This window comes from Pseudomonas sp. UYIF39 (assembly GCF_029963765.1).
In the GTDB taxonomy this organism is placed as follows: Bacteria; Pseudomonadota; Gammaproteobacteria; order Pseudomonadales; family Pseudomonadaceae; genus Aquipseudomonas.
On sequence record NZ_JALBYU010000035.1, the window covers coordinates 1 to 42,402 of the forward strand.

Annotated in this window: 39 protein-coding genes; 19 read left to right on the plus strand and 20 right to left on the minus strand. The window is 58.6% G+C overall.

Annotated features, from left to right (window positions below; all coding sequences use genetic code 11):
- Positions 1-274 precede the first annotated feature (274 nt).
- Genes MO767_RS28525 through MO767_RS28535 form a run of 3 tightly spaced genes read left to right on the plus strand, consistent with a single transcriptional unit; the run spans position 275 to position 4,089 of the window.
- Positions 275-1,450 carry an L-rhamnonate dehydratase gene (locus MO767_RS28525; protein WP_140677315.1) on the plus strand — a complete coding sequence of 392 codons (1,176 nt, stop codon included), beginning with the start codon at positions 275-277 and terminating at the stop codon, positions 1,448-1,450.
- Between the two features lie 41 nt (positions 1,451-1,491).
- A complete protein-coding gene (gene araD1 / locus MO767_RS28530) occupies positions 1,492-2,487 on the plus strand; it encodes an AraD1 family protein (RefSeq protein ID WP_282483241.1) in 996 nt (331 codons plus the stop codon).
- A 21-nt stretch (positions 2,488-2,508) separates the two neighbouring features.
- Positions 2,509-4,089, plus strand: a complete 1,581-nt coding sequence (locus MO767_RS28535) for an aldehyde dehydrogenase (NADP(+)) (RefSeq protein WP_282483242.1) — start codon at positions 2,509-2,511, stop codon at positions 4,087-4,089.
- Between the two features lie 115 nt (positions 4,090-4,204).
- On the opposite strand, the gene MO767_RS28540 is transcribed toward MO767_RS28535, so the two are convergent.
- Positions 4,205-5,113, minus strand: a complete 909-nt coding sequence (locus MO767_RS28540) for a DMT family transporter (RefSeq protein ID WP_282483243.1) — start codon at positions 5,111-5,113, stop codon at positions 4,205-4,207.
- A 129-nt stretch (positions 5,114-5,242) separates the two neighbouring features.
- On the opposite strand from MO767_RS28540, the gene aceK reads away from it, so the two are divergent.
- The 3 genes from aceK to MO767_RS28555 all read left to right on the plus strand — a co-directional run bounded on the left by aceK (position 5,243) and on the right by MO767_RS28555 (position 12,368).
- Positions 5,243-6,961, plus strand: coding sequence for a bifunctional isocitrate dehydrogenase kinase/phosphatase (gene aceK / locus MO767_RS28545; protein ID WP_282483244.1), 1,719 nt, complete (start codon positions 5,243-5,245; stop codon positions 6,959-6,961).
- 164 nt (positions 6,962-7,125) lie between these two features.
- On the plus strand, positions 7,126-11,037 hold the full coding sequence (hrpA, locus tag MO767_RS28550; RefSeq protein WP_282483245.1) for an ATP-dependent RNA helicase HrpA: 3,912 nt from the start codon (positions 7,126-7,128) through the stop codon (positions 11,035-11,037).
- 209 nt (positions 11,038-11,246) lie between these two features.
- Positions 11,247-12,368 carry a beta-ketoacyl-ACP synthase III gene (locus tag MO767_RS28555; protein ID WP_282483246.1) on the plus strand — a complete coding sequence of 374 codons (1,122 nt, stop codon included), beginning with the start codon at positions 11,247-11,249 and terminating at the stop codon, positions 12,366-12,368.
- 129 nt (positions 12,369-12,497) lie between these two features.
- Here MO767_RS28555 and MO767_RS28560 read toward each other — a convergent pair whose 3' ends face one another.
- On the minus strand, positions 12,498-13,829 hold the full coding sequence (locus tag MO767_RS28560) for a putative porin (protein ID WP_282483247.1): 1,332 nt from the start codon (positions 13,827-13,829) through the stop codon (positions 12,498-12,500).
- A gap of 282 nt (positions 13,830-14,111) precedes the next feature.
- Between MO767_RS28560 and MO767_RS28565 the strand changes: the two genes are divergently transcribed.
- Entirely contained in the window at positions 14,112-15,236 is a 1,125-nt protein-coding gene (locus tag MO767_RS28565) for a GNAT family N-acetyltransferase (RefSeq protein ID WP_282483248.1), read from the plus strand.
- Between the two features lie 16 nt (positions 15,237-15,252).
- Here MO767_RS28565 and MO767_RS28570 read toward each other — a convergent pair whose 3' ends face one another.
- The 4 genes from MO767_RS28570 to MO767_RS28585 all read right to left on the minus strand — a co-directional run bounded on the left by MO767_RS28570 (position 15,253) and on the right by MO767_RS28585 (position 19,472).
- The gene (locus MO767_RS28570; protein ID WP_282483249.1) at positions 15,253-17,085 is read right to left on the minus strand and encodes an ABC transporter ATP-binding protein; all 1,833 of its coding nucleotides are present in this window, start codon (positions 17,083-17,085) and stop codon (positions 15,253-15,255) included.
- Positions 17,086-17,167: 82 nt separating this feature from the next.
- Positions 17,168-17,725 carry a peptidylprolyl isomerase gene (locus tag MO767_RS28575; RefSeq protein ID WP_282483250.1) on the minus strand — a complete coding sequence of 186 codons (558 nt, stop codon included), beginning with the start codon at positions 17,723-17,725 and terminating at the stop codon, positions 17,168-17,170.
- Positions 17,719-18,534 (minus strand): alpha/beta hydrolase, encoded by an 816-nt coding sequence (locus MO767_RS28580; RefSeq protein WP_282483251.1) that lies wholly within the window; start codon positions 18,532-18,534, stop codon positions 17,719-17,721. The genes MO767_RS28575 and MO767_RS28580 overlap by 7 nt, the downstream gene beginning before the upstream one ends.
- Before the next feature lie 14 nt (positions 18,535-18,548).
- Positions 18,549-19,472 (minus strand): LysR family transcriptional regulator, encoded by a 924-nt coding sequence (locus tag MO767_RS28585; protein WP_074874335.1) that lies wholly within the window; start codon positions 19,470-19,472, stop codon positions 18,549-18,551.
- 49 nt (positions 19,473-19,521) lie between these two features.
- Here MO767_RS28585 and MO767_RS28590 point away from each other — a divergent pair, with 49 nt between their 5' ends.
- The 6 genes from MO767_RS28590 (at position 19,522) to MO767_RS28615 (ending at position 24,423) form a co-directional block, all read left to right on the plus strand.
- Positions 19,522-19,851, plus strand: coding sequence for a 3-phosphoglycerate kinase (locus MO767_RS28590; protein ID WP_282483252.1), 330 nt, complete (start codon positions 19,522-19,524; stop codon positions 19,849-19,851).
- Between the two features lie 150 nt (positions 19,852-20,001).
- Complete coding sequence (locus MO767_RS28595) at positions 20,002-20,601, plus strand: FMN-dependent NADH-azoreductase (RefSeq protein WP_282483253.1); 600 nt, start codon at positions 20,002-20,004, stop codon at positions 20,599-20,601.
- Between the two features lie 341 nt (positions 20,602-20,942).
- Complete coding sequence (locus tag MO767_RS28600) at positions 20,943-21,821, plus strand: carboxylate/amino acid/amine transporter (RefSeq protein ID WP_282483254.1); 879 nt, start codon at positions 20,943-20,945, stop codon at positions 21,819-21,821.
- A complete protein-coding gene (locus MO767_RS28605) occupies positions 21,818-22,318 on the plus strand; it encodes a MepB family protein (RefSeq protein WP_282483255.1) in 501 nt (166 codons plus the stop codon). Before MO767_RS28600 ends, MO767_RS28605 begins: the two co-directional genes overlap by 4 nt.
- Positions 22,319-22,406: 88 nt before the next feature.
- Positions 22,407-22,670, plus strand: a complete 264-nt coding sequence (locus tag MO767_RS28610) for a hypothetical protein (RefSeq protein ID WP_282483256.1) — start codon at positions 22,407-22,409, stop codon at positions 22,668-22,670.
- A gap of 274 nt (positions 22,671-22,944) precedes the next feature.
- Positions 22,945-24,423, plus strand: coding sequence for a S41 family peptidase (locus MO767_RS28615; RefSeq protein ID WP_282483257.1), 1,479 nt, complete (start codon positions 22,945-22,947; stop codon positions 24,421-24,423).
- 40 nt (positions 24,424-24,463) lie between these two features.
- Here MO767_RS28615 and MO767_RS28620 read toward each other — a convergent pair whose 3' ends face one another.
- Complete coding sequence (locus MO767_RS28620; protein ID WP_282483258.1) at positions 24,464-25,762, minus strand: mechanosensitive ion channel family protein; 1,299 nt, start codon at positions 25,760-25,762, stop codon at positions 24,464-24,466.
- A 193-nt stretch (positions 25,763-25,955) separates the two neighbouring features.
- Between MO767_RS28620 and MO767_RS28625 the strand changes: the two genes are divergently transcribed.
- The gene (locus MO767_RS28625) at positions 25,956-27,302 is read left to right on the plus strand and encodes a DEAD/DEAH box helicase (protein ID WP_282483259.1); all 1,347 of its coding nucleotides are present in this window, start codon (positions 25,956-25,958) and stop codon (positions 27,300-27,302) included.
- Between the two features lie 70 nt (positions 27,303-27,372).
- Here MO767_RS28625 and MO767_RS28630 read toward each other — a convergent pair whose 3' ends face one another.
- The 3 genes from MO767_RS28630 to MO767_RS28640 all read right to left on the minus strand — a co-directional run bounded on the left by MO767_RS28630 (position 27,373) and on the right by MO767_RS28640 (position 29,311).
- Positions 27,373-27,648, minus strand: coding sequence for a hypothetical protein (locus tag MO767_RS28630; RefSeq protein ID WP_140677298.1), 276 nt, complete (start codon positions 27,646-27,648; stop codon positions 27,373-27,375).
- Between the two features lie 266 nt (positions 27,649-27,914).
- On the minus strand, positions 27,915-28,187 hold the full coding sequence (locus MO767_RS28635) for a hypothetical protein (protein ID WP_282483260.1): 273 nt from the start codon (positions 28,185-28,187) through the stop codon (positions 27,915-27,917).
- 389 nt (positions 28,188-28,576) lie between these two features.
- Positions 28,577-29,311, minus strand: a complete 735-nt coding sequence (locus tag MO767_RS28640) for a thioredoxin family protein (protein WP_282483261.1) — start codon at positions 29,309-29,311, stop codon at positions 28,577-28,579.
- 177 nt (positions 29,312-29,488) lie between these two features.
- Between MO767_RS28640 and MO767_RS28645 the strand changes: the two genes are divergently transcribed.
- Complete coding sequence (locus tag MO767_RS28645; protein ID WP_282483262.1) at positions 29,489-29,878, plus strand: transcriptional regulator; 390 nt, start codon at positions 29,489-29,491, stop codon at positions 29,876-29,878.
- 109 nt (positions 29,879-29,987) lie between these two features.
- Here the strand turns inward: MO767_RS28645 and MO767_RS28650 are convergent, their stop codons facing one another.
- From MO767_RS28650 to MO767_RS28660, 3 genes are all read right to left on the minus strand, one after another.
- On the minus strand, positions 29,988-30,857 hold the full coding sequence (locus tag MO767_RS28650) for a DUF6279 family lipoprotein (RefSeq protein ID WP_282483263.1): 870 nt from the start codon (positions 30,855-30,857) through the stop codon (positions 29,988-29,990).
- A gap of 80 nt (positions 30,858-30,937) precedes the next feature.
- Complete coding sequence (locus tag MO767_RS28655; RefSeq protein ID WP_282483264.1) at positions 30,938-31,654, minus strand: TorF family putative porin; 717 nt, start codon at positions 31,652-31,654, stop codon at positions 30,938-30,940.
- A 218-nt stretch (positions 31,655-31,872) separates the two neighbouring features.
- Complete coding sequence (locus tag MO767_RS28660) at positions 31,873-32,061, minus strand: hypothetical protein (RefSeq protein ID WP_017337097.1); 189 nt, start codon at positions 32,059-32,061, stop codon at positions 31,873-31,875.
- A 350-nt stretch (positions 32,062-32,411) separates the two neighbouring features.
- Between MO767_RS28660 and MO767_RS28665 the strand changes: the two genes are divergently transcribed.
- Both MO767_RS28665 and MO767_RS28670 read left to right on the plus strand, forming a co-directional pair.
- Positions 32,412-33,248, plus strand: coding sequence for a S1-like domain-containing RNA-binding protein (locus tag MO767_RS28665; RefSeq protein WP_282483265.1), 837 nt, complete (start codon positions 32,412-32,414; stop codon positions 33,246-33,248).
- A gap of 58 nt (positions 33,249-33,306) precedes the next feature.
- On the plus strand, positions 33,307-34,239 hold the full coding sequence (locus MO767_RS28670) for a DMT family transporter (protein WP_282483266.1): 933 nt from the start codon (positions 33,307-33,309) through the stop codon (positions 34,237-34,239).
- Here the strand turns inward: MO767_RS28670 and MO767_RS28675 are convergent.
- Positions 34,184-35,365 carry an MFS transporter gene (locus MO767_RS28675; RefSeq protein WP_282483267.1) on the minus strand — a complete coding sequence of 394 codons (1,182 nt, stop codon included), beginning with the start codon at positions 35,363-35,365 and terminating at the stop codon, positions 34,184-34,186. The two genes, MO767_RS28670 and MO767_RS28675, sit on opposite strands and share 56 nt — an antisense overlap.
- A 103-nt stretch (positions 35,366-35,468) precedes the next feature.
- Between MO767_RS28675 and MO767_RS28680 the strand changes: the two genes are divergently transcribed.
- A complete protein-coding gene (locus MO767_RS28680) occupies positions 35,469-36,362 on the plus strand; it encodes a LysR family transcriptional regulator (protein WP_282483268.1) in 894 nt (297 codons plus the stop codon).
- Positions 36,363-36,501: 139 nt separating this feature from the next.
- Positions 36,502-36,630 carry a PA1414 family protein gene (locus MO767_RS30855; RefSeq protein ID WP_007914492.1) on the plus strand — a complete coding sequence of 43 codons (129 nt, stop codon included), beginning with the start codon at positions 36,502-36,504 and terminating at the stop codon, positions 36,628-36,630.
- Here the strand turns inward: MO767_RS30855 and MO767_RS28685 are convergent.
- From MO767_RS28685 to speB, 6 genes are all read right to left on the minus strand, one after another.
- Positions 36,581-36,823 (minus strand): hypothetical protein, encoded by a 243-nt coding sequence (locus tag MO767_RS28685; RefSeq protein ID WP_282483273.1) that lies wholly within the window; start codon positions 36,821-36,823, stop codon positions 36,581-36,583. The genes MO767_RS30855 and MO767_RS28685 overlap by 50 nt on opposite strands.
- 55 nt (positions 36,824-36,878) lie before the next feature.
- Entirely contained in the window at positions 36,879-37,604 is a 726-nt protein-coding gene (locus tag MO767_RS28690) for an MBL fold metallo-hydrolase (protein WP_282483269.1), read from the minus strand.
- Positions 37,605-37,689: 85 nt separating this feature from the next.
- Positions 37,690-39,069: a sodium:solute symporter gene (locus MO767_RS28695; RefSeq protein ID WP_282483270.1), complete on the minus strand. Its 1,380-nt coding sequence runs from the start codon at positions 39,067-39,069 to the stop codon at positions 37,690-37,692.
- Positions 39,070-39,208: 139 nt separating this feature from the next.
- Complete coding sequence (locus MO767_RS28700; protein WP_282483271.1) at positions 39,209-40,711, minus strand: cytosine permease; 1,503 nt, start codon at positions 40,709-40,711, stop codon at positions 39,209-39,211.
- Between the two features lie 54 nt (positions 40,712-40,765).
- Complete coding sequence (locus MO767_RS28705) at positions 40,766-41,173, minus strand: nuclear transport factor 2 family protein (protein ID WP_282483272.1); 408 nt, start codon at positions 41,171-41,173, stop codon at positions 40,766-40,768.
- Between the two features lie 9 nt (positions 41,174-41,182).
- A complete protein-coding gene (speB, locus tag MO767_RS28710; protein WP_123364478.1) occupies positions 41,183-42,133 on the minus strand; it encodes an agmatinase in 951 nt (316 codons plus the stop codon).
- Between the last annotated feature and the right edge of the window lie 269 nt (positions 42,134-42,402).

Consider the following 42,402-nt stretch of genomic DNA (forward strand, 5'->3'; position numbering starts at 1 on the left):
GACTGCCACCGATGTCAGCCAGGCGATTTGCAGCATCCGCAACGAAAAGCTTCCGACCCCCTTTCTGTGACTGTCAGACTGCTATCGCGAGCAAGCTCGCTCCCACATTTTTTTGTGTGATGCCTGATAACCCTATCCACACACTAATCCCCTTATGCGATCACCCCAGGTTATCGGCGGATACGCATAAGTGATTATCCGCACCCCCCGGGCGCTGGCTAAAGTCGCTCCATCCGACAACTACAAAAAGCCGGCAGCGCAAGGAACTGTATTCATGAAAATCAAAGCAATCCGTACCCGCGTTTTCGAGTGGAAAGGCAAAGTCGTTCCCCCTCAAGCGCACTTCTGCACCAACGCCAGCGACATCCTGTTCGAGCGCGGCGACGCCATGGGCTCGTTCCGTTTCCACGGCTGGCTGGTGGTGGAAGTCGAGACCGATACTGGTCTTGTCGGCATCGGTAACTGCGCCCTGGCACCGCGTGTGGCCAAGGAAATCATCGACACCTACTTGGCGCCGATCGCGATTGGCGAAGATCCGTTCGACAACGAATACATCTGGCAGAAGATGTACCGCCAGAGCCACGCCTGGGGCCGTAAAGGCATCGGCATGGCGGCGATCTCGGCGATCGACATCGCCATCTGGGACATCATGGGCAAAGCGGTGAACAAGCCGGTGTTCAAACTGCTCGGCGGCCGCACCAAGGAAAAGATCTGGACCTACGCCTCCAAGCTCTACGCCAACGACAACCTCGACCTGTTCCTCGAAGAAGCCCAGGGTTATCTGAACCAGGGGTTCACCGCGCTGAAAATGCGTTTCGGCTACGGTCCGAAAGACGGCCCGGCAGGCATGCGCAAGAACATCGAACAAGTGCGCGCACTGCGTAACCTGGCCGGCCCCGACATCGACATCATGCTCGAATGCTACATGGGCTGGACCCTGGAATACGCCCGCCGCATGTTGCCCAAACTCGCCGAGTTCGAACCGCGCTGGCTCGAAGAACCGGTAATCGCCGACGACATCGAAGGCTACATCGAGCTGAAAAAAATGGGGATCATGCCGATCTCCGGCGGCGAGCATGAGTTCACCTCTTACGGCTTCAAAGACCTGCTGGAACGCCGCGCTGTCGACGTGATCCAGTACGACACCAACCGCGTCGGCGGCATCACCGCTGCGCGCAAGATCAACGCCATGGCCGAGGCCTGGTCGGTGCCGGTGATCCCGCACGCCGGGCAGATGCACAACTACCACCTGACCATGTCCACCACCGCCTCGCCGATGGCCGAGTTCTTCCCGGTGTTCGACGTCGAAGTCGGCAACGAACTCTTTTACTACGTGTTCAAGGGCGAGCCGCAACCGGTCAACGGCTACATCCAGCTCGATGACAACAAACCGGGTCTGGGCCTGGAAATCTCCGATGAGTACCTGAGCGACTTCAACATCATCGAGTGACCCTGTGGTGCCACAAATCCACGACTTTCTGGAGGGCCGACATGCGCCTGATTCAATTCGAAAACACTGCGGGTGAACGCCAGGTCGGCCTCGTCGACGGGGCCCAGGTTCAGGTGTTGCGCGACACCCGCAGCACCCGCGAGCTGGCGCTCGCGGCGATTCGCGCCCAACGCAGCCTGCAAGAAGAAGTCGCCCAGCGCGGCACAGAGCCGGGTCCGGACTACGCGCAACTATTGCAGCAAGGCAACGTACTGCCGCCACTGGACCACGAAGACCCGGCCCATTGCCTGATCAGCGGCACCGGCCTCACTCATTTGGGCAGCGCCTCGGCACGGGACAAAATGCACCAGCAGGACGGTGCGGTCGAAGCCGGCATGACCGACACCATGCGCATTTTCAAATGGGGCCTGGAGGGTGGAAAACCGGCGGCCGGGCAGGTCGGTGCACAACCGGAATGGTTCTACAAAGGTGACGGCAGCATCGTCGTGCGCCCCGGCGCGGACTTCCCGGTGCCGCCGTTTGCCGAAGACGCCGGTGAAGAACCGGAGCTGACGGGCCTGTATGTGATCGGCGACGACGGCCAGCCGTATCGCGTCGGTTATGCCTTGGGCAACGAGTTCTCCGACCATCTGATGGAGCGACGTAATTACCTGTACCTCGCGCATTCGAAACTGCGTTTCTGCGCCTACGGTCCAGAGCTGCGCGTCGGTGAATTGCCCAAGCATCTGGCCGGTACCAGCCGGATCAAACGCAACGGCGAAACGATCTGGGAAAAAGAGTTTCTCAGCGGCGAAGACAACATGTGCCACAGCCTCGCCAATCTTGAATTCCACCACTTCAAATACGCGCAGTTTTTGCGCCCCGGTGATGTCCACGTGCATTACTTCGGCACGGCCACGCTGTCGTTTGCCGACGGGGTGAAAACCCAGCCGGGGGATCGTTTTCAGATCAGCCTCGATGAGTTCGGCGCACCGCTGGAAAACGGTATCGGCGAAAGCGCCCAGCCACTGCCAATCGGTCAGGTGCGTGCGCTTTAAGTCTTCAATAGGAAAACCCTCATGACATTGCCACTTGGACACAACTACATCGGCGGTCGCCGCAGTGCCAACGGCACGTTGCAACTGCAAAGCCTCGACGCGAGCACGGGAGAGCCGCTACCCGGCACTTTCTTCCAGGCCACTGAGGCCGAAGTGGATACTGCCGCGAAATCCGCAGCCGCTGCATACCCGATCTACCGCAACCTGAGCGCGGAAAAACGCGCGACATTCCTCGACGCCATTGCCGATGAAATCGATGCATTGGGCGATGACTTCGTCGCCATCGTGTGCCGCGAAACCGCGTTGCCGGCGGGGCGTATCCAGGGTGAACGCGCACGCACCAGCGGGCAGATGCGCTTGTTTGCCAAGGTGCTGCGTCGCGGCGATTTCTACGGTGCGCGGATTGATCGGGCGCTGCCGGATCGCCAGCCGTTGCCGCGTCCGGATCTGCGTCAGTACCGAATCGCCCTCGGGCCGGTGGCGGTGTTCGGCGCCAGTAACTTTCCGTTGGCGTTTTCCACGGCCGGTGGTGATACCGCCTCGGCGCTGGCCGCCGGTTGCCCGGTGGTGTTCAAAGCTCACAGCGGGCACATGGCAACCGCCGAATGGGTGGCGGACGCTATCATCCGCGCCGCCGAGCGCACCGAGATGCCGGTCGGCGTGTTCAATATGATCTACGGCGGGGGCGTCGGCGAATGGCTGGTCAAGCACCCGGCGATTCAAGCGGTGGGTTTCACCGGTTCGCTCAAGGGCGGCAATGCCCTGAGCCACATGGCCGCGACCCGGCCGCAGCCGATTCCGGTGTTTGCCGAGATGTCGAGTATCAATCCGGTGTTCCTGCTGCCCGAAGCGCTCAAGGTGCGCGGCGAGCAGATCGCTGTGCAACTGGCCGGATCGGTGACATTAGGTTGTGGGCAGTTTTGCACCAATCCGGGATTGGTCATCGGTTTGCGCTCGCCGCAGTTCAGCCTGTTTCTGGAAACGTTTTGCGCCAGCATGAACCAGCAACCGGCGCAAACCATGCTCAACGCTGGCGCATTGGCGAGTTACAGCAAAGGTCTGGGCGAGCTGCACGAGCATCCGGGATTGACGCATCTGGCAGGCAAGCCGCAACAGGGCAATCAGGCTCAACCGCAAGTGTTCAAGGCTGATGTCAGCCTGCTGCTCACGGGCGATGAACTGCTTCAGGAAGAAGTTTTCGGGCCGACCACTATCGTCATCGAAGTCGAAGATCGGGCTCAGCTGACGGCAGCGTTGAATGGCCTGCGAGGGCAATTGACGGCAACGTTGATTGGCGAAGCCGAGGAATTGCTGGAGTACCGCTGGCTCGCGGAGGCGCTGCAGGAAAAGGTTGGGCGGATTTTGCTCAATGGTTATCCGACGGGGGTCGAGGTCTGCGAGGCGATGGTGCATGGCGGGCCATGCCCGGCAACTTCAGATTCGCGGGGTACGTCGGTTGGCACGCTGGCGATCGATCGATTCCTGCGGCCAGTGTGCTTCCAGAATTACCCGGATGCGTTGTTGCCCGAGGCGTTGCAGAATGCCAATCCGCTGGGGATTCGGCGGTTGGTGGATGGCGAGGTGAGTCAGTCAGCTTTGTAGCGTCTGAACAATCGCTTTCGCGAGCAAGCTCGCTCCCACATTGAATCTGCGCAACGAAAAATATCCAATGTGGGAGCGAGCTTGCTCGCGATGGCGGCATCAGGCTCACTACAAATTATTTGGCAGCCACCACTGCCGCCTTCACCACCGCCGACTTCAACACCAACCACAACGCCGCCGCAATCAACACCCCGCCATAGATGTGCGCCATCGACAACGGCTCATCCAGCAACAACGCCCCCCACAACACTCCGAACGGCGGGATCAGGAAGGTCGTGGTCATCGACTTGACCGGCCCGACCGAGCTGAGCAGACGGAAGTAAATAATGTACGCCAAGGCTGTACACACCAGTCCCAACCCCAGCAACGACAACCAGACACTCCAGCCGCCCCAGCTCTCCGGTGGCTGGCTGATTACGCTGTAACCGAACAGCGGCAACAGAAACAACGTCGCCCCCAGCATGCTGCCCACCGCCGATAGACGGCTGTCGAGACCACCGGCCTGATCAAGCCAGCGGCGTGCGAGGAATCCGGCGAAACCGTAGCAGGTCGTGGCGAGCAGGCAGGCGAGGGCGCCCATCAGCAGTTCCATGTCGAACGCCACCGGACCAGCACGGGTCAGGATGCCCACGCCAAGCAGCCCGAGGAACACGCCGCCAAGCTTGGCGGCGGTGAGCTTTTCATGGAAGAACAGACCGCCGATCAGCACGCCCATCAGTGGCGTGGTGGCGTTGAAAATCGCCGAGTAACCGGCTGGCAGCACTTGCGCGGCTACCGAATAGAGGGTCGCCGGAATCCCGGAGTTGATCACCCCGAGCAGCATCACGGTTTTGAGTTTTCCTTTGAAATCCCAGCTGATGCGCATCAGACCGAGGATGACCAGCAGGCCGACCGCGGCAATCGATACGCGGAAAAAAGCAGTGGGGATTGTGCCAATCACCGGGGCAATGATGCGCATGAATAGAAAGCTCGCGCCCCAAATGGCGGCAAGCGACAACAAACGCAGAGTATCGACGGGGTTCACAGCGCTTTCCTTCCTTGATTGGCGCGCAAGTGTCGCGCCAGTCAGGACGCAAGGCAATGGTTGCGTTGCGTAACAAAGGGCCACTAAGCTCATGCCCCACGATAAGCATCAGCCGCCGAGGTTTTACCTATGCCGCAGCAATGGCCAGCCGCCGACATCGCCCGAATGATCCTCGATGGCTTTGACGATTACCGCGAGCATTTCCGCCAGATCACCGACGGCGCCCGGGCCCGTTTCGAGCAGGCCAAGTGGCAGGAGACGCAAACGGCGTCGGCCGCGCGGATCAATCTCTACGAAGAAAAAGTCAGCGAAACGGTGGTACGGCTGCGCATCGCTTTCGACGCCGACACGCTGGATGTCAGCTGCTGGCCGCTGGTCAAAAGCGCTTACATCACGCTGATCGACCTGCGCTTCGACGATGAACTGTCCGAAACCTGGTACAACTCGATCTTCTGCGGGCTGTTCAGCCATGACCTGATCAGCGACGGCTGCATGTTCATCCACACCACCCGGCCGAGCCTGCGTCGCGCCCGCGCCGCGCAAACCCGCACGTACAAGCCCCAGGGGCAGTTGTCCGGGATGCTGGCGAGCATTTTTGCCGACTACCGCTTCAGCGAGGATTACGCCAACCTGGCGGGCGACCTGTCTCGCCTCGAAGGGCAATTGCGCGAGCACCTGCCCGACTGGGTCTGCAAGGACCCGGAATTGAGCGTCGAACTGTTTTCCTCGGTGCTTTACCGCAACAAAGGCGCGTACCTGGTCGGGCGCATCTACACCCAGGACGAACAATGGCCGCTGGTGATTCCGCTGCTGCACCGCGAAGGTCGCGGTATTCAGATCGATGCGCTGATCACCGATGAAGCGGACGTGTCGATCATCTTCTCGTTCACCCGTTCGTATTTCATGGTCGACGTGCCGGTACCGGCGGAGTTCATTGGTTTCCTCAAGCGCATCTTGCCGGGCAAGCACATCGCCGAGCTGTACACCTCGATCGGCTTTTACAAACACGGAAAATCCGAGTTCTATCGGGCGCTGATCAATCACCTGGCCAACACCGACGACCAGTTCATCATGGCCCCGGGCGTGCGCGGCATGGTGATGAGCGTGTTTACCCTGCCGGGCTTCAACACCGTATTCAAAATCATCAAGGACCGCTTCTCGCCTTCAAAGAACGTCGACCGCGCCACGGTGATCGAGAAGTACCGTCTGGTGAAAAGCGTTGACCGGGTCGGGCGCCTGGCCGACACCCAGGAATTTGCCGACTTTCGCTTCCCGTTGAGCAAGTTCGCCCCGGCCTGTCTGGAGGAATTGCTTGAAGTGGCAGCGTCCACCGTGTCGGTAGAGGGCGACACCGTGCTGATCCGCCACTGCTGGACCGAGCGGCGGATGACGCCGTTGAACCTGTATCTGGAGAACGCCAACGACTCTCAGGTTCGCGAGGCGCTGGAAGATTACGGGTTGGCGATCAAGCAACTGGCGGCGGCGAACATCTTTCCCGGCGACATGCTGCTGAAGAATTTTGGCGTCACTCGTCACGGGCGGGTGGTGTTTTATGACTATGACGAGATCTGCTTCCTGACCGAGGCCAACTTCCGGCATATCCCGCAACCGCGGACGCCGGAAGACGAAATGGCGTCGGAGCCTTGGTATTCGATTGGACCGCTGGATGTGTTTCCTGAAGAGTTTCCGCCGTTTTTGTTTGCCGATTCCGGGCAAAGGAAGTTGTTTGATCAGTTGCATGGTGAGCTTTACAACGCCGATTACTGGAAAAGCCTTCAGGAAGCCATTCGCGCCGGGAAGGTCATCGACGTGTTCCCGTATCGGCGCAAGGGCCTCGATAACGAGTAACCGTTTCGCACGATTTATGTAGCAGCTGTCGAGCCCCAGCGAGGCTGCGTCCGAGGCCAACGCAGCCTCGCTGGGGCTCGACAGCTGCTACAAGGGATCTCGTTCGTCCTTTAAATCTGCGACAATCCGCCCCCTGCGCCACTAGACGACTTATTGCGTACCTGATGACTGACGAATCGCCTTCCATCGACAAACTGCTGAAAAACCTCGATCACGCCATGCTCGCCGACCGCCACCGGCTGCGGCGGCAGTTGCTTGAGCTGCGCAAAAAACCTGACGAGGCCAAGCTGGCCCAATGGGTAACGCGCACGCAGGCGTCCTGTGATCAGGTGGTGGCGCGGCGGGCCAGCCTGCCGGTGATTCGTTACGACGACAGCTTGCCGATCGCCGCCAAACGCGACGAAATCAAAGCCGCGCTGCTCAAGCATCAGGTGCTGATCATTGCCGGTGAAACCGGTTCGGGTAAAACCACCCAGTTGCCGAAGATCTGCCTGGAAATCGGTCGCGGCCAGCATGGCCTGATCGGCCACACCCAGCCGCGTCGAATCGCCGCCCGCAGCGTGGCCAGCCGCGTCGCCGAAGAATTGGCCACGCCGCTGGGTGCGCTGGTCGGCTATCAGGTGCGGTTCGAGGATCAGAGCGATTCCAACACCCTGATCAAGCTGATGACCGACGGCATCCTGCTGGCGGAAACCCAGAACGACCGCTACCTCGAACGCTACGACACGATCATCGTCGACGAAGCCCACGAACGCAGCCTCAACATCGACTTCCTGCTGGGGTACCTGAAAACCCTGCTGCCGCGTCGCCCGGACCTGAAAGTCATCATCACCTCGGCGACCATCGACCTGGAGCGGTTCTCCAAACACTTCGACGATGCGCCGATTGTCGAAGTCTCCGGCCGCACCTTCCCCGTGGAAACCTGGTATCGCCCGCTGACCCTGGAGCAGGACGAGGAGGGCAACCGCGTCGAAGACGACTTGACCGTGGATCAGGCGATTCTCGCCACCCTCGACGAAATCGCCGCGTTCGAACGCAGCGAGCGCAAAAGCCCCGGCGACGTGCTGGTGTTCCTGCCCGGCGAGCGCGAGATTCGCGACGCGGCGGACATGCTGCGCAAGGCCCAGCTCAAGCACACCGAGATTCTGCCGCTCTACGCACGACTGTCGCCGGCCGAACAGCAGCGGATTTTCCAGTCGCACTCAGGGCGGCGCGTGGTGCTGGCGACCAACGTCGCGGAAACCTCGCTGACGGTGCCGGGCATTCGTTATGTGATTGACAGCGGCACCGCGCGCATCAGCCGTTACAGCTACCGCGCCAAGGTCCAGCGCTTGCCCATCGAAGCCATTTCCCAGGCCAGCGCCAACCAGCGTAAAGGTCGCTGCGGACGGGTCGAGCCGGGCATTTGCATCCGCCTCTATGGCGAAGAAGATTTCATTGGCCGACCGGAATTTACCGACCCGGAAATTCTGCGGACCAACCTCGCGGCGGTGATTTTGCAGATGCTGCATCTGCGCCTAGGCGAGATCACCGATTTCCCGTTTATCGAGCCGCCGGATGGCAAAGCCATCAGCGACGGTTTTAACCTGCTGCAAGAACTCTCGGCGGTCGACCGCAACAGCCAGCTGACGCCACTCGGTCGCCAGTTGGCGCGCTTGCCAGTGGACCCGCGCATGGGCCGCATGCTGCTGGAAGCGGCGAAACTCGGCAGCTTGCAGGAAGTGCTGATCGTCGCCAGCGCCATGTCGATTCAGGACCCGCGCGAGCGTCCGCCGGAACGCCAGCAAGCGGCTGATCAGGCTCACGCGCAATGGAAAGACGTGGATTCGGATTTCGCCGGGCTGGTCAATCTATGGCGTGGTTTCGAAGAACAGCGCCAGGCGTTGACGGCGAGTCCGTTGCGCAACTGGTGCCGCAAGAACTTCCTCAACTACTTGCGCTTGCGCGAGTGGCGCGACTCCCATCGCCAACTGAGCCTGATCTGCCGCGACATGCAGCTCAGCCTCAATAAAGAGCCGGCGGATTACCCGAAACTGCACAAAGCCGTGCTCTCGGGGCTGCTCAGCCAGATTGGCCAGAAAACCGAAGACGGCGACTACCTCGGCGCCCGTCAGCGGCGCTTCTGGATTCACCCGTCATCCGGGTTGGGCAAAAAACGCCCGCAATGGCTGATGGCCGCCGAACTGGTGGAAACCACCAAGCTCTACGCGCGCATGGTCGCCAAGATCGACGCCGACTGGATCGAGCCGTTAGCCGGGCACCTGATCAAGAAAAACCACTTCGAACCCCATTGGGAGAAGAAGCGCGGTCAAGTCGTGGCATTCGAGCAGATCACTTTGTTCGGGCTGATCGTGGTCGGTCGCCGGCCGGTGCATTACGGGCCGATCGATCCGGTGGTGTCTCGTGAGTTCTTCATTCGTGATGGCCTGGTGCGTGGCGAGATTCAGTCCAAGGCCAAGTGCCTGACGGCCAATGCGCAACTGCTGGAACAGCTCGACGAACTGGAAGCCAAGGCTCGCCGTCGCGACATTCTGGCCGACGAAGAGACCCTGTTCGCCTTCTACGACGCGCGCCTGCCGGCAGAGATTCACCAGACCGCGACGTTCGACAGCTGGTACCGGGTCAACAGCCAGAAAGACCCGCAGCTGCTGATCATGCGCGAAGAAGACGTGCTGGCCCGCGAGGCCAGTGAAGTCACCGCCCTGCATTATCCGGACACCTTGCACATCGGCGATCTGGAGTTGGCGCTCAGTTACCACTTCGAACCGAACCATCCACGCGACGGTGTAACCCTGCGAGTGCCGGCACCGTTGTTGCCGATGCTGCCGCCGGAGCGTCTGGAATGGCTGGTGCCGGGCGTCATCGAGGCCAAGTGCATCGCGCTGGTGCGCAACCTGCCCAAAGCGCTGCGCAAGAATTTCGTACCGGTGCCGGACTTCGTCAAAGCCGCATTGCAGCGCATGACCTTCGCCGAGGGCTCGTTGCCGCAAGCGTTGGGCCGTGAACTGTTGCGCATGACCGGTGCGCGGGTCAGCGATGAAGCCTGGGCCGAAGCGTCGCAGCAGGTCGACAGTCATTTGCGGATGAACCTGGAAATCGTCGACGGCCAGGGTAAGTTCCTTGGCGAAGGGCGTGATTTGGCGGAACTGACCGCACGCTTTGCCGAAGCCAGTCAGGCCGCTTTGGCGGTGCCGCAAACCGCGAAAAACCAGCAACCGGTGGAGCCGAAAGTGTTTGCCGCCGTCGCCGAGAAAACCCAGCAGAAAATCGCCGGGCTCTCGATGACGGTGTATCCGGCGCTGGTGGAAGAGAGCGGCACGGTCAAGGAAGGACGTTTCTCGACGCCGGCCGAGGCCGAGTTTCAACATCGCCGCGCCTTGCAGCGTTTGCTGATGCAGCAACTGGCCGAACCGGCGAAGTTCCTGCGCAGCAAGTTGCCGGGGCTGACCGAATTGGGCCTGATGTACCGCGACATGGGGCGCATCGACAGTCTGGTCGAAGACATCCTGCTGGCCAGCCTCGACAGTTGCATTCTCGACGGCGAAGACCCGCTGCCACGGGATGGCGCCGGGTTGGCATCGCTGGCCGAACGCAAGCGCGGTGGCTGGACCGAGCACGCCGAGCGTCTGGCGAAGCTGACGCTGGAGATTCTCAAGCTCTGGCACGGCCTGCAAAAACGCTTCAAGGGCAAGATCGACCTGGCGCAAGCCGTGGCGTTGAACGACATCAAGCAGCAGCTCAGTCATCTGGTGTATCCGGGCTTCGTCCGGGAAACCCCGATGCAGTGGCTCAAGGAGCTGCCGCGTTATCTGAAAGCGGTCGAGCAGCGCTTCGAGAAAATCGGCGCTCAGGTGCAGAGGGATCGGGTCTGGAGCGGCGAATTGTCTGGCCTGTGGACGCAATATCAAACCCGCGCCAACAAACATGCCCAGGAAGGCAAACGCGATCCGCAGCTGGAACTCTATCGCTGGTGGCTGGAGGAATACCGGGTTTCCCTGTTCGCCCAGCAATTGGGGACCAAGGTGCCGATCTCGGATAAGCGCTTGAACAAGCAATGGACACTCGTGGAGCCGTAGTCTTCGATCTCGCAAAAGGGGCCAAACCCCAGTGTTTATGGCAAACTTCGCGCCTATAAACGCCGGCCCCTCGGTTTTGAGCCTTCACAGGCCTGGGCGGATCGGAATAAAGCGATGCCAGGTTTGCTTCCCCCTGACGGGAGCAGATCCTTTTGTGTGTTGGTACGTCGGTACCAATACTTTCTGCCTGAACAGATAGAGAAACGACCATGCATAACGTCGTCATCAGCGGCACCGGCCTGTACACCCCGGCCAACAGCATCTCCAACGAAGAGCTGGTGCAGTCTTTCAACGCTTACGTCGCGCAATTCAACGCCGACAATGCCGACGCCATCGCGCGCGGCGAAATCGAAGCGTTGACCGAGTCCAGCGCGGCGTTTATCGAAAAGGCGTCTGGCATCAAAAGCCGCTTTGTCATGGACAAGGAAGGCATCCTCGACCCGCAACGCATGGCGCCACGCCTGCCGGAACGCTCGAATGACGAGTGGTCGGTGCTTTGCCAAATGGCCATCGGCGCCGCCGAGCAAGCCTTGCAGCGTGCCGGCAAGACCGCCGCAGACATCGACGGCGTGATCGTCGCCTGCTCCAACCTGCAACGGGCCTATCCGGCCATCGCCATCGAAGTCCAGGAAGCCTTGGGCATCCAGGGTTTCGGTTTCGACATGAACGTCGCCTGCTCCTCGGCGACCTTCGGCATTCAGGCTGCAACCAACAGCGTGCAACTGGGCCAGGCCCGGGCGATCCTGATGGTCAACCCGGAAGTCTGCACCGGGCACCTGAACTTCCGCGACCGTGACAGCCACTTCATCTTCGGCGACGCCGCGACTGCGGTGATCATCGAACGTGCTGACCTGGCAACGTCCAAGTACCAGTTCGACATCGTCAGCACCAAGCTGCTGACCAAGTTCTCCAACAACATCCGCAACAACTTCGGCTTCCTCAACCGCGCGGCGGAAGAGGGCATCGGTGCCAAGGACAAACTGTTCGTGCAGGAAGGCCGCAAGGTGTTCCGCGATGTCTGCCCGATGGTCGCCGAGCTGATCGCTACGCACCTGGAAGAGAACACGCTCAACATCAGCGACGTGAAACGCTTCTGGCTGCACCAGGCCAACCTCAGCATGAACCACCTGATCGTCAAGAAGCTGCTGGGCCGCGAAGCCACCGAAGAAGAAGCCCCGGTGATTCTCGACACCTACGCCAACACCAGCTCCGCCGGTTCCGTGATTGCGTTTCACAAGAACCAGGACGATCTGGCCGCCGGTTCGCTGGCAGTGCTCAGCTCGTTCGGTGCCGGTTACTCGATTGGCAGCGTGATTCTGCGCAAGCGCTGAGTTCGCCTTTGTTTGCGCCAACAAAAAAAACTCGCGCTGCAGTATCGGACGGATGATGGGGACCGATACCACAACGCGAGTTTGTAAAAGCGCCTCGAGCTTCCTTGCTCGAGTCGTGTAGCTGGGGAATCAGAACTTCGCTTCGGCATCCAGTTGCAGGGTGTTGATGTCGGAGTCTTTCTTGTTGATGCTGGCGTTGGTTTGGTCAGATGTAGCCATGAAGTACGTCGCGCCGAGGTTGAAGTTCTTGTCCAACTCGTAGCTCACTTTCAACTTGCTGCCGCGCGAACCGGTGAAACCGTTGGCAAAGTCGGAGTCGGTGAAGGCGCCGACCACCGCGTTACGCTGTACATCGCGGTAGTTGTAGTCCACTGCGAAGCCGTAGAGCTTGGTCTTGACGCCGGTCAACCAACCAGTGTCCTGATCGTTGCTCGCGTCTTTGTTGTTGACGTACTGACCGTACAACGAGAGCGGTACTGGCAGGTTGCTGAAGTCGAGCTGACCAAAGCCTTCGTACAGTTTGAAGGTTTCGTTCGGGCTGTTGCCGTTGACGGCCAGTGCGCATGGCGCGGTGACGGTGCCGGTGGTAGGGCAGGCGCTGTTCTTGTCGTTGTCGTACGAGTAGATACTGCCGCCCAAGGTCATTTTCATGCTGTCGGTGATGGCGAAGCGCGCACCCAACTGGCCAGCGTACAGACGCAAGTCGTGTTTGAACTGCACACCCTCGCCGTCGACGTTGTCCTTGAGGGTGTAGTGACCGGCGCTACCGAACAGCTCGGTGCTGCCGCCCAGCGGGTATTTGTAAGTCGCGGCCAGGCCTTCCGGGTTGATGTCGCTATCCCAGATGATGTCGCCCATGCTCACCCATTGTTGCGGCATCTTGCCGCCGACGAGGTGCAGGTTCTTGATCGCGTCGGGGTGGTAGTCGACGTAGCCCTGGTCCAGCCAGATCGACTTCTTGTCGAAGTAGTTGTTCAGGTCCTGGTTGGTGGAGCGAGCGTCGTCGTTGCTGCCGGTGGCGATACGGATACCGGTGTCGACTTGCGGGTTGATTTCGCTGTAGGCACCCAGGCGGGCACGAATGCGCTGACGATCCTGGTCTTTGTTGTTTGGAACGCCGTCGTTGTGGACTGTTTCCTCACGGAAACGCACGTCACCCTTGAATTGGGTCTTGGCTGCCCATGCCAGTTTCTGGTCGAAGGTACTCAGTTCATTGGTTTTCTTCGCGGTCGCTGCGATCTGTTCGTTGGTCTCTTGTTGAGCCTGACGAGCAATTTGCTGGTCCTTCTGATCCCTGGTCAGCTCGGCTTGCAGTTCGCTGTACTGCGCGTTGGTAATCGAGCCGTTTGCCTTGAGCATGTCGAGCAGTTTGGCGTCGACTGCAGCGCTGGCCGGAACGCTCATGGCCAGCAACAGCCCGCCACACAGGGCTGCCGCAGTTTTCGTGGAAGCAAGACGCATATCAATCTCCGAAGATGTAATGGGATGACTGAGCCATCCAGGACACAACCGACCGTTGGCGGACGGAAAACAGTGACCAGGTTTAGAACCCGGCGCTCTAAAAACAGGCGCCAGTATCGCGATGGTTTATGACAGAGCAGTGGCAATGTGATGGCGTCTCGATGACGATACAAATATGGCGTAAAGCCTTATCCAGAGCCCTGTCGGCGGATTGCTCGTGTGGATTTTTTGGCGATGGGCGATACTCGCCAGGCTTTCACGCAAAGAAGTAGGGAAGAACCAATGCCGCTGCTACGTCTGGAAAGTCTGTCCGAAATCGCGTCGCAGACGTGGGATGCCCTGGTGCCCGAGAATCAGCCCTTTCTGCGCCACGCCTTTCTCAGCGCGCTGGAAGACAGCGGCAGCGTCGGTCCTCATTCCGGCTGGCGACCCGAGCATTTGTTGCACATCGAAGGCGATCGCCTGATTGCCGCGCTGCCCAGTTACCGCAAATGGCATTCCTATGGCGAGTACGTGTTCGATCACGCCTGGGCTGATGCGTGTGAGCGTGCTGGTATCGACTATTACCCCAAGCTGCTGACGGCTGTGCCGTTCAGTCCGGTCAGTGGCCCGCGTTTGCTGGCGGCCACGCTCGAGGACGGTTTCGAGCTGTTGAAAAGCCTGCCGGGCTACCTTGAGATCGAAGAACTCTCCAGTGCCCACATCAACTTCACCGACCCGTTCACTGACGCAGCCTTGGCCGAGCAGCCAGGCTGGTTGCAGCGAATCGGCTGTCAGTACCACTGGCAGAATCGTGGCTATCGGGATTTTCAGGACTTCCTCGACGTCCTCAGTTCGCGCAAGCGCAAGCAGATGCGCAAGGAACGTGAACAAGTGGCGGGGCAGGGCATTGATTTCGAATGGCTTGAAGGTAGGCAGCTCGATCAGGCACAGTGGGATTTTGTCTATGCCTGCTACGCCAATACCTACGCAGTGCGTCGGCAAGCGCCGTATCTGACGCGGGAGTTTTTCAGTTTGCTGGCCGAGCGCATGCCAGAGTCGATTCGTGTGGTGTTGGCCAAGCAAGGCTCACGGCCCGTGGCCATGGCCTTCAGTCTGGTGGGCGGCGACAGCTTTTATGGTCGTTACTGGGGCTGTCTGGCGGAGTTCGACCGTCTGCATTTCGAGACCTGTTTCTACCAGGGCATGGACTACGCGATTGCCAATGGCATCCAGCGTTTCGATGCCGGTGCCCAGGGCGAGCACAAGTTGATTCGCGGGTTCGAACCTGTGATCACTCATTCATGGCACTACTTGCGTCATCCCGGCCTGAAAGCCGCCGTCAAAGACTTCCTGCAGCAAGAGCGCGTTGGCGTGCTGGCGTATGCCGAGGAAGCGAGGACGGCCTTGCCTTACCGGCAAGACTGAAGGGGGCAGGATCGATTCAATCGATCCCGACAAACCCACCCGTCTGGTGCTGCCACAACCGCGCATACAACCCGCCATGGGCCAGCAGTTCGGCGTGGCTACCGGTTTCGGCGATCTTGCCTTTTTCCAGGACCACCAGCCGGTCCATGCGGGCGATGGTCGAGAGCCGGTGAGCGATGGCGATCACGGTTTTGCCCTGCATCAGTGTTTCCAGGCTTTCCTGGATCGCCGCTTCGACTTCCGAGTCCAGCGCCGAGGTGGCCTCGTCCATGATCAGGATCGGCGCGTCCTTGAGCAGCACGCGAGCAATCGCAATCCGTTGACGCTGACCGCCGGAGAGTTTCACCCCGCGTTCACCGACGTGGGCATCAAACCCGGTGCGACCTTCGGAGTCCGACAACAATGGGATGAACTCGTCGGCGCGGGCCTTGTGCACCGCTTCCCAGAGTTCGGCGTCGGTGGCGTCGGGTTTGCCGTACAGCAAATTGTCGCGGATCGAGCGATGCAGCAGGGACGTGTCCTGGGTGATCATGCCAATGCGCTCGCGCAGGCTTTCCTGGGCGACTTCGGCGATGTTCTGGCCGTCGATGAGGATGCGCCCGCCTTCCACGTCATAGAGGCGCAGCAGCAGATTGACCAGTGTTGACTTGCCGGCACCGGACGGGCCGATCAGGCCGATTTTCTCGCCGGGCTTGATGGTCAGGTTGAGGTCGCCAATGATCCCGCTCTTCTTGCCGTAGTGGAAATCCACGTGCTCGAAACGCACTTCGCCACGGGTGACCGCCAGCGGCTTGGCCTGCTCTCGATCGGTGACGCTGACCGGTTGAGAAATGGTCTGCAAACCGTCCTGAACCATGCCGATGTTTTCGAAAATGCCGGTGACCACCCACATGATCCAGCCGGACATGTTGACGATGCGGATCACCAGGCCGGTGGCCAGGGCAATCGCGCCTACGGTGATCAGCGACTGCGTCCACAACCACAGGGCCAGGCCGGTGGTGCCGACGATCAGCAAGCCGTTCATGCTGGTGATGACCACGTCCATGCTGGTGACCACCCGGCCGGCCAGTTGGGCTTTTTCGGTTTGTTCCTTGATCGCTTCGCGAGCGTATTGCTGCTCAAAGTTGGTGTGGGCGAACAGCTTCAGGGTAGTGATGTTGGTATAGCCATCGACAATTCGCCCCATGAGTTTGGAGCGCGCATCGGAGGACACGACCGAACGTTCCTTGACCCGTGGCACGAAGTAGTAAAGGGCACTGATGAAGGCGACGATCCAGGTCAGTAGCGGGATCATCAGGCGCCAGTCGGCTTCGGCGAACAGCACCAGCGAACTGATCGCGTAGATCAGCACGTGCCACAGCGCGTCAACCGCTTGCACGGCCGAATCGCGCAGCGAGTTGCCGGTCTGCATGATGCGTTGGGCGATGCGCCCGGCGAAGTCGTTCTGGAAAAAATTCAGGCTCTGTTTGAGCACGTAACTGTGGTTCTGCCAGCGGATCAGGCTGGTCATGCTGGGACTCAGTGTCTGGTGCACCAGCAGGTCATGCAGGCCAACAAAAATCGGCCGAAAAACCAGGGCTACCACCGCCATCCAGGCCAGCTCGATGCCATGTTCCTTGAAGAAATCGACGTTGGGCGTGCCTTGGGTCAGGTCGATGATGCGACTCAGGTAACTGAACAGCGCCACTTCGATCAGCGCACCGATCAGACCGACGAAGAGCAGGACGGCGAAACTCGGCCAGACCTGCTTCAGATAATAGGTATAAAAAGGGAGAACCCGATCCGGCGGAGCGGCCGTCGGGGCATCGCGGAAAATGTCGATCAGTTTCTCGAAACGGCGATAAAGCATCGGTTCTCCGCCCGCGCACGGGCTCTCCTTTGAACAGTGTAAGCGGCGCACTCCGGCAGCCGCTCAAGACTTCCTGCGTAGCTTAGTCGATGACTTTGGCCGACTTGATGAACACAGGGTCGGCTGGCACATCTTTCATACCGCCGCGCATGGTGGTTGGCGAGTTGACGATGACGTCTATCACGTCCATGCCTTTGACGACTTTACCGAACACCGCATAGCCGTCACCGCTGTCGAGGAAGTCATTGTCTTTGACGTTCACGAAAAACTGGCTAGTGGCCGAATCAGGATTAGAGGTGCGGGCCATGGACAGCGTGCCACGGACGTTATGCAGACCGTTTTTGGACTCGTTCTTGATCGGTGCCTTGGTTTCTTTCTGCTGCATTTGTTGAGTGAAACCGCCGCCCTGGACCATGAAGCCCGGAATTACGCGGTGAAAAATCGTGTTGTTGTAGAAGCCGCTGTTGACGTACTCAAGGAAGTTCTTGGTACTGATCGGCGCCTTGACCGGGTCCAGTTCGATTTCGATCTGGCCGTTGGTGGTTTCCAGCAGCACGTGCGGCGCCTTGGCGGGCGTTGCGGCCATCAGGTTGGCGGCAAACAGAACGGAGCCAGCGACGAGGGCGATTTTTTTCAGCATGGGTCAGTGATCCTGAGTGAGGTGGTGTCGACTGCGGTGAGAAACTCGAGCAGCGTTTGGTTGAACATTTCGGGTTGATCCAGCGGGGTGGCGTGGCGCGAATCGGCGATCACCACCAGCCGCGCATCGGGCAGCAGTTTTACGTAGGTCTCTTTCAGCGAGACCGGTGTGTAGTCACGGTCGGCGCTGACGATGAGCGTTGGACAGGAGACCCTCGAAAGTCGTTCCTGAACCCCCCAGCCAACAATTGCATCGAAGCTGGCGAGATAAGCATGTTTGTCGTTTTTTGCCCAGCGCTCGGCCATTTTTTGTCGCAGGTCAGCCTGTTCGGGTTTGGGGAACAGCTTGCCGCCCAGGGCCGTGCCGATGGCGCCCAGACTGAGGACGCGCATCAGGCTCCAGCGCTTGAACCACTGCCAGTAATCGTCGCGGCTGCGCAGTTTGACCTCGGGCGCGCTGTTGACGATGCACAGGCTTTTGAGCAATTGCGGCTGGTCCACGGCCAGTTGAAAACCGATCATCCCGCCCATGGAAAGTCCCACATAATGTGTCGGGCCGAGGTTCAGGTGTTCAATAAGCGCGACCAGGTCGGCACTGAACCCGGCGATGCTGTAGCGCTCGCGGGGTTTGTCCGAGCGACCGTGGCCTCGCACATCCGGGACGATCACCCGGTAGCGGGCCGACAGCGCCGGGATCTGCTTTTCCCAGTCCAGGGTGCTGGAGCCCAGCCCGTGGACCAGCAGCAACGGCGTGCCGTGGCCATATTCCTCATAGTGCAGGTTGCAACCTTCATGTTCGAAATAGGCCATGCGTACACTCCGTGTCAGGCTTGTTCAGGGGCGGCGAAAGGTGCATCCAGCGGTGCAGTGTCGAAAGTGCGCAGCAGTTCGATGAGAATCTGCGTGGCCGGACCCAAGGGTTTGTCCTTGTTCGAGTACAGGTAGAAGCTCGGATTGCGGCTGCCACCCTGGTCCAACGGTAGCAGCTTGAGCAGGCCTTCCTTGATTTCTCGTTCGATCATGTGCCGAGGCAACCAGGCGAAACCCAGACCGCTGCTGACAAAAGTCGCCGCGGTGGCCAGGCTGCCGACGGTCCAGCGCTGTTCCGCGCCTAGCCAGCCGACGTCCCGTGGCTGCTGGCGGCCGGAGTCGCGGATGACCACTTGCAGCTGGCTTTCCAGGTCCTGGAAATTCAGCTCGCGATTGAGGCGATGCAAGGGATGCTCGGGATGGGCGACCGCGACGAATTCGACGTCGCTCAATTCCGCGCCCAGATAACCCGGGATGCTGAAACCACTGATGGCCAGATCGGCCACGCCTTCGAGCAGCACCTCCTCAACGCCTGACAACACTTCTTCACGCAGACGCACCCGGCAGCCACGGCTCTGCGGCATGAACGCGGTCAAGGCGCGGACAAGGCGGGCGCTCGGGTAAGCGGCGTCGACCACCAGCCGCACTTCCGCTTCCCAGCCTTGTTCCATGTGATGGGCCAGGTCTTCCAGCTGACTGGCCTGTTTCACCAGTTGCCGCGAGCGGCGCAACAACACGCCACCGGCCTCGGTCAGCACCGCCTTGCGGCCGTCGATGCGCAACAGCGGCACGCCGAGCTGGTCCTGCATGCGCGCCACGGTGTAGCTCACCGATGATTGCGAGCGGTGCAGCGCTTCGGCGGCCTGGGCGAAACCACCGTGGTCGACCACGGCCTGTAACGTTCGCCATTGATCAAGGGTCACGCGGGGCGCTTTCATGAATAGCTCCTCTTGTCCTAAGCTGGCAGCCCATATTGGAGACTGCTGAATGAAAAAGCTTTGTTGTGTGGTATCGGGTTGTTTACTGCTGGCGATGCTGCCGCTGACGGCATTTGCCTATCCGATCGACGTTGAAAAACAGCTGAACGGCTTGAGCATCGACTACAACGCGTATGACACGGATAACGACATTGCTTCAATTCAGGTGAACAACTACGGCACCACCGATGCGGCCTGTAAGGTAGTTTTCAACAATGGCCCGGAAGCGCCACGCACCCGCAACATCGAAGTGGCCGCTGGTAAACACAAAAATGCCACCGCCAAGTTCAACCGAAGCATCATCAAGATGCGTATCAAACTGACCTGCACCCCCAAATGACCTCAAGCGGAGCACGCCCGCCAAGCATGCTCTGCTTATAAACGAATTTATTGATGGTTTATAGCAGTTATTTGCGCTTTTCCATCGATTTAACTCTGTTTAACCTTCACTCCATCGCCTTACAGCATTCTCAGATGGAGCCTACAAGCCATGTCCCGTGTTCTGATCATCGAAAGCAGCGCCCGTCAGCAAGATTCGGTTTCCCGTCAGCTGACCCAGACCTTCATCCGCCAGTGGCAAACCGCGCACCCGAACGACCAAATCACCGTTCGTGACCTGGCCGTCAATCCGGTGCCGCACCTGGACATCAACCTGCTGGGCGGCTGGATGAAACCTGCCGAGCAGCGCAACGACATCGAACAGGTTTCCCTGGAACGCTCCAACCAGCTGACCGACGAATTGTTGGCTGCCGATGTACTGGTCATGGCCGCGCCGATGTACAACTTCGCCATCCCGAGCACCCTCAAAGCCTGGCTCGACCATGTGCTGCGTGCCGGCGTGACTTTCAAGTACACCGACACCGGCCCGCAAGGCTTGCTCAGCGGCAAGCGTGCCTACGTGCTGACCGCCCGCGGCGGGATTTACGCCGGCAGCACCGCGGATCACCAGGAACCGTACCTGCGTCAGGTCATGGGCTTCATCGGGATTCACGACGTAACGTTCATTCACGCCGAAGGCATGAACCTGGGCGGTGACTTCCAGGAGAAAGGCCTGAGCCAGGCCAACGCCAAGCTTTCTCAGGTCGCCTAGGGCTTTAATCGCCAGATAATCCCTTGATGTTCAAGTGACCTGGCGCAACCCCTTCAAGGCTTTACGCGCATCGAACCTCCCTTTGCACTTGTTGCTCCTGAGTGCTGTAGCCCGATTGAACGCTTTAGCGAGATCGGGCTTTTTTTTGCCTGCGATTTGATGGGCGGGCATAAAACCATGTGAGCGAGCTTGCTCGCGATGGCTGAGTGTCAGTCGACATCAACGTATCTGACACACCGCTATCGCGAGCAAGCTCGCTCCCACAGGGATTTGTGTTGCCTGACGGTTCGCGATAACGGGCAAAAAACGCTATCGTCGCCGCCATTCGAAACGAGGCGAGCATGGGCTATCTACTTTTTGTCACGCTGATTCAGGCGTTTTCCTTCAGCTTGATCGGCGAATACCTGGCTGGTCATGTCGACAGTTATTTTGCGGTGCTGGTGCGAGTGGTGCTGGCGGGGCTGGTGTTCATTCCGTTGACCCGCTGGCGTTCGGTCGAGCCGGCGTTCATGCGCGGCATGTTGCTGATCGGCGCGTTGCAGTTCGGCGTGACCTACGTCTGCCTGTACCTGAGCTTTCGGGTGCTGACGGTGCCGGAAGTGCTGCTGTTCACCATTCTCACGCCGCTGCACGTGACCCTGATTGAAGATGCGCTGAACCGGCGCTTCAATCCGTGGGCATTGGTCGCGGCCCTGGTGGCGGTGATGGGTGCGGCGGTGATTCGCTACGACCGGATCAACCCCGATTTCTTCATGGGCTTCCTGCTGCTGCAACTGGCCAACTTCACCTACGCCGCCGGGCAAGTGCTCTATAAGCATCTGGTGGCCCGCCATCCGAGCGATTTGCCGCATTACCGGCGCTTTGGCTACTTCTACCTGGGGGCATTGGCGGTGGCGTTGCCGGCGTTTCTGCTGTTCGGCAAACAGAACTTCCTGCCCGAAGCGCCTCTGCAGTGGGGCGTACTGGTGTTCCTCGGCCTGGTCTCGACTGCGCTCGGGTTGTACTGGTGGAACAAAGGCGCGTGCCTGGTGAACGGCGGGACGCTTGCGGTGATGAATAACCTGCATGTGCCGGTGGGGTTGTTGATCAATTTGCTGATCTGGAATCAGCATGAAGCGCTGGGGCGGTTGTTCCTGGGCGGGTCGGTGATTCTGATGGCGGTGTGGATCAGTCGGTTGGGTGTCAGGCGAGAAGTGCTGCCGTTGCAGGGACGGCCATGACGGACCTGATCACCGCCATCGAGCAGATCTACAAGCCCGCAGGCATGACATTAACGGATGAAGCTCGGCGCGAGGAGGAGAGTGCCGACTACGGCGCCTGCCGCTTTGGCCTCAATGGCCAGGCGATGGTCTTCCGCGTAGCGAAAACCACGCCGACCAAAATTGGTCAATTCGTCACGCTCTGGAAGCGGCCAACGCCTGCCAGCGAGATTGCACCGCTCGACACCGGCGATGGCGTCGCCTTTGTGGTGGTGAGCGTTGCTGATGAAACCCATCGCGGGCACTTTGTGTTTGACCAGAAGGTACTCGCCGCCAAGGGTGTCATGTCGATTGATGGCGAAGGTGGCAAGCGCGCGATTCGTGTCTATCCGCCATGGTCCAGACCCGTCGCCAAACAAGCGATGAAGACGCAGCAATGGCAGCTCAAATATTTTCTTGCGCTTGACCAAAGCGGTAATGCCGATCCCGTTCAGGTGCGCCGGCTCTTCGGGCGCTAAGCCCCTGTTGGGAGCGAGCTTGCTCGCGATGGCGGTGTGACAGGCAACATAGAGTCTCCCACAGGGGGGCATTGCCTGACTGGTCGCGATGGCCGGCAAAAACCGCTATCGTCGCCGCCATTCGAAACAAGGCGAGCATGGGCTATCTCAGGCGCGCAACCAAATTCGTGTAAGACCTGCCGCAAGCTGCGATTTTTTTGATTTTCAAGATCAAAAGACCGCGGATGCGGCGGATGGGCCAGCAGGCAGGGGCTCGGCTGGTAAGCCATGGACAACCAAACTAAAGGAATACCTGCATGAAATCTGCGTACAAAAAAAACAGCGTTGGCTGTTTGCCTGTGGGGCGGCTTGATGGGTTTAGGCTATATGGGGCTCAAGCACCAAGACACCAGAAATACCCCGGAATCCAGACCGACTGTTGTTCAGGCTGAAGTACCTATCGTTCAAGCCGAAGTGCCGACACCAGAAGCTTCACAAACTCCGTCAATACCGGCTATTAACCTACTCGGAACTTCACACTTTCTTCATACGGTAACGCGGCTAGCAGCGAGCGTTGGTGTACTGGTACGTAATGATCAGATGACATCTATGTGATCATCATTTATCTAGTTTTTTTGGTGTTTTAAATGACTCATAATACCTGTGTGTTTAACTTCAAAAGTTTGTTCTTAATGCTTCTTTTTGTAGTTGTTTTGCCGCCTTTTGTGCTGGCGGGCGAAGCGCATAAAAAAGATTGGAAAAATATAACTGTCAGTGATCTTTCTGCCATGCGACAACTGATAGTTACTTCTCATCCAGGCGCTATAGATAATAGTAATAAGGCTTTTACAGGCTGGGTTGAACAGGGTTATTTGGAAGCAAGTCAGCTGTCCAAACGCGTCAACTCAAGAAAAGACTCTCAAGCCGTGCTGAATTTTTACATTGCGGGCTTCAAGGATGGACACGTAGGGGTGAATCAACCTAATCAAGGAAGTTCTTCCTGGGCAGGTTTCATTTTGGATGTGCAGGGGCAGAGTTTCGTTGTGAAACACGTCGCTAAAAATTGGCCTATACCGTTACCGCCGATTAATTCCAAGGTTATATCGTGTGATAACAAATCGGTGCGCGAGATACTAGAAAGTGAATTATCTCCTTATATTGATCGTAGACTTAATCTAAATTCGACCTGGTTGCACTTGGCTAAGCAGTTAACTGTCGATGATGCCAGCTATCCCGTGCTGTCGAGAGACTTATCAAAAAGCTGTTTGGTTGTTCTCCCAAATGGAGAAAGACAAAGCTTTTCTTTATTGTGGCAAGAAGATCGCGGGCAATTGGAGGCTTTCCTGCGCCAGCCTCAACCGCCCCAAGCTCTTCAAAATTTGGGGGGCGGGCGATATTGGATACATGTATCGAACTTTATGCCATCAGCAGCCGAGAATGCTTCCCTCGATAAAATGCTCGACGCCATCAAGAGCATCAATGACGCGAAGCTGGTTGTGCTTGATACCCGAGGTAATCGCGGCGGTAACAGTTTAGTTGGCGCTGAAATACTTTCTGCTCTGTTAGGCTCGCAATTGGTAAAAAGCTTGGATGAGCCATCTCGTGCGTATGCGATGTGGCGAGTTTCTCCTTTTGCACTCTCTACACTCAATAGAGCTCTAACTACCATGGAAAGCGACTATGGAAAAAATAGTGAAGCTTATCAATTTGTTTTTGGTTTGACCAAGTCAATGGAGCTCGCACTTCACGAGAAGAAAGACTGGTTGCGCCAGCCTAGCACTTCCTCGGTCGATCAAGAGGGGTCGAGCGGAATCAATGCCCAAGGTTTTAAAGGTAAGCTTGCACTGGTTACCGACTCATTTTGCGCCAGTGCCTGTCTAGACTTTGCGGACGTCGTTCTTGCTGTTCCGGGGGTTGTCCATTTTGGTTTGTCAACGAGCGCTGATACACTTTATATTGATATAGGCTCTCAAACACTGCCGAGTGGTGCCCAGTTCTGGCTACCGTTAAAGGTATGGAGAGGCCGAACACGAGAAAATAATCAAAGTTATAATCCCCAGTTTGTTTTTGATGGGGATATAAACGATACAGCAGCAGTTCAAAAGTGGGTTCTTGATAACTTATGATCGGATAGGTGCCATTCCTCAAGCGCGCAGCAAACCGGTGTTACATGATGTGTTTTTCCGGCTCGGGAATATGGCTTGCGCCGAGCATCGCCGGCAGTAGCCCGGCCCGTAAATCTCCGCCACTGGGCTGCTGATACAGGCTCAAGCCAAACTCCGGCAACACCGCCAGCAGGTAATCGAAAATATCCCCCTGAATCCGCTCGTAATCCGCCCACACGGTGGTGCGGGTGAAACAGTAGATCTCCAGCGGAATCCCCTGAGCGGTGGTCTGCATCTGCCGAACCATGCAGGTCATGTTCGGTTGAATTTCCGGGTGACTCTTCAAATACGCCAATGCATACGCGCGGAAGGTCCCGATATTGGTCATCCGCCGACGGTTGGCCGACATCGCCGCCACATTGCCCTGGGCTTCGTTCCAGGCCTTGAGTTCAGCGTGCTTGCGGCTGATGTAATCGGTCAGCAGATGTACCTGGGACAGCTTCTGTTCTTCGTCGTCTCGGATGAACCGCACACCACTGGCGTCGATGAACAGGCTTCGCTTGATCCGTCGTCCACCGGACTGCTGCATGCCGCGCCAGTTCTTGAACGACTCGGACATCAGGCGCCAGGTTGGAATCGAAACAATCGTTTTATCAAAATTCTGCACCTTGACCGTGTGCAGCGTGATGTCGACCACGTCACCGTCGGCGCCGACTTGCGGCATCTCGATCCAGTCGCCGACCCGCAGCATGTCGTTGCTGGTCAGTTGCACGCTGGCGACGAACGACAACAGGGTGTCCTTGTAAACCAACAGAATCACCGCCGACATAGCGCCCAAACCGGACAGCAGCAACAGCGGCGAGCGGTCGATCAGCGTGGCGACAATGATGATCGCGCCGAGTACGTACAAGACCATTTTCGTCAGCTGTATGTAGCCTTTGATCGAGCGGGTGCGGGCATGTTCGGTGCGCGCGTAGATGTCGAGCAGGGCGCTGAGCAGGGCACTGACCGCCAATAGCAGGAACAGAATGGTGAATGCCAGCGCAACGTTACCGAGGAAGATCAGACTGGTCTTGCCCAGCTCCGGCACCAGATACAGGCCGAACTGGATCACCAGCGACGGGGTCATCTGTGCCAGACGATGAAACACTTTGTTGTGCCGCAAGTCGTTGACCCAATGCAGCGCGGGCTGGCGACCAAGCATTTTGGTCGCATGCAGAATCAGATACCGCGCCACTCGTCCGAGGACCAGCGCAACCACCAGCAATACCACCAATGCCAGGCTGGAATGCAGGAGCGGGTGCTGATCGAGGGCACCCCAAAGGTCTTGGACGTTGAGCCAGAGCTGTTTGATATCCATGGGTAAAAACGGTTCTTCTGTAGGACGCGACGGGGCGATTAGAGCATTTAAGACGCTTTGAATGACGGTTGAGGACAAAAGACGCAACAAAAAAACCACTGTTTAGCGCCGTTTGTATAAAGAAACTCGGCCTTAGCGCTCGAAACCGTTACCCTATGCAGCTGTTTTTTTGTATTTCTTCGAGGTAGCACCCGTGTTTTCCCAATTCGCCCTGCACGAACGCCTGCTCAAAGCCGTGGCCGAGCTTAAATTTGTCGAGCCAACGCCTGTGCAAGCAGCGGCTATTCCGCTGGCGCTCCAAGGGCGTGACCTGCGGGTGACAGCGCAAACCGGTAGCGGCAAAACCGCTGCATTCGTTTTGCCGATCCTCAACCGTCTGATCGGCCCGGCTAAAGTCCGCGTCAGCATCAAGACCCTGATCCTGCTGCCGACCCGCGAGCTGGCCCAGCAAACCATCAAGGAAGTTGAGCGTTTCGCTCAGTTCACCTTCATCAAGTCCGGCCTGATCACCGGCGGTGAAGACTTCAAGGTCCAGGCTGCAATGCTGCGCAAGGTGCCGGACATCCTGATCGGTACGCCGGGCCGGATGATCGAGCAACTGAACGCCGGCAACCTCGACCTCAAAGAAGTTGAAGTACTGGTCCTCGACGAAGCCGACCGCATGCTCGACATGGGCTTTGCCGAAGACGTCCAGCGTCTGGTGCAGGAATGCACCAACCGTCAGCAGACCATGTTGTTCTCTGCCACCACCGGTGGTTCGGGCCTGCGCGAGATGGTCGCCAAGGTGCTGAACAACCCTGAGCACCTGCAGCTCAACAACGTCAGCGATCTGAATGCGACCACCCGTCAGCAGATCATCACCGCTGACCACAACCAGCACAAAGAACAGATCGTGAACTGGCTGCTGGCCAACGAGACCTATCAGAAGGCCATCGTATTCACCAACACCCGGGCCATGGCCGACCGTATCTACGGCCGCCTGGTGGCGCAGGACTACAAAGCGTTCGTGCTGCACGGTGACAAAGACCAGAAGGACCGCAAACTGGCCATCGACCGCCTGAAGCAGGGCGGCGTGAAAATCCTGGTTGCCACCGACGTCGCCGCTCGCGGCCTCGATGTGGATGGCCTGGACTTGGTGATCAACTTCGACATGCCGCGCAGCGGCGACGAGTATGTTCACCGCATCGGTCGTACCGGCCGCGCCGGCAACGATGGCCTGGCCATCTCGCTGATCTGCCACGGCGACTGGAACCTGATGTCGAGCGTCGAGCGCTACCTCAAGCAGAGCTTCGAGCGCCGCACCATCAAGGAAGTCAAAGGCACCTACGGCGGACCGAAAAAGGTCAAGGCCTCGGGCAAAGCCGTTGGCGTGAAGAAGAAAAAAGTCGACGCCAAAGGCGACAAGAAGAAAACCGGCGCCAAGGCTCCGACCAAACGCAAAATCGCCAACCGCCCGAAGACCGACGCCCTGTCGCTGGTCAGCAAGGACGGCATGGCGCCGCTCAAGCGCCGCAAGCCGGAAGCGCCGGCTGCTGAGTAAGCAGTTCTAGCGACCAATAAAAAACCGGACCAGGGTCCGGTTTTTTTATGCCTGGGATTCCTGAGCCGGATCAGCCCTCGGTTTTCTTCTCCGCTGAATCCAGCTCCTTCAATCGCTGATCGATCAACTGGCACTTGTCCGGCAGATCCTTGCTCGCCGTTCCCAAATCCATCTTCTGCAACTCAGCGTTGATCTCCTTGGCTTTGGCTGGGTTTTGCTCGGTGAGCTTGGTCACTTCCTTGGCCAATTGTTCGCGTTTGGCGGTGGCTTCCTCAGGTGTGCAGGCCCAAGCGGGAAGGGCGCAGGCGAGGGTGGCGGCGAGGGTGAGTTTCAGCAGGGTTTTCATTGGGGGTGGGCCTCATTTCCGGTCAAGGTGGGTTATCCGGTTGGGGGTTCAAAGGTATGAAAAGTTCAACCACTAAGCTGCATGGTTCCGATCCACTGACTCTGCTGGTCGATAAGGCATTGTGCAAAAAACCTATAAGTGATGCGGTACGTCACTAGCATAGGAAAGCTTCGCTCAAATTTATCCTCGAAATGTTTTTCTGTTTTAGCCTTCGACGATGAAAAAAACATCCGGTGATGCGGGTGCTCACAGAACACCGGCCTTAGTCACTCAGTAGTCTGCGCTCGTAACCGTCTGCCGATCACATCCATCAAATCACAACCATCGCGCAATGGTATGGCCAACAGTTTGGAGAAGACAGACAGCACGACCGTGTCGCAACCAATCTCGGCGCGAAAAGCAATGTTTTCAAGAACCTGGGTGACGGTGCGGATGCGGTAGTCGGCCATGGCTTGCAGGACGTCTAGCGGGGCTTGGGTGTCGATGAGCAGGGAGGCCGGGATCAGGTCGATTCCGGTTAGGGGCATGTATCTATCCATGGGTTGAGCCTCTTGTCATTGATGAGGACTCTCTGTGATCAGGTCGCCAAACCCGGTCGCCTTTTGGGCGACGGTTTGACTATAAGGATCAGCCACCCAGCGGAACAGAGCGCCGGTTCTGAACTTGATGTAGGGGAAATGCCCTGGTGCGGCCGGATAATCTCTAGGCAATTTGCTGGTGACTAAACACAGCCGACATCTGGGGGAGTGAGCTTGCTCCGGGCGGCGATCCGACGATAGCGGTGAATCAGTCGATATCAGTGTTGAATATTGGTCAGCCATCGCGAGCAAGCTCGCAGACAGTGGATTTTCGGTGAGTGGAGATAGTGTGCCCGGCAGATCCATTGTGTGAGAGCTTGCTCGCGATGGACGCGACTTGGTCTCCGAGTCTAACCCCCATGGCAGCAGCTGGCCGGGGCCTTGTCTTCATACTTATCGTGAAGCCTTACCCATTCCATGATTTCCTCTTCATTACGCCCCTTGGGCGTGAGGTCGAGGTAGTTGTAAGCCCCGACCAACATGTCCAGACCTCGGGCATACGTTGAATAGGTGTGGAAAATCTCTCCAGCGTCATTGCGATAAAACACGCTGAGACCGGGGAGTTCTTCTTCGGCGCCGTTGGATTTTTCGTAGTTGTAGGTGGCTTTACCTGCGGTGACGTCTTCTGCTCGGGCCGAGACGCCGAAGTCGTAGTTGAAGTCGCTGCCTTCTGACGACACCCAATCGAATTTCCAGCCCATCCGCCGTTTGAAGGCCTGGAATTCGGCGAGCGGTGCGTGGGAAACCGCAACTACAGCCACGTCATGATGGGCCAGGTGCTGGTTGGCGCCGTCAATGTGGTCGGACAGGAACGAGCAGCCGGAGCAACCTTCGTCCCAGCCTTTGCCAAACATGAAGTGGTAGATGACCAACTGACTGCGGCCGCCGAACAGGTCAGCCAGTTTCAGTTCGCCGTTCGGGCCCTGAAAGCGATAGTCCTTGTCGATTTTCACCCAGGGCAGGGCGCGACGTTCGGCGCTGAGTTTGTCTCGTTCTTTGGTGAAGGCTTTTTCGTGGGTCAGGTGTTGCTTGCGGGCGGCGAGCCATTCTTCTCGGGAGACGACGGGATGATTCTGAATGTTCATTGGGATTCTCCTGCGGGGTGCTGGGAGGTGACTTACACAGCCTAGTCGTTTGGCCTACGTCCAATTCGATTTACCGCCGGTCGGTACACGCAAAAACTTTGGCTGAACGGCTACGAGCCGCGCCGGTCACAACTTATGAAGGCCATCTCACTCTCTGGCTTTGGAGGTTGAAGCAGGATGACGACTTATAACTGGGATTTGATTGAACGCTTGCTGCACGAAGTGCAACACGGTGAGGCCAGTTTTTCGCCGCGACCGTATGCCGAGCAGTACGCGGCGGAGAAAGCTTCGGAAGGCGAGCAGACTGAAAACCTGGATCACCTTAAAGCGGTGGCCGGTGAGTATGAAAAGTTACTGTTGGCTCGTGGTTATATCGAGCCTCGGCCTGAAGAGCAGGGCGGTACTGGCTCCAATTACATTTTGACGCCTCGGGGCTCGAGTTTATTGAGCCTGATCGACAGCAGTATTCCGGGCAATGACCATCCGAGGCAGGTGTTGGATGAGCAGGAAGATGCGCTGGATGAGGTGAGTTTTGATGAGATCGCGTCGAGGGCACAGATTGCCTGATATTGCGGTTACAGCAAAAGATCGTCCGAACGCGGCCCGAACCTTCGGCAGCTCCTACATGGATCGCGTAATCCTGTGGAGCTGCCGCAGGCTGCGATCTTTTGATCTTCTAACTTTGATGCATCGCCTTTAGGCACTTCAAATCACTGAAATCCTTCCTCACCCCGTCGATTTTCTTCAGCAATCGCTGGCGCTGTTCCGGTGTGCTTTCGGCCATCAAGTCCACAAATAACGCCCGTGCCTGGGCTTCGGTGCTGGCGTAGGCCTGGCGATAAGCGGGCGTCCACAAGCTCTCTCGATTCACCAGAAGCGTCTCGATTCTCTGTGGGAATTCTGGACTCTGGCGCTGCGCAACCGCCGTACTGAACTGCTTCTGCCAATGGACGCGGTTGGCTATCCATTGCGTATTCTGGTCACCCAAGGCGTTGGACCACGCGACAATGCGTAGCTGCTGGGTTGTGCTGAGCGGGCCGAGCCAGTCATTCAGGCGTTTTTCCATACGCTGGCTGCGCGCTTTGATCTGTTGGTCGAGTGACGGTTTGAGGTATTGCTCCTGGCGTTTGCGCTGGTCCTTGGCGAAGGCGTCGTTCATTTCCGCGACTTGCTTGTCATCCAGCCCCTGCAACAGCTCAATGGCCGACGGGGTGATTTCCCGGGCGGTCTGGGTGATGGCGGCTTTGGCTTCCTGGACGCGGGTTTGCAGCGCAGCGTCTGTGACCTGGTTGGTCTCGACCATGACCTGCAGGCGATCCAGCCAATCGAGGTAGCCTGGCAGTTGCGTGGTGCAGTGCCAGCTCAGGTGTTCCTTGAGGCGCTCGTTAAACCAGCCTTTCTGCTCGCCATTCATGTCCAGGTAGTCGCTGAGCGTCCACGGAATGATCACGTCGAGGTTGCGGTAGGCCAAGCCCACGCGGCTGCACGCACCGAGGGCGAGACTAAGGGTGATAACGACGACGAGACACTTCAACCAGCGCGACATGGGCGAATCCTTTGCGAAGGCCTGGCTTTTTGAATGGGCTTCTCTATGTGAACGCAGGATGAGCCTCGCAGTTCAGCCGATCAATAAAAGGCGCGTTCTGCCTTGAGGGTGACGAGCCCGTCGCATTGGCTGTTGTGCCCGGAATAGGCCGAGCAACTGTTGCCGCTCAAGCTGGAGTCACTGTAGATCAAGTCCAGATCGACGCCCATGAACGGGCGGGAAAGTTGCACGGACCAGTCGGTGAAACTGCCGACATACCCACCGTCTACGGACGCCGGCGTGTTGAGCTGGTGGGTGGTGTATTTCATGCTGATCCCGATGCCGAACGGCTGATTGCCACCGAGGTCGGCGAATACGGTGCTGTTCTGTTTGTCCGGGTCGTTGCTGAATGCTGCGCCGAAACGGCTGCCCAGAAAGGTCAGGCCACCGAAAAGCTCCTGGCTGTCGAGGGTGTCCACTTTCGGATAGCTGTAACGGATCATGCCGACTTCGTACCCAAGGGTATTATCGAAAGGCTGTTTAAAGCCCATGTAGGAGTCGACTTCAAGGTTGGCCCCAGGCGATAAACCCATGCTCGGTGCCCATTGGCCCACGTAGAAACCGCTGTCGTGACTCAGGTCGAGACCACCGTGGAACGAGCCGGTGCTGGAAGGTTTGACCAGCCCCTGGGCCATGCTGCGGCTGGGGGTAGTGCCGAGTTTGAGATCGAAGTCGCCCAGTTCACGCTGAAAGGTTTGCGCATTGGCGACCGAACACGACAGCAGGGTGCCGAGCAATAGATAGGAGGGTTTGAGCATGCGTCACTCCATGACAGCGAGGTGCAGGCACTAAAAACCTACTGAAACGCTTGATCTAGACGTGTGCAAGCATACCGGCGAATGCTCGGCATTGAGGGCCGTTCGTCTATTTTTGAAATATTGGTTTGTTTGTGGGGTATTGCGAGGAGGGTTCCAGTCCAAGCGCTTCGAAGCTCAAAGCGCTTAGGGACCAGGTGACGCGGCGGATCTTGGGGAAGTTACTTCTTGCCCAGAGTGATCTGCTTGGACGGGCCGAACGTCTGGCCGCTGACGCCTTTGGCAATTTGCTGGATCTCTCCGCCGGATTTGAGGAACGCAGCAATCTGGTTGTTGATCGATTCGCTGGTTTCAACGGCTGGAGCTGGCTTTGCTTTGCTGTTGGATGCTTTTACACGCATGGCGGCCATTAACCTATAGAAAATTAACTTGGCCAGGTATCGTACAGGAAATACTTGACAATTGCTTGGTAAATATCCCCCTGAAATACACAGGGCAGATGAAGAATTAATCACAAGTTATTATTCTGAATGGGTCTCTAAGCTGCTGTTTTAACTAAGAACGATCGTGAAAAATTACAGTTTCCGCCTGGTGGGCAGGTGCGAAAATCACCAGAACGGCCTGACGAGCGGCCAGGCACGTGCCGTAAAACCCAGGAAAATTAAGCCCTTCAGAGGATTTTCTTCCGCCACCCGGCTGGCCAGCGAACGCGGCCCGCAAAACCGGGTAGAATGCCGCCCACGCAATGAGGGTATTGGAAATGGCTTTAGTCGGGCGCTACAACAGTTTGCAAGTGGTTAAACACACTAACTTCGGTTTATATCTGGACGGTGGCGCGGATGGCGAAATCCTCCTGCCTAATCGTTATATTCCCAAAGATATTCCCAGCGAAGATGAAGACTGGCTCAACGTTTTTATTTATCTGGACAGCGATGACAAACTCATCGCAACTACCGAAAAGCCGAAAGTTCAAGTCGGTGAATTCGCCAGTTTAAAAGTCGTTGAAGTCAACAGCATCGGTGTTTTCCTGGATTGGGGCTTGCCGAAGGATCTGTTGCTGCCGTACTCAGAAGAAAAGCGCCAGATGACCGCCGGCGAGTATGTCGTGGTGCACGTCTACCTCGACAAGCACACCCGCCGCATCACCGCGACGGCGCGTCTGGACCGCTACCTCGACAAAACCCCGGCCAACTACACCCCTGGCCAGGAAGTTGATTTGCTGGTTGCCGAAGCCACTGATATGGGCTTCAAGGCGATCATCAACAACAAACACTGGGGTCTGATTCACAAGAACGAAATCTTCAAGTTCATGCGCGCCGGTAAAGAAGAGAAGGGCTTTATCAAAGAAGTCCGTGCCGACGGCAAGATCAGCCTGAGCCTGCAACCGGTTGGCGAAGAAGCCGCCACCAGCCTGAACTCGAAGATCCTCGCCAAGTTGCGCGAAAACAATGGCAGCCTGCCGGTCAGCGACAAGAGCGATCCGACGGTGATCAGCAGTCTGTTTGGCGTGAGCAAGGGCAACTTCAAAAAGGCCATCGGTGCGTTGTACAAGAACGGCCAGATCGTTATTCACGCCGATCGCATTGAACTGAGCTGACCTCGCGCCGGCCCCCTGTTGCGAGTACTGCCATGTTTTGTGTTGTCGAGGTGTTCCGGTGAGCGCTACCCGGCGCAGCGCCGATGGGTTTGCCCTGCAAGTGATGATCGGGTTGTGCCTGATCTGGGGTGTTCAGCAGGTGATGATCAAGTGGGCGGCGCCAGACATCGCTCCGGTCATGCAGGCCGCCGGGCGCTCGGGTATTTCCGCGTTGCTCGTAGGATTGTTGATCTGCTGGAAGGGCGGCTGGGATCAAGTGGGCAACACCTGGCGCGGTGGACTACTGGCGGGCGCGCTTTTTGGCCTGGAGTTCTTCTTCATTTCCGAAGGCTTGCAACTCACCACCGCCGCGCACATGTCGGTGTTCCTCTACACCGCGCCAATCTTCACCGCATTGGGCGTTCATTGGCTGTTGCCGAGTGAGCGTTTAAGGCCGGTCCAGTGGCTGGGAATTTTCCTCGCCTTCGTCGGGATCGCCATCGCCTTTGCCGGCGGGGTTTCCTGGGACAACCTCGATCACCGCATGTTGATGGGCGATGCGCTGGGCGTGCTGGCTGGCGCGTCATGGGGCGCGACCACGGTGGTGGTGCGCGCTTCACGCCTGTCGGAAGCGCCGGTGACACTCACGCTGTTCTATCAATTGATTGTCGGTTTCGTTGGCCTGTTGCTGATCGCGATCCTCAGCGGCCAGGTTACCCACGTCAGTCTGACCACCGTGGCGGTGGCCAGTGTGTTGTTCCAGGGATTGGTGGTGTCGTTCTTCAGTTACCTGACCTGGTTCTGGCTGTTGCGCCGTTATCTGGCGGCGAACCTGGCGGTGTTTTCGTTCATGACGCCGCTGTTCGGCGTCACGTTCGGCGTGGTGCTGCTGGGCGAAGCGCTGAGCTTCAACTTCGTTGTCGGCGCGGTGCTGGTGTTGTTGGGCATCACGTTTGTCAGCGCTGAGCAGTGGGTGCGCCGTCGTTTGCGCAAAGCCCTTGGGCAGAGCTGACCGGACGCAATAACAGGCCACCGGCGACTATCAAACCACCGCCGGCGAACACCAGCGCTGACTGCAAACCACCACTGAAGTGGCTGCTCAACGCCGCCAGCAGCGGCCCACTCAGTTGGCCCACGGCAAAGCACGCTGTCAGCAGTCCGGCGTTGCGCTGGGCGGCGTGGGGCGCCAGTTCCCGGGAACGTTGCATCACCAATTGCATGCAGGCCAGGAACGGCGTTCCGCAGAGGATCACGCCCAAGGCCAGGCCCGGGCCGCTGCCCAACAAGCAGGCGAAGACCCCGGCGGCTTGCAGCCACAACGTCGCCATCAGCCAATAACGAGTGCCCTGCGGGTGTTGTCGACGCAGACTCACCAGCACCACCCCGATGGCCGAAGCAAGACCGAAGCAAGGCCAGAACAGATCGGCCTGCCATTGGCCATGGAACTGTGCGTTGGCCATTTGCGAGAGGAAAGTGGCCGGAATGATGTAGCCCAAACCGTACAGCCCATAGACCACACCTAAACGGCCGATGCCATGATTGCCCGAGCCAGCGACGCTGGGTGCAGCGGCCATGGCCGTGGCCGGTTGCGGCAGGAACGGCAGAATCCCCAGCAGCATCGCCAGCCCTATGCCGGCATATACCAGCCACAAGGCTGCAGAGGTCTGCCCCAGCAAGTTCGATCCCAAGGCCAGCAAGCCCGTCAGAAAAATCCCCAGACCCGGTCCGGCAAATACCAGGGCGCCAAGCCGAGGACGACCGGCTGCCGCGGCCAACGGCTGGCTCAACGCGGTGATCATCACCAGCACCCAGGCGCTGGCCACGCCGGTGCCGAACCGCAGCACCAGATGGGACCAAAACCCGTTGGCCCAGAACGAGGCCAGCGTCAGCAATACACAGAGCCACAAACCGCCCAGCAAACGCCGGCGGACTTGCGCGGGACGGCGAGAGAACATCGCGTCCACTGCACCAACGAAGTAGCCGAGGTAGTTAGCCGCGGCAATCAGACCGGCGGCGGTCAGGTCAATCTGACCTTCGCTGAGCAGGTGCGGCAACTGAGGCGTGAGGGCGAAACGCCCGATGCCCATGGCCATCATCAGGGCGATGAAACTGGCAAGTAAGCGAATCAGAGGGGACATAGTCTGAATTCCAGCAGAGGATCAATGACCGTCAGGCTAGGACTGATTGACTTTCTTTTAAAATGAATAATAGTGAGTAACTTGTTCTGATTTGGAGAATGGCGTGGAATTCAGCCAATTGCGGATTTTCCAGGCAGTAGCGGAGGAGGGTTCCATCACTCGCGCTGCCGAACGCCTGCACCGGGTGCCGTCGAACCTGTCGACCCGGCTTAAACAGCTGGAAGAGCAACTCGGCGTAGAACTGTTCGTGCGTGAACGTCAGCGTTTGCAGTTGTCGCCTGCGGGAAAAGTCCTGCTGGACTACACCGCCAAGCTGTTCAATTTGCGCGACGAAGCTCAAGCGGCGGTGCAGGGCGGGCAACCGGCCGGGGACTTCGTGCTCGGCACCATGTACAGCACGGCGGCGATTCATCTGCCAGGGTTGTTGGCGCGTTATCACCGCACATACCCGGCGGTGAACCTGCAAGTGCAGTCCGGGCCAAGCGGCGAATTGCTTGAAGGTTTGCTCACCGGTCGCCTCGATGCCGCGTTGGTGGATGGCCCGCTGGAACTGGCCGGGCTCGACGGCGTGCCGTTGTGCGACGAACGGCTGGTGCTGATCAGCGAGGCTGATCACCCGCCGATCCTCAGCGCGCTGGATGTGGAAGGGCGGTCGGTGTTCACGTTTCGGCAGGGTTGTTCCTACCGGATGCGCCTGGAAGCCTGGTTCGCCCATTACCACGCGGCCATGGGCCGGGCGATGGAAATCGAGTCCTATCCGGGGATGCTTGCCTGCGTGATCGCCGGCTCGGGCGTGGCACTGATGTCGGAGTCGATGCTCGCCAGCCTGCCTGGCCGCGAAAGCGTGGCGGTGCATCCGTTGGCCGAGCCATTTGCCAGTGCCACCACGTGGCTGATGTGGCGCAAAGGCATGGTTGGGGCGAACTTGAACGCGTGGCTTGAGCAGCAACAATTGGTCTATCCGTCGACGCCGAGTCAGGCTCGGGCGATGGCTTGAACTATCGGTCAGGTATTTTGATCTATTCAGTAACAGATCATTGCGACTTTGGGCGAGCATTACGTAGGACTTCGGACTATTATCAGTGCGAAGTGGCTACAGAATTTTGGCCACTCGGCACTACCCTGAAGGGGGCACCATGAAAGAGAAAATCCAAAACTGGCTGCACGACCTGGGTGTTGCACTCGGTTTGATCGAACCGCCTCTGCAACCTGTGCCTATTCGCACTGACGACGAACAACGCCGACGCCAGCAGCGCCGCCGGTAGTCGTAACGTAGCCGTTGTTGTAGCAGCTGCCGAACACCGCGAGGCTGTGTTCGGCTCGGGCCGCGTTCGGACAAAGCAGTCGTAGGTTCGGCACGCGCGGTAATACTGACGGAACGCAATCGAAGTCATCCTGATCCTCCAGCAGGCAGCGGATGAAACAATCCGCGGCAGCACGAACGGCAGCTCTTTTCATGGTGGTTCTTAGAGGGCGTTATTGCTGTTGTCCCCAGGGCTGAGTACAGCAGGCTTCAGGCGTGCAAGCGCTGCCACTCGTCAATCATCGTGCGCAAATGTTCCCCGGAAAAACTCCCGAAATGTCCACCATGCACCGTGCGGATCGGCAACTCGCGCAAACGCTTCAGGCTACTGGCGTAGTCGTCGAGGTTGGAGTGGTAGGCGTCTTCGATCAGTGGCCCGTCGTAGATGATGTCGCCGCTGAACAGGGTCTCGGTCGCCGCTTCATACAGGCTGATACCGCCCGGTGAATGCCCCGGTGTGTGCAGCACTTGCAACACGCGATTGCCCAGGTCCAGCACGTCACCTTCTTCGATCAAACCGGTGGCCGGCGCGGCTTTGACCCGATACTCGGCGTAGCACAACGGGCAATCCGGGTGAGCCTCGAACATCTCGTCACCGACAAACGCCGTGCTCAGTGTGTTCTCGCCGTCCGGTGACGCGAGGATCTGCGCTTCGGCCGGGTGCACCAGTCGTTCCGGGAATTCGTAGTGACCTGCAATGTGGTCGAAATGGCAATGACTGGCCACGGCGACCAACGGCCGTTCGGTGATCCACGGCAGTTGCTCGCGCAGGCTCACCAGCCCGGAACCGCTGTCCAGCAGCAGATCCTTGTCGCGGCCCTGAATGTGCCAGAGGTTGCAGCGGTAGAAGGACCGGATGTACGGCTCGTGAATCAGGCGAATGCCGTCACTGAGCTGTTTGACTTCGAACCACTGATCGCGGCTGACGATCTTCATAAACGATTTTCTCCAGACGAAAAAAAACGGGTGTGGCAACCGACGCCACACCCGTCGAAGAAAGCATCAAGTCGTTATGTTCAGCTTAGGCGGCGTTGGCCACCATCGCCGGGCGACGGGACATCAGGCTGACCAGCACAAAGCTCACCAGACCCACACCGAGGCTGTAGTAGATCGGAGTGTTCGCATCCAGACCGTCTTTGAACATGAACACCAACGCCGTGGCGAAGCCCATGCCCATGCTGGCGATAGCGCCGGCGGTGGTTGCGCGTTTCCAGAAAATCGCACCCATCAGCGGGATCAGCATGCCGCCCACCAGCAGGTTGTACGCGAGGGTCAGGGCGCTGATCACGTCGTTCACGACCAGAGCGATGCCGAGTACAACGATGCCGGTCAACAGGGTGAACAGGCGGTTCATGCCCAGGCTCGACTGTTTACCACCGCGCAGTTTCGGCAGCAGGTCTTCGGTCAGGGTGGTGGCAGCGGCGAGCAGGCCGGCGCTGGCGGTGGACATCATGGCCGCCAGGGCCGCGGCGATCACCAGGCCACGAATACCGTCCGGCAGAGACAGTTTGACGATGGCGGCGAAGGCGTTGTTGACGTTGTCCAGGTCCGGGATCAGCACGTGAGCGGCCATGCCGATCAGGGCGCAGGCCAGGCCGTAGAAGATGCAGTAGATGCCCGCGAAAGTACCGGCGTACTGAGCGACTTTGGCGGTCCGGACGGTGAACACACGCTGCCAGATGTCCTGGCCAATCAGGATCCCGAAGAAGTAGATCATGAAGTAGGTGATGATGGTGTCCCAGCCGATCGTGGTGAAGCTGAAGGCGGTTGCCGGCAGTTTCAACACCAACTCATCCCAGCCGCCAACGCGGTACAGACAGATTGGCAACAGGATGAACATCAGGCCCACGGTCTTGATCACGAACTGGACGATGTCGGTCAGGGTCAGGGACCACATGCCGCCGATCGCGGAGTAGATCACCACCACGCCACCGCCGAGCAATACCGAGACCCAGAACGGCAGGCCGAACAGCACTTGCAGCACGGTGCCGATGGCCAGGATCGAGGTCACGCCGATCATCAGCGCGTAGGCCAGCATGATCGCCGCGCTCGCGGAGCGGGCCATCGGGTTGTAGCGTTTTTCCAGCACCTGGGTAACGGTGTAAATCTTCAGTTTCAGCAGCGGTTTGGCGAGGAACAGGTTCAGCGCCACGATCCCGCAACCGAGGGCCGCGCAGAGCCAGAAACCGGAGATGCCATGGACGTAGCCCAGGCGCACGGTGCCGACGGTGGACGCACCGCCCAGAACGGTGGCGGCCATGGTGCCCATGTACAGGCTCGGGCCGAGGTTACGACCGGCGACCAAAAAGTCTTCGTTGGTCTTGGCCTTGCGCATGCCGTAGTAGCCGAGTATCAGCATCGCGGCGGCGTAGATGAGTACGACGAATAAATCCAAAGCCATTATGGCGTGTCTCCGATTGTCTTTTTTATGGTGAGGCGAAAATCAAACTTTTTGTGTGGGAGCGATGCTTGCTCGCGAAGGGAGCGCCGCAGCCGGTCAGGCCGACCGCGTTATAGTTCTTCGCGGGCAAGCCTCGCTCCTACACCATCGCGGGTTTAGCGAGCGAATCCGTGCCCTTGCTGCGTGCATCGTTTGGACCGAACACCGCCGCCGATTCCGGGAACAGGCTCAACAGCGCCAGGTACACCAGCGACGCCAGGCCAAGGGTGACCGGCAGGCTGATGTCGATGCCGCCGGCCAGTTCACCGAGCGGACCAACGAACTGCCCAGGCAGGTTCACAAAGCACAAGCCCACCGCAGCGCTCGGGATCCAGGCACCCAGCCCACGCCAGTTCCAGCCATGGGTGAACCAGTAGCGGCCACCTTTCTCGCCGCGGGTGAACACTTGCAGGTCATCCGGGCAGTAGAAGCCGCGACGCACCAGCAGGCCGATGATCATGATCACCATCCACGGAGTGGTGCAGGTGATGATCAGCACGGCGAAGGTTGACACGCTCTGCACCAGGTTCGCCGCAAAGCGCCCGATGAAGATGAAGGCAATCGACATCACGCCGATCAACAACGTGGCCTTGACCCGCGACAGCACACGCGGGAACACGCTGGACATGTCCAGCCCGGTGCCATACAGCGAGGTAGTGCCGGTAGACATGCCGCCGATCACCGCGATCAGGCACACCGGCAGGAAGAACCAGCTCGGCGAGACGGCCAGCAACCCGCCGACGTAGTTGTTGGCTGCGATGTAGTCCGGCGCCTTGATCGCTACGATGGTGGCGGTGGCGAGGCCGAACAGGAACGGGATGAAGGTTGCGATCTGCGAGATCACCACCGCCGCCATGATCCGGCGCTTGGAGGTATCACGCGGGATGTAACGCGACCAGTCACCGAGGAACGCACCGAAGGAAATCGGGTTGCTCATGGCCACCAGCGCAGCACCGATAAAGGCTGCCCAGAAACCCGGTTGGCCCATGCTCACGGTGCCGGCGTAGTTCACATCGAACGGACCGATGAAGGCGAAGATGCCCAGTAGGAACAACAGGCTGGCGCTCCATACCGCGATCTTGTTCACCCACAGCAGGAAGCGGAAGCCATAGATGCAGACTGTCAGTACCAGGACCGCGAACAGACCGTAGGCCAGGCCCAGGGTCAGGTCGGTTTCCGGAAGACCGATCAGGCGTTTGGCGCCACCAATCAGCGCATCACCCGAACTCCACACCGAGAGCGAGAAGAAGGCGATGGCGGTCAACAACGACAGAAACGAACCGACGATCCGCCCGTGCACGCCGAAGTGCGCACCGGAAGACACGGCGTTGTTGGTGCCATTGATCGGACCGAACAGGCCCATTGGCGCGAGGATCAGCGAGCCCAGCAACACACCCAGCACAATCGCCCAGACGCCCGCCTGAAAAGACAGGCCGAACAGTACCGGGAAACTGCCGAGCACGGCGGTGGCAAAAGTGTTGGAACCACCGAAGATCATCCGGAACAAATCCGTCGGGCCTGCGGTGCGTTCGCTGTCGGGGATCTGTTCGACCCCGTAAGTTTCAATGTGCGTAAGGCTTTGGTCTTTGTTGTTGTTATTCATGATCAGCTCCGATCATAAAGGCGCGCTCATCGTGTGTGAGCGTCACCTGTTTGGCTAAGGGGGTGGCAGCCCTTCCGGCATCGCGGACAAATGTTCGTGGCAGGCCAGCCATAGGCCTTGTTGTTGTCGGCGAAACACAATCGTCTCGCGCTCTTGGCTGAAGTGTTGCTCCCCTTGCATGCGCAGCTCGGTGGCCACGTCATGGATGAAAATCGCCACGTCACCCTGCAGGCTGACGAAGGCGTTGCTCGAGGTGCATGAGAGCACCTCGAAGCCATCCTCCGAGCGCCAGGTGTCCCACAACGCCTGATAGGCATCGCGCGACAGCAGGGGCTGTTCGAGGGTGTAGAACACGAAACTGGCATCGGTGCTGAACGCACCGAAGTAGGCTTCGCGATCATTACGGGCAAAGGCGGTTACCAGATCGGCAGCGGCCTTGAGTACCTGATCACGTTCGTTCACGACCAATCCTCAGCGGTGGACCACGCCAGGCAGTACGCAGAGCATTTCGTACAGCAGGTTGGCGGCCAGCAGCGAGGTGTTGCCGGTGGTGTCGTAAGCGGGCGAGACTTCTACCAGATCGCAACCGACCAGGTCGAGGCCTTGGCAACCGCGAACGATTTCAATCGCCTGAATGGTCGTCAGACCACCGATTTCCGGAGTGCCGGTACCTGGCGCCCAGGCAGGGTCGATGCCGTCGATGTCGAAAGTCAGGTACACCGGACCGCCGCCGACTTTCTCGCGAACTTCAGCCATCAACGGGGCCAGGGATTTGTGCCAGCACTCTTCGGCCTGAACCACGCGGAAGCCTTGATTGCGGCTCCAGTTGAAGTCGTCAGCGGTGTAGCCCTGAGCGCGCAGACCAATTTGCACGACACGGTCGTTGTCCAGAAGGCCTTCTTCAACAGCGCGACGGAAGGTGGTGCCGTGGGCGATTTTCTCGCCGAACATGTGATCGTTCACATCGGCGTGAGCGTCGATGTGCACCAGGCCGACCTTGCCGTGCTTCTTATGGATAGCACGCAGGATCGGCAGGGTGATGGTGTGGTCGCCGCCGAGGGTCAGGGGGATCACATTGTGTTCGAGGATTTTGTGGTAGGACTCTTCGATGATCCGTACCGCGTCCAGCAGGTTGAACGTGTTGATCGCCACGTCACCGATGTCGGCAACCGACAGCGAGTCGAACGGTGCAGCGCCGGTGGCCATGTTGTACGGGCGGATCATCACCGATTCAGCGCGGATTTCGCGAGGTCCGAAACGGGTGCCGGGGCGCAGCGAGGTGCCGATGTCCAGCGGGACGCCAACGAAGGCAGCATCCAGACCGGCAGCGGTTGGCAAATGGGGGAGTCGCATCATGGTGGCGATGCCGCCGAAGCGCGGCATTTCATTGCCGCCCAGTGGTTGGTGAAGAATCTTGTCCACAGGTAGGGCCTCATCGTCGTTGTTTTATTTATGTCGGTTGCGCAGGTCGGGGAGACGCAGGCACCGCTGTGGGGCGATTCTGCGAAATGTAGTGGCCGGGAAGAATCGCTACGGGCAAATACTTAGTTCAGATTTTTCTAAACTAATGGTTCGGGCGGCGATAGACTCGCAACGCTTCATGTAGCAGCTGTCGAGCAGCGCGAGGCTGCGTTCGGCTGCGCAGCAGTCGTGAAATCAGGCGACGCGGTGTTTCAGGAAAACCTCGCGCT

What these genes read in the sequence shown, in the direction of transcription:
- MO767_RS28525 (WP_140677315.1), top strand. Translation starts at nt 275, where the DNA reads ATGAAAATCAAAGCAATCCGTACCCGCGTTTTCGAGTGGAAAGGCAAA.
- araD1 (WP_282483241.1), top strand. Translation starts at nt 1,492, where the DNA reads ATGCGCCTGATTCAATTCGAAAACACTGCGGGTGAACGCCAGGTCGGC.
- MO767_RS28535 (WP_282483242.1), top strand. Translation starts at nt 2,509, where the DNA reads ATGACATTGCCACTTGGACACAACTACATCGGCGGTCGCCGCAGTGCC.
- aceK (WP_282483244.1), top strand. Translation starts at nt 5,243, where the DNA reads ATGCCGCAGCAATGGCCAGCCGCCGACATCGCCCGAATGATCCTCGAT.
- hrpA (WP_282483245.1), top strand. Translation starts at nt 7,126, where the DNA reads ATGACTGACGAATCGCCTTCCATCGACAAACTGCTGAAAAACCTCGAT.
- MO767_RS28555 (WP_282483246.1), top strand. Translation starts at nt 11,247, where the DNA reads ATGCATAACGTCGTCATCAGCGGCACCGGCCTGTACACCCCGGCCAAC.
- MO767_RS28560 (WP_282483247.1), bottom strand. Translation starts at nt 13,829, where the DNA reads ATGCGTCTTGCTTCCACGAAAACTGCGGCAGCCCTGTGTGGCGGGCTG.
- MO767_RS28565 (WP_282483248.1), top strand. Translation starts at nt 14,112, where the DNA reads ATGCCGCTGCTACGTCTGGAAAGTCTGTCCGAAATCGCGTCGCAGACG.
- MO767_RS28570 (WP_282483249.1), bottom strand. Translation starts at nt 17,085, where the DNA reads ATGCTTTATCGCCGTTTCGAGAAACTGATCGACATTTTCCGCGATGCC.
- MO767_RS28575 (WP_282483250.1), bottom strand. Translation starts at nt 17,725, where the DNA reads ATGCTGAAAAAAATCGCCCTCGTCGCTGGCTCCGTTCTGTTTGCCGCC.
- MO767_RS28580 (WP_282483251.1), bottom strand. Translation starts at nt 18,534, where the DNA reads ATGGCCTATTTCGAACATGAAGGTTGCAACCTGCACTATGAGGAATAT.
- MO767_RS28585 (WP_074874335.1), bottom strand. Translation starts at nt 19,472, where the DNA reads ATGAAAGCGCCCCGCGTGACCCTTGATCAATGGCGAACGTTACAGGCC.
- MO767_RS28590 (WP_282483252.1), top strand. Translation starts at nt 19,522, where the DNA reads ATGAAAAAGCTTTGTTGTGTGGTATCGGGTTGTTTACTGCTGGCGATG.
- MO767_RS28595 (WP_282483253.1), top strand. Translation starts at nt 20,002, where the DNA reads ATGTCCCGTGTTCTGATCATCGAAAGCAGCGCCCGTCAGCAAGATTCG.
- MO767_RS28600 (WP_282483254.1), top strand. Translation starts at nt 20,943, where the DNA reads ATGGGCTATCTACTTTTTGTCACGCTGATTCAGGCGTTTTCCTTCAGC.
- MO767_RS28605 (WP_282483255.1), top strand. Translation starts at nt 21,818, where the DNA reads ATGACGGACCTGATCACCGCCATCGAGCAGATCTACAAGCCCGCAGGC.
- MO767_RS28610 (WP_282483256.1), top strand. Translation starts at nt 22,407, where the DNA reads ATGGCCGGCAAAAACCGCTATCGTCGCCGCCATTCGAAACAAGGCGAG.
- MO767_RS28615 (WP_282483257.1), top strand. Translation starts at nt 22,945, where the DNA reads ATGACTCATAATACCTGTGTGTTTAACTTCAAAAGTTTGTTCTTAATG.
- MO767_RS28620 (WP_282483258.1), bottom strand. Translation starts at nt 25,762, where the DNA reads ATGGATATCAAACAGCTCTGGCTCAACGTCCAAGACCTTTGGGGTGCC.
- MO767_RS28630 (WP_140677298.1), bottom strand. Translation starts at nt 27,648, where the DNA reads ATGAAAACCCTGCTGAAACTCACCCTCGCCGCCACCCTCGCCTGCGCC.
- MO767_RS28635 (WP_282483260.1), bottom strand. Translation starts at nt 28,187, where the DNA reads ATGGATAGATACATGCCCCTAACCGGAATCGACCTGATCCCGGCCTCC.
- MO767_RS28640 (WP_282483261.1), bottom strand. Translation starts at nt 29,311, where the DNA reads ATGAACATTCAGAATCATCCCGTCGTCTCCCGAGAAGAATGGCTCGCC.
- MO767_RS28645 (WP_282483262.1), top strand. Translation starts at nt 29,489, where the DNA reads ATGACGACTTATAACTGGGATTTGATTGAACGCTTGCTGCACGAAGTG.
- MO767_RS28650 (WP_282483263.1), bottom strand. Translation starts at nt 30,857, where the DNA reads ATGTCGCGCTGGTTGAAGTGTCTCGTCGTCGTTATCACCCTTAGTCTC.
- MO767_RS28655 (WP_282483264.1), bottom strand. Translation starts at nt 31,654, where the DNA reads ATGCTCAAACCCTCCTATCTATTGCTCGGCACCCTGCTGTCGTGTTCG.
- MO767_RS28660 (WP_017337097.1), bottom strand. Translation starts at nt 32,061, where the DNA reads ATGGCCGCCATGCGTGTAAAAGCATCCAACAGCAAAGCAAAGCCAGCT.
- MO767_RS28665 (WP_282483265.1), top strand. Translation starts at nt 32,412, where the DNA reads ATGGCTTTAGTCGGGCGCTACAACAGTTTGCAAGTGGTTAAACACACT.
- MO767_RS28675 (WP_282483267.1), bottom strand. Translation starts at nt 35,365, where the DNA reads ATGTCCCCTCTGATTCGCTTACTTGCCAGTTTCATCGCCCTGATGATG.
- MO767_RS30855 (WP_007914492.1), top strand. Translation starts at nt 36,502, where the DNA reads ATGAAAGAGAAAATCCAAAACTGGCTGCACGACCTGGGTGTTGCACTC.
- MO767_RS28685 (WP_282483273.1), bottom strand. Translation starts at nt 36,823, where the DNA reads ATGAAAAGAGCTGCCGTTCGTGCTGCCGCGGATTGTTTCATCCGCTGC.
- MO767_RS28690 (WP_282483269.1), bottom strand. Translation starts at nt 37,604, where the DNA reads ATGAAGATCGTCAGCCGCGATCAGTGGTTCGAAGTCAAACAGCTCAGT.
- MO767_RS28695 (WP_282483270.1), bottom strand. Translation starts at nt 39,069, where the DNA reads ATGGCTTTGGATTTATTCGTCGTACTCATCTACGCCGCCGCGATGCTG.
- MO767_RS28700 (WP_282483271.1), bottom strand. Translation starts at nt 40,711, where the DNA reads ATGAATAACAACAACAAAGACCAAAGCCTTACGCACATTGAAACTTAC.